Here is a 55677-nt window from a genome sequence, read left to right as displayed (position 1 = left end):
GCGTGTTTACGGTCGTGGACCGCTCAGTCCCCCGTCACTGCAATACAAGGACGCGTTCATCATGAAGCAGTCTGTTGCCAAGACCCTCGGTGTCGCCGCCCTCGGCACCGCCTTCGCGGCGATCGGCGCGGGTGCCGCCACGGCTGCCCCGGCCCTGCCGGACGCCGGCCCCGCCCTGAGCGGCGTCACCGGCGCGCTGCCGTCGGACGGCATCGGGGACGCCCTGCAGGGCCCGCTGGTCGGCGGACTCCAGGGCGCCGGCGACCAGCTCGGCGGCATCGGCGAGCAGCTCGGCGGCGCGGGCATGGCGGCCGCGATGGGCAGCGCCGAGCGCGTCTCCGGCGCGGCCCAGGAGCGGGACGCCAGCGCCCAGGCCAACGAGGGCGAGGCGCAGGCCGCGCCGCTCGGTGGCAAGGTCCCGGCGCTGCTCGGCGGCCTCGGCCTCGGCGAGATGAACATGGGCAACGGCAGCGGCCTCAACGGCCTGCCGATCGGCTGAACCGGCCGCGTCCGCCAGCACCACGCTTCCCCGACCGAGGGGGCGCGACCGGCAGCCCGGTCGCGCCCCCTCGGCGCGTCGTACGGCGGCTCGGCTCCGCCCAGACCGCGATCAGAACGCGGCGGCCTTGCGCGCGGCCTTCTCCTCGCTCGGCAGCAGGAGCCAGAGCGCGAGGTACAGCAGCACCTGCGGGCCCGGCAGCAGGCAGGAGACCAGGAAGACGGTCCGCATCGTGGTCGCGGAGACGCCGAAGCGCCGGGCCAGCGCGGCGCACACGCCGCCGATCATCCGGCCGTGGGTGGGGCGAACGAGGCTGCTCATGGCTGGTTCCTCCGTAGCTACGTCGGCACGGGGGCCTGGGAAGGGCCCGGCGTGCGTCTCGGTGTCGGAAACGACCCCCCGGCCGTCCCCTCTACCCCAAAGCTACGGACGCAAAAGGGTGCAAGGCATCGCTCTACGGGGCGATCGGGACCCTGGGAAACCTCGGGGACGGACCCTGAGCCGTCTCCTGGTCGACCCCGGTGGGGGCCCGGTCGCCGCGCCGGGCGGCCCGTCGGCGCAGAGCGGCACGGCCGGCCGGCACCGCCGCGAGATGGGCCAGGGTGAGCCCCGCCGTGTTGAGGATCAGCGAGTCGACGTCGACGACCTGCCCGGGCACGCCGGTCTGCAGCAGCTCGATGCCCAGGGAGATCAGCGCCCCGGCCGCCATGGTGCGGGCCAGGGAGAACAGCGGCGGCGACCAGAGCCGCCCGCCCGCGAGGGGGAAGAGGACGCCGAGCGGCGCCAGCAGGGCCAGGTCCTGCAGGATGCGGCGCGCGGCGGGCTCCCAGCCGAGCGCCAGGTCGGCGCGTATCCCCGCCATCGGCCGGATGTTCGCCGGGGTGATCCACGGGACGTCCAGTGGTCGCAGCGTCAGCCACCCGACGACGGCGAGGTGTGCGGCGAGGAGGAGGACACCTGCCGTGCGGAAACCGGTGGCGATGCTGCCGTTGCCCGAGCGTTGACGCTGCACGTGGGTCTAGACGCCGCCTTCCGGCCGCGCGGTTCCGGGTCCCGGGCGCCCGCGGGGTGGTGCGGGCGCGGGGGCGGACGTCACTGCTGGGCGACCCGGGTGTCCGACGGGACGGGTGTGGCGGTCGGGTGGGTCCGCACCGACTGCGGGCACTCGTAGCGGGTCAGCGGGCCCTCGGGGCCGCCGAGGGTGACCGAGCCCGAGCCCTGGGTGGCCGCGGACTCGGCGAAGGTGCAGACGATCTGCGCCAGCGCCCCGGCCGGCAGCCGCTCCGGGGGACCGTTCAGCCGGAACGCCTCTCCCGGGTCGCTCGGTATCGGCCCCTTCACCTCGGTGCCGAAGGGCACCACCGTCCGGTAACCGTTCTGCTGCTCGCCCGGCGAGGGCCGGCTGGTCAGCTCGTCGACCAGGCCCTGCGCGATCAGCGTGCGCCGCATCGAGCCGTCCGCGTCCTCGGGCAGCCGCACCGAGCGCTCCACCAGCGTCAGCTGGCCCGCGCACAGCAGGTACACGTGGACCTGCACCCGGGAGCCGTCCGTCGGCCCGGGGGAGGACCCCGAGGCGGCGCACGGCATCCGGGACGGGGCCGCGCCGAAGTCCGTGGGCACCTCCGTCGCCCGGATCCCGCACCCCGCCAGCGCGGACGTCAGCACCGCACCCAGCAGCAGCGCCGCCGTTCCCCTGCGCCTCACCGTCCGCTCCTCTGCCTCTGCCGCTGCTTGCCGCCCGCCTGCTGCTCCGCCGGGGCCTCCTCCGTCACCGAGGAGGCGTCCAGCGGCAGGCGCAGGGTGAACACCGCGCCGCCCTCGGACGAGTTGGCCGCGGAGATCTCACCGCCGTGGATGTGCGCGTTCTCCAGCGCGATGGAGAGCCCCAGACCGGAGCCCTCGGACCGCGGCCGGGAGGCGCTCGCCTTGTAGAACCGGTCGAAGACGTGCGGCAGCACCTCCTCGGGGATGCCCGGACCGTGGTCCCGGACCTGGATCACCAGCACCTTCCGCGCCGCCTCGGCGGCGGCCGCGTCGTCCTCGGCCGCCGCGTCGGCGTCCGGGACGCGCTCCGGGTGCTCGGCGGCGTCGTGCGGGGCGTGCGCGGCGTGGGGCGCGTGCGGGGCGTGGGGCGCGAGCGGCGCGTCGGGCGCGTCCTCCACCCGCACCGAGACCCGCACCGGCGACCCGCCGTGCTTGAGCGCGTTGCCGATCAGGTTGGCGAGTATCACGTCCAGCCGGCGCGGGTCGAGCCGCGCCGTCACCCCGCGTTCCGCGTCGAGCTCCACGGCGTCCAGCCAGGCCCGGGCGTCCACGCAGGCGGTGATCTGGTCGGCGATGTCCACGTCGTCGAGGACGAGCCGGGCGGTGCCCGCGTCGAAGCGGGTCACCTCCATCAGGTTCTCCACCAGGTCGCCCAGCCGCCGCGTCTCGCTGACCACCAGCCGCACGGCCGGCTCGATCATCGGGTCGATGCCGCCGGTCTCCGCGTCCAGCTCCTCCTCCAGCACCTCGGTCACCGCGGTGATCGCGGTCAGCGGGGTGCGCAGCTCGTGCGACATGTCGGCCACGAACCGGCGGGACGCCTCGTCGCGGGCGCTCATCTCCGCCACCCGCTGCTCCAGCGCGGCGGCGGTGCGGTTGAACGTCCGTGACAGCTCGGCCAGTTCGTCGGTTCCGGAGACCTGCAGGCGGGTGTCCAGCTTGCCCTCGCCGAGCCGGCGGGCGGCGATGCCCAGCCGGTGCACCGGCCGCAGCACGGTGGTGGCGGCCGCCTGCGCCAGCAGCGCCGACCCGACCAGCGCCAGCGCCGTGGCGATGCCCAGCGACCAGGCCAGCGAGTTGAGGTCCTTGGCCTCCGGCTCCAGCGACTTCAGCATGTAACCGGTCGGACCGTCCGCCACCCGCGCGCCGGCCACCAGGTAGGGGGTGCCGTCCCCGCCGACCGTCCGCTGCCAGTACAGGTGGTACGGGGAGGAGTTGGCGGAGGTCAGCTTCTGCTTGCGGTTCACCGCCTCACGCAGCGGGCGCGGCACGTCCTCCAGGGTGAAGGAGTCGAGCATGCCCGAACTCTCCACCACCGGACGCCCGTCGGGCGCCACGGATATCAGCAGCACGCTGAAGTGCTGGCTCCCGTTGGACATCTGCTCGGCCGCCCGGCGCAGTTCCTCCTGCGTCGGCCTGCTCGGCAGCGCGCCCGCGCGGTTCTGCATCTCCTGCTCGAAGTCCCGCAGCACCGCGTCCTGGGCGCGGGTCAGCACGGCCTCGCGGTTCAGCCAGTAGGCGATGCCGGACGCCGTCACCGCGGCCGTCAGGGCCACCAGGCCGAAGACGAGGACCAGGCGGAGGCGGAGGCTGGTGAACCGCAGGAGGCGGAAGCGCGATCTCGGGGCCCGGCCGGACGAGCCGCCGCCCGCCTCGGAGGCGGCGCCCCGGTCGGGGGAGGCGGCCGGACGGGCCGGTTTCTGCGACGGCACCTCGGGGGACTGCGGTCCGGTCACTGCGGCTGGTCCAGGCGGTAGCCCACGCCCCGCACCGTGCGGATCAGCGTCGGGGAGGACGGCACGTCCTCCACCTTGGCGCGCAGCCGCTGCACGCAGGCGTCCACCAGGCGCGAGTCGCCCAGGTAGTCGTGCTCCCACACCAGCCGCAGCAGCTGCTGCCGCGACAGCGCCTGACCGGGGCGGCGGCTGAGCTCCAGCAGCAGCCGCAGCTCGGTCGGCGTGAGCTGGAGTTCCTCGCCGTTCTTGGTGACCGTCATCGCGGACCGGTCGATGACCAGGGAGCCGAACGACGCCGAGTCGCTGGACTCCCGCTCCCCGCGGCGCAGCACCGCGCGGATCCGGGCGTCCAGCACCCGGCCCTGCACGGGCTTGACCACGTAGTCGTCCGCGCCGGACTCCAGCCCGACCACCACGTCGATGTCGTCGCTGCGCGCGGTCAGCAGGATGATCGGCAGCTGGTCGGTCCGGCGGATGCGCCGGCAGACCTCGAAACCGTCGATTCCGGGCAGCATGACGTCCAACACGATCAGATCCGGTCGCTGTTCGCGCAGCAACTGCAGACCGTCCTCACCGCTCGCAGCGGTCGCCACGCGGTGCCCCTGGCGGGTCAGGGAGAGCTCCAGGGCCGTACGGATGGCGTCGTCGTCCTCGATCAGCAACAGGGAAGGCACGGGCTCATTCTGGCCCATGGCCTCCACAGAAGGAATTCCGCCTACCGGAGCGGCTGTTCAGCGGCCCTCACCGGGCCGCCGGCCCGCTCCGCGAGAGGCGCGCACAGTGCGGGGAGCCTGTGACAGGTCTGTGACAGTCGGCGGACACCGTCATGAAGTGTCCCCGGCAACATCGTTGTGCACGGACAGGAACATGACGGGAGGCGCGGGATGAGCACTCTGCTCAGCAATGGCACTGGCGCAGTGGCCACGCGTCTGCACGACGTGGTGATCCGGGGGGAGCGGTCCGGCGTCGTGGGGGCGCGGGGCCGCGTGCGGGGAACCGTCGGCCGGCACGGGCTCACGGCCCAGCCGTCGACGGCGGCCTCCGCGTCCGTGGCGCCGCCGGCGGCGGCTCCGGTGCAGCGGGTGTCGTCCGAGCCGGTCCGGGGGGACCGCGCCGGACGCCCCGCCGCCCAGGGCGGGCTGTCGGAGGCGGAGTTCACCGCCTACGTGCGGGAGCGGCGGGCGGCGCTGTACGCCACCGCCTACCACCTGACCGGTGACCGCTTCGAGGCGGAGGACCTGCTGCAGAGCGCGCTGTTCTCCACCTACCGGGCGTGGGACCGGATCAGCGACAAGGCGGCGGTGGGCGGCTACCTGCGGCGCACCATGACCAACCTGCACATCAGCGCCTGGCGCCGCCGCAAGCTCAACGAGTACCCGACCGAGGAACTGCCGGAGACCGCCGGCGACCTGGACTCCATGCGCGGCACCGAGCTGCGCACCGTCCTGTGGCAGGCGCTCGCCCGGCTTCCCGAACCGCAGCGGACCATGCTGGTCCTGCGGTACTACGAGGGCCGCACCGATCCGGAGATCGCGGACATCCTCAACATCAGTGTCGGCACGGTCAAGTCCAGCATCTGGCGGTCGCTGCGGCGGCTGCGGGAGGACCAGGTCCTCGGACTCGGCCGTGACGAGGAGGAAGCCTTCGGCGAGCTCGTCGCCTGAAGGCCGGAGGGCTCACGGGGGATCGGAGCCCTTGGGGGGACACGGGGGAACGGGTCCGGGCGATTCCGGGGGGAGTCGGCCGGACCGGGGGACCACGGGGGGACGGGGGAAACGGGGGACACGGGGGACGGGCGGGACCGGAAGCGGGGGCTTTCCGGTCCCGCCCTCTTGTGTGCGCGGGGGCGGCCGGAAGCGGGGCGCGGCCGGAGGCGGCGTCCGCTCAGGCCTTCCTGGCCGGCGTCTCGCCGGAACGGACGGCGGCGGCCACCACGGCCGCGACCCGGGCCTCGGCCTCCGGCCGGTCGCAGGCGTGCGCCCCGAGCGCCGTCTGCCGCGCCACGATCGTCCGCTCCGACCGCATCAGCCGCCAGCCCCGCCGCAGCAGGAACGGGACCGACTTGCGGCCCTCGCGCAGGTCCCGCAGGAAGCGGCGCCGGAACGTCGTCACCGACCCCCGGGTCAGGCACAGCGCGTCACCCAGCAGCCCCAGCTCACGGCAGCGGGAGACGATCTCCGCCGCGAAGATCCCCTCCGCCACGAAGACCGGCGCGCCCGTGATGTCCAGCTCCGTCCGCCCGGTCCGGGCGCTCAGCGAGATGTCGTAGACCGGCACCTCGGTCCGCCCCGTGCGGCACAGCGACTCGATCGCGGCCACGGCGGTGTCCGCGTCCCAGGACAGCGGGTGGTCCCAGTCGATGTCCTCACTGCCCGCCACCAGCGGCAGCGTGGGGTCGTCGTGCTCCTTGTAGAAGTCGTCGAGCCGCAGCACCGGGAGCCCGGTGCCGGCGGCGAGCAACGACTTCCCGGACCCCGAGGGGCCGCAGAGCAGAACAACACGCGTCGGGAAGGAGAACTGGGTGGTCACGAGAGACCAGTCTGCGGCATCGAACGGCCCTCGAACGAGTCGGTGGACGGAGTTCGCACGCACATCACACCCCGTCCTCGTCCCGTCACGGCGCATCCGGCCGGGTCAGTCCCGGCGCTCGAAGCGGCTCGGGAAGGGGAAGTACTGCTCCAGGAAGCCGTGCATGCGCTCGTGGATCGCCTGGTGCTGCTCCGCGGGCGAGTGGACGTCGTTGAGGCAGAAGACGTCGAAGCGGCGGGTCTCCAGCAGCTCGGCGAGCCGGTCGGGGGCGTTGTCGCGGGCCACGTCGACGTAGCGCAGCTTGTACGTGCCCGGGACGGCACGGCCGGTCATGTACGCGTGGTGGTGGTGCATGCTCGCGCCCATGCCGATGTCGGTGACGTCGCGGAACCGCGAGCGGCTGGTGCGCTCCACGTCCTCGGCGAACAGTTCCTCGATCTCGCGCATCACGGTGCGTATCTGCGGGTGCGGCGTGTGCATGAACTTGTTGACGGCCATACGGCCGTGCCGCTCGAGCAACAGGCGGCGCACGTTCTTGCCCGCCGAGTTGGGCGCGGGCTCGTCCTTCAGCGGCGAGCCGAGGCCGTACTGGGCGGGGGAGAACGGCAGCTTCGCGATGCCGTTGCCGTGGAAGAAGTGCTCGGGGGTGAGGGGGCGGCCCGCGAAGACGTCGTCGTTGAAGTAGAGGTAGCGCTCGGAGAGGCCCTCGACGTGGTGGAGCTGGGTGCCTATCGCGTGGGAGTTGAACACCGGCAGGGCGCTCGGGTCGGTGAAGATCTCCTTGTGGTCGACGACCCGGATGCCGGCCACGGACGTGTCGAGCCAGGACGGGGTCTGCCCGTCGGTGACCACGAAGATGTTGCGCACGAACGGCGCGTACATCTCCAGCGAGCGCAGCGAGTACTTCAGCTCGTCGTGGTTGGTGTACCGGGAGGCGCCGCTCTCCCGGGAGTGGGTGCGCAGCGGAACCGGCGAGCCGACGCGGTACGCCTCACGCTGTGCGGCCAGCCGCGGGTCCGAACCGTCCACCCAGGTGTAGACGACGTCGATGTCGAAGTCGACCGCCTCCAGGGCGGGCAGGGAGAAGTCCCGGAATGTCGGGTGGGAGCGCCCCTGTATGCGGCGGGTCGCGGGGACGCGGGCCTCGGCGGGGACCGAGTCCGAGACGGCGTTGGAGCGGGGCGCGACCAGTGCCCCCGGCAGGGCGCTCTGGGGGAACTGGGTGCGCAGGGACGAGAGCCGGTCGGTCGCCTTGCGGGCGGCCTCGGGGTCCTCGTCCGCCGCGGCGAGGGCGGCCAGCAGGTCGTCGCCCTCCTGCCAGAACTCCACGTCGCAGCCCTGCTCGAAACCGGACAGGAGCTGTCCGGCCGGGCCGAGCTGCAGCTCGGTGAAGCGGACGACCCGGGAGCGCTTGAGGGTGACGGGCAGCCCTCCGTCCGCGTACAGCGCGGTCTCCTCGGGCCAGTCGTCCGCGGTCGAGCGGCTGATGTACAGCGGCGCCTGCCCGTAGAGCTCCCGCAGAGAGGTGAGGAAGGCCTTCCGGTCCGTGATCCGCATGCCCACCACGTGCCGCTGCGGAGAGGTTCCGGGGACCATCCAGTAGTCGAGGCCGGCGTGCTCCAGCGCGTCGGTGACCAGGTGCAGGTTGCGGGCGCGGGCGGCGTCGGAGGTGAAGGAGCCGACGACACGGCCGTAGTAGACGCGGTCCTGCGCGGTCAGCTCGGCGACGGCGGGGTCCGCCGCGAGCATCGCCGCCCGCCGCTCCGCGATCCGCTGCTCCTTGACCCGTTGGGCCTCGGCGGCGCGTCGGGCCTTCTCGGCGGCGGCTGCGAGCCGCTCCTTCTCCCTCCGCGCCCGACCACGACTGGGGACGAGGCGCTCAACGGCGCCCGATAGGGCGGAGGACATGCTATTGGCCGTTTCTGATCAGAGGATGACGCTAATAGGGAGATTGCTTGAAGATTACCTGTTGTTTCGATGCCGCGGAATGCTCATGTGATGTCAGGAACAGGAGAGGCGGGAGGGCGTCACGGTGGCCTGACGGAGCGAACCGCGTCGAACGGAGCTCGAACGGGCGGTGGCCGCTTGGGCGGGGCGGCACGGCTCCACTACGCTCGGTGGCTCTCCGGTCACCGAACGGTCAGACAGAACAGGCGGGCAGCACCATGGGGCGTCACTCGGCACCGAGGCGGACGAAGCACGTGAACGGCGGAAGGGCGGCCGTGGTCCTCGCCGGGGCCGGACTGGCACTCGGGGGCGGGGCGGCGGTGGCGTCGGCCGCGCCCGGGCCGGGGCAGGAACCGGTGGAGCCGAAGGTGGCGCTGAGCGTGATCGATCTCGAGACCGGGATGGAGACGCTGAAGAACACGGTCGGGTACGCGACCGGACCGGTGGGGAACCTGAAGCCGAACCCGCTGGCCGGCACCGGGGTGGATCCGACGGACAACGGCGTCGGCACACAGGTCGCGGACTTCCAGCCGGTGAACAGCAGGATGGTGACCGGCCCGCTGCTGCAGGCGGAGACGATCAACGCGCTGCCCGCGGTGGGGCAGGTCACCGGGCTGCTGGGCGGCCTCGCTCCCGCCCCGGCGGCCTGAGCGGCGGAGCCGGCCGGGGCGGGAGGGGCGCTGTCGGATGCGGGATGTGGGGGAGTCGACCCGCATCCGGTGCGCGGCGGTGCCCCTCCCCTCCTGCGGGGGCGCGCCGCGGTCCTGCGTCGGCCGGCAGGGGTGAGCCCGGGCCCGGAGGCCGACCCGGGTCGGTGGGACGAGCCGGGTCAGTAGGACGAGCCGGAGGCGCCCAGGGAACCGGTGGTGTGCCAGACCGTCTTGGTCTCCAGGAACGACGTCAGCCGCTCCAGGCCCGGTGTCGCCGCGAAGTCCTCTCCGGCGCGCGGGCGCAGCACCCGCTTGAGGTTGTCCGCCGCCGCGACCTCCAGGCCGGTCGCGAGCTCCGCGTCCGCGCCGGTGAGGTCGATCGCGTTGACGTCCATGTGGGAGGCGAGCGTCGGGGCGATCTCCGCCGTGCGGCCGGAGAGGACGTTGACCACGCCGCCGGGGACGTCGGAGGTGGCCAGGACCTCGCCGAGGGACAGCGCGGGCAGCGGCGAGCGCTCGCTCGCCACCACCACCGCGGTATTGCCGGTGGCGATCACCGGGGCGAGGACGGAGACCAGGCCGAGGAGGGAGGACTCCTGCGGGGCCAGGACCGCGACCACGCCGGTCGGCTCGGGCGTGGAGAGGTTGAAGAACGGGCCCGCGACCGGGTTGGCGCCGCCCACCACCTGGGCGATCTTGTCGGTCCAGCCCGCGTACCAGACCCAGCGGTCGACGGTGAGGTCGACCAGGGCGGCCGCCTTGGCCTTGGAGAGGCCCTCCGCCTCGGCGACCTCGCGGGTGAACTGGGAGCGGCGGCCCTCCAGCATCTCCGCGACGCGGTAGAGGACCTGCCCGCGGTTGTACGCGGTCGCGCCCGCCCAGCCGCCGAACGCCTTGCGCGCGGCGACCACCGCGTCGCGGGCGTCCTTGCGGGACGACAGCGGGGCGTTGGCCAGCCAGTTACCGTCCTTGGAGCCCGTCACCTCGTACACCCGGCCGCTCTCGGAACGCGGGAACCTGCCTCCCACGTACAGCTTGTAGGTCTTGAAAACGCTCAGGCGCTCAGACATCGGACGCTCAGACATCGAGGTAGGCCTCCAGCCCGTGGCGACCGCCCTCGCGGCCGTGACCCGACTCCTTGTAGCCGCCGAACGGCGAGGTGGGGTCGAACTTGTTGAACGTGTTGGACCAGACGACGCCCGCGCGCAGCTTGTTCGCCACGGCGAGGATGCGGGAGCCCTTGTCGGTCCAGATGCCCGCGGAGAGGCCGTAGGCGGTGTTGTTGGCCTTGGCGACCGCCTCGTCCGGGGTGCGGAAGGTGAGCACCGAGAGGACCGGGCCGAAGATCTCGTCCCGGGCGACCGTGTGGGCCTGGGTCACGCCGCTGAAGACGGTCGGCGCGAACCAGTAGCCCTGGGCGGGGATGTCGCACGGGGCGGTCCAGCGCTCGGCGCCCTCCGCCTCGCCCTGGTCGGCCAGCGTGGTGATCCGGGCCAGCTGCTCCGCGGAGTTGATCGCGCCGATGTCGGTGTTCTTGTCCAGCGGGTCGCCGAGGCGGAGCGTGGAGATGCGGCGCTTGAGGGCGTCCAGCACCTCGTCGTGCACCGACTCCTGGACGAGCAGGCGGCTGCCGGCGCAGCAGACCTGGCCCTGGTTGAAGAAGATGCCGCTGACGATGCCCTCGACGGCCTGGTCGATCGGCGCGTCGTCGAAGACGATGTTGGCGCCCTTGCCGCCGAGCTCCAGCGTGAGCTTCTTGCGGGTGCCGGCCACCGTGCGGGCGATCGCCTTGCCGACCGCGGTGGAGCCGGTGAACGCCACCTTGTCCACGTCCGGGTGGGCGACCAGCGCGGCGCCGGCGTCGCCGTAGCCGGGGAGGATGTTGACGACGCCCCTGGGGAGCCCGGCCTGGCGGCAGATGTCCGCGAAGAACAGGGCGGACAGCGGGGTGGTCTCGGCCGGCTTCAGGACGACCGTGTTGCCGGTGGCGAGCGCCGGGGCGATCTTCCACGCCAGCATCAGCAGCGGGAAGTTCCACGGGATGACCTGCGCGGCCACGCCCAGCGGGCGCGGGTTCACGCCGAACCCGGCGTGCTCCAGCTTGTCGGCCCAGCCCGCGTAGTAGAAGAAGTGCGCGGCGACCAGCGGCAGGTCGGCGTCGCGGGTCTCCTTGATCGGCTTGCCGTTGTCCAGGGTCTCCAGGACGGCCAGCTCGCGGGAGCGTTCCTGCACGATCCGGGCGATGCGGAACAGGTACTTGGCGCGCTCGCTGCCGGGCAGCGCGGACCAGCCCTCGAAGGCGCGGCGGGCCGCGGCGACCGCGCGGTCCACGTCGGCCTCGCCGGCCCGGGCGACCTCGGAGAGGACCTCCTCCGTCGAGGGGGAGACCGTCTTGAAGACGCGCCCGTCGGCCGCCTCGGTGAACTCGCCGTCGACGAACAGCCCGTAGGACGGGGCGATGTCCACCACCGAGCGGGACTCGGGCGCCGGTGCGTACTCGAAAGTCATGGGGATCAGTCCACCGTCACGTAGTCGGGGCCGGAGTAGCGGCCGGTGGCCAGCTTCTGCCGCTGCATCAGCAGGTCGTTGAGGAGGGAGGAGGCGCCGAACCGGAACCAGTGGTTGTCCAGCCAGTCCGGGCCCGCCGTCTCGTTGACGACGACCAGGAACTTGACCGCGTCCTTGGCGGTGCGGATGCCGCCGGCCGGCTTCACGCCGATCTGCACGCCGGTGCGGTCGCGGAACTCGCGGACCGCCTGCAGCATCAGCAGGGTGTTCGCCGGGGTGGCGTTGACCGCGACCTTGCCGGTGGAGGTCTTGATGAAGTCGGCCCCCGCCAGCATGGCGAGCCAGCTCGCGCGGCGGATGTTGTCGTACGTGGAGAGCTCGCCGGTCTCGAAGATCACCTTCAGGCGCGCGGCGCCGCCGCAGGCCTCCTTCACGGCGGTGATCTCCTCGTACACCTTGAGGTAGTGACCGGCCAGGAAGGCGCCGCGGTCGATGACCATGTCGACCTCGTCGGCGCCGGCGGCCACGGCGGCCCGGACGTCGGCCAGCTTGACCTCCAGGGGCGCGCGGCCCGCCGGGAAGGCGGTGGCGACCGAGGCGACCTTCACGGTGGAACCGGCGACGGCCGCCTTGGCGACCTCGACCAGGTCCGGGTAGACGCAGACCGCGGCGGTGGCGGGGGCCGTGCGGTCGGTGGGGTCGGGCAGGACGGCCTTGGCGCCGAGCGCCCGCACCTTGCCGGGGGTGTCGGCGCCCTCCAGCGTGGTCAGGTCCACCATGGAGATCGCCAGGTCGAGGGCGTACGCCTTGGCGGTCGTCTTGATCGACCGGGTGCCGAGGGCGGCGGCCCTGGCCTCCAGGCCGACCGCGTCCACACCGGGCAGCCCGTGCAGGAAGCGCCGCAGCGAGGCGTCGGACGCGGCGACGTCGGTCAGTGCGTGGGTGGGGGAGGGTGTTGTCGACATGGTCACCAGGCGAGCATATCTACGCGTGTAGCGGCTGCCCAGTCCCGTAGGTCTCCATCCGGTTCCGGATCGGTCGCGGGGCGGAGGAGACCGCTCGAACTCGTGCACAATCGGAGGCATGAACACGAGCGTCCCAAGTCCCGACACGGTCTACCGGTCTCCCACCGCCCTGGTGGGCGGCTCGCTGACCCTGGTCATCGTCGGGGGGCTCGCCGTCGACGCGCTGCTGAACGGCTCCGGGCGGACCGTGCTGACCGCGGTGGGGGTGCTGCTGCTCGTGGTCCCGCTGGTGGTGGCCTTCAGCTTCCGCCCCGCCGTGTACGCCAACGACGAGCGGCTGCGGGTCCGCAACCCGTTCCGGGTGATCACCCTGCCGTGGGGGCAGGTCGCGGGGCTGCGCTCCGGGCTCTCCCACGAGGTGGTCGACGAGGACGGGCGCCGGTACGAGCTGTGGGCGCTGCCGGTGTCGCTGCGGGACCGGCGGAAGTCACTGAGGGCGACCGCCGCGTCGGAGCGGGACGTGGACGCGCGCGGGCCGATGCCGAAGTGGACCGGGACGTCGGCGTCGGGCGGGAACGCGGGGGGCGCCGTGGTGTCCACCCGGCGGGGCACCGACAAGATCGTGGAGGAGCTGCGGGAGCGGCGGGACCGGCAGGCGGAGGTGTCCACGGCACAGGGTGAGGTCACCGTGCGGCGGGCCTACGAGATCTACGTGCCCGCCGCCGCCGGAGCGGTCCTCCTGCTGATCCTGCAGTTCCTGGGCTGACCGGCCCGCCCGGCGTTCCCGGGCCCCCGGCCGGCCGCTGGGCTTCCGGCCCCCCGGTCGGCCGCCGGCGACGGCGGGGACGCCGTCGCCAGCGGCCGGTCCGGGCAGGGCCCGCCCGGCGCGTCAGAGGCCGGCGGCCTCGGCGAGGGCGGCGCGCAGGGCGTCCAGGGTGCGCCGGGCCTCGGCACGGGCCGAGGGGAGGGCGGTGGCGTCGGGGACGGGGACCACGACCTCCAGGTAGCACTTCAGCTTGGGCTCCGTGCCGCTGGGACGGACGATGATCCGCGCGCCGTCGAGCGTGTACCGCAGCCCGTCCGTCGGCGGCAGCGTCTCCGTGCCCTCGGTGAGGTCCTCGGCCCGGGTGACCGCCAGCCCCGCCAGCCGGGTGGGCGGGGTCTCCCGGAGCCGCCGCATGGCGTCCGAGATGACGGAGAGGTCCGCGACCCGCACCGAGAGCTGGTCGGTCGCGTGCAGGCCGTGCTCCACCGCGAGGTCGTCCAGCAGGTCGAGCAGCGTGCGCCCCTGCTCCTTGAGCACGGACGCGAGCTCGGTGATCGCCAACGCGGCGGTGACGCCGTCCTTGTCGCGGACGCCCTCCGGGTCGACGCAGTAGCCGAGGGCCTCCTCGTAGCCGTAGCGCAGCCCCTCCACGCGGGAGATCCACTTGAAGCCGGTGAGGGTCTCCTCGTAGCCGAGGCCCGCCTTCGCGGCGATCCGCCCGAGCAGGGAGGACGAGACGATCGACTCGGCGAAGGTGCCCCGCGCGCCCCGGGCCACCAGGTGCGCGGCGAGCAGAGCGCCCACCTCGTCGCCGCGCAGCATCCGCCAGTCGCCGGAGCCGTCCGGCACCGCGACCGCGCACCGGTCCGCGTCCGGGTCGTTGGCGATCACCAGGTCGGGCTCGGCCTTCCGGGCGGCCGCGAAGGCGAGGTCCATCGCCCCCGGCTCCTCCGGGTTGGGGAAGGCGACCGTGGGGAACGCCGGGTCCGGCTCCGCCTGCTCGGCGACCAGCACCGGCTCGGGGAACCCGGCCCGCGCGAAGGCGGCCAGCACCACGTCCTTGCCGACGCCGTGCATCGCCGTGTACACGGTCCGGGCGGTGCGCGGCGAACCCGGGGAGAGCACCGCGTCGGTGCGGGCCAGGTAGGCCTCCAGCACCGAGTCGTCCAGCACCTCCCAGCCGGACTCCGGCCGGGGGACGTCGGCCAGCGAGGCCACCGCGGCGATCTCGGCGGCGATCTCCGCGTCGGCCGGCGGCACGATCTGCGAACCGTCGCCCAGGTAGACCTTGTAGCCGTTGTCCCGCGGCGGGTTGTGGCTGGCGGTCACCTCGACGCCCGCCACCGCGCCCAGGTGGCGGATCGCGAACGCCAGCACCGGCGTCGGCAGCGGCCGGGGCAGCACCGCGGCGCGCAGCCCGGCACCGGTCATCACGGCGGCGGTGTCCCGCGCGAAGTCGGCGGACTTGTACCGGGCGTCGTAGCCGATCACGACCAGGCCGTCGCCCTGCCCGCGGGCGCGCAGGTAGGCGGCCAGCCCCGCGGCGGCGCGGATGACCACCGAGCGGTTCATCCGCATCGGCCCCGCGCCCAGCTCGCCGCGCAGGCCGGCGGTGCCGAACTGCAGCGTGCCGGCGAAGCGCTCGGCGAGGGCGGCCTCGTCGCCCGCCTCCAGCAGGGCGCTCAGCTCGGCCCGGGTGTCCGGGTCGGGGTCCTCGGCGAGCCAGGTCCGGGCCCGGGTGATCAGGGTGTCCTGCACGGTCGGTTCATCCTCCGGTTCGGTGTTCGGTTCACGGTGCTCCGGGCCGCCCGCCCGGGACCGTGACACCGCCGTCCACGACGGCGGCCCTCCCGGAACGGGAACCCCGCCGCGGCGGGACCACACCGCCGTCGCGGTCCCGCCCGGCCGGACGCTCCGGACGCTCCGGACGCCCGCGGCCCGCGGCGTCCGGGGTGCGGCCCCCGGCGAGGCCGTCGCGCGTCAGAGGCGCGGCAGCAGCCGGGCGAGGAGTTCGCCCATCCGGGTGGCGCTGTCGCGGCCGGCCTGGAGGACCTCCTCGTGGTTGAGCGGCTCGCCCGTCATGCCGGCGGCCAGGTTGGTGACCAGGGAGACGCCCAGCACCTCGGCGCCCGCCTCGCGCGCCGCGATCGCCTCCAGGGTCGTCGACATGCCCACCAGGTCGGCGCCGATCGTGCGGGCCATCCGGATCTCGGCGGGCGTCTCGTAGTGCGGGCCGGGGAACTGCGCGTAGACGCCTTCCTCCAGGCTCGGGTCGACCTCCCGGCACAGCTCGCGCAGGCGCGCGGAGTACAGGTCGGTGAGGTCCACGAAGTTGGCGCCCACGATGGGGGAGGTGGCCGTCAGGTTGATGTGGTCCGAGATCAGCACCGGCTGGCCGGGGCGCATGCCCTCGCGCAGGCCGCCGCAGCCGTTGGTGAGCACCACCGTGCGGCAGCCGGCCGCGACCGCGGTGCGCACCCCGTGGACCACGGAGGCCACGCCGCGGCCCTCGTAGTAGTGGGTGCGGCCGAGGAAGACCAGGACCCGGCGCTCGCCGAGCAGGTAGGAGCGGACGCGCCCGCCGTGGCCCTCGACCGCGGGGGGCGGGAAGCCGGGGAGCTCGGTGACCTCCAGGTCGGCCTCCGGCTCGCCCAGGGCGTTGACGGCCGGGGCCCAGCCGGAGCCCAGTACCAGTGCGACGTCGTGGGTCTCGGCGCCCGTGAGCTGCCGGAGGCGGTCGGCGGCTGCCACGGCGGCGGCGTACGGGTCGTCCCGAAGAAGAGAAGCGTTCACCCGCCCGACCCTATCCCTTCCGTCCCTACGCGCGTAGATGCGGGAGGAAACGCAGCGGGATCGTTGTCGTGTCGTTTCCGTCGCCCCGGAGGGGTACGCGCGGGGGTGGCGGCGGCCGGTGAGGCGGTCGGTGGACCCCGGGCGGTGCGAGCTTGAAGGGTGCGGGACAATGGGGCACGTGACTCGGATCGTGATCATTGGTGGCGGGCCCGGCGGATACGAGGCGGCGCTGGTCGCCGCGCAGCTCGGCGCGGAGGTGACCGTCGTCGACGCGGACGGTCTGGGCGGCGCGTCGGTGCTGACCGACTGCGTGCCGTCGAAGACGCTCATCGCGACGGCCGAGGTGATGACCACCTTCGACTCGTCGTACGAGGAACTGGGGATCATCGTCGCGGACGACACCCCCCACGTCGACACGCCCGCGCGCGTGGTCGGCGTCGACCTGGGCAAGGTCAACCGCCGTGTGAAGCGGCTGGCGCTGGCCCAGTCGCACGACATCACCGCCTCCGTCACCCGGGCCGGCGCCCGGGTGCTGCGGGGCCGGGGCCGGCTGGAGGGCCTGCAGGCCTCCGACGGCTCGCGCAAGGTGGTCGTGCGGGCGGCGGACGGCAGCGAGGAGACGCTGACCGCCGACGCCGTGCTGATCGCCACCGGCGGCCACCCGCGCGAGCTGCCCGCCGCCCGCCCGGACGGGCAGCGCATCCTGAACTGGACCCAGGTGTACGACCTGGACGAGCTCCCCGAGGAGCTCATCGTGGTCGGTTCCGGCGTCACCGGCGCCGAGTTCGCCGGCGCCTACCAGGCGCTGGGCTCCCGCGTCACGCTGGTCTCCAGCCGCGACCGCGTGCTGCCGGGCGAGGACCCGGACGCCGCCGCCGTGCTGGAGGACGTGTTCCGCCGCCGCGGCATGAACGTGATGGCCCGCTCCCGCGCCGAGTCCGCCAAGCGGGTGGACGACCGGGTGGAGGTCACCCTCTCGGACGGCCGGGTGATCAGCGGCACGCACTGCCTGATGGCGGTCGGCGCGATCCCCAACACCCACGAGATGGGCCTGGAGGAGGCCGGCGTCCGGCTGAAGGACTCGGGCCACATCTGGACCGACAAGGTCTCGCGCACCACCGCGCCCGGCGTCTACGCGGCCGGCGACGTCACCGGCGTCTTCGCGCTCGCCTCGGTGGCGGCCATGCAGGGCCGCATCGCCATGTACCACTTCCTCGGCGACGCGGTGGCCCCGCTCAACCTCAAGGCCGTCTCCTCCAACGTCTTCACCGACCCGGAGATCGCCACCGTCGGCTACACCCAGGCCGACGTCGACGCCGGCAAGATCGACGCCCGGGTGGTGAAGCTGCCGCTGCTGCGCAACCCGCGCGCCAAGATGCAGGGCATCCGGGACGGCTTCGTCAAGATCTTCGCGCGGCCGGGCACCGGCATCGTGGTCGGCGGTGTCGTGGTGGCCCCGCGCGCCTCGGAGCTCATCCACCCGATCTCCATCGCGGTGGACAACAGCCTGACGGTGGAGCAGATCGCAAACGCGTTCACCGTGTATCCCTCGCTGTCCGGCTCGATCGCCGAGGTGGCGCGTCAGCTGCACACCCGCAAGGCCTGACCTGTCGGAGCCCGCGACGCGGCGCCGGTCCCAACTCGGGGCCGGCGCTTGTCGTTTGTCCGGGTGACGGGTCCCGCGATCACGGTCGGTCGCGGCCCATGCGTGTGGCATAGTCGCGCGGACGGTGCCTTATATCATCCCCGGCCCCTGATCACGTACATCTTCTGCAATTCGCCGCAAACTGCTGAAAGCAGTCGGTCGTTGGGGTTACTGTCAGTTTCGTGTTCGCTGCAGAACGTCGTCAATTGATCCTCGAAATGGTGCGCGCCAACGGAGCGGTGTCGCTCCGTGAGCTCGCCCGTGTCGTCCAGACCTCCGAAGTGACCGTGCGGCGGGACGTGCGCGCGCTGGAGGCAGAAGGACTCCTCGACCGCCGGCACGGCGGTGCGGTGCTGCCGGGCGGGTTCACGCGGGAGTCGGGCTTCCCGCAGAAGTCCCATCTCGCGACCGCCGAGAAGACCGCCATCGCCGACCTCGCCGCGGGCTTCGTCGAGGAGGGCGAGGCCATCGTGGTCGGGGCGGGCACCACCACCCAGGAGCTGGCCCGGCGGCTGGCGCGGGTGCCCGGGCTGACCGTGGTCACCAACTCGCTGCTGGTCGCGCAGGCGCTCGCCCATGCCAACCGCGTGGAGGTCGTCATGACCGGCGGCACCCTGCGCGGCTCCAACTACGCGCTGGTGGGCAGCGGTGCGGAGCAGTCCCTGCAGGGGCTGCGCGTCTCCAAGGCCTTCCTGTCGGGCAGTGGGCTGACCGCGGAGCGCGGTCTGTCCACCTCCAACATGCTCTCCGCGTCCGTCGACCGTGCGCTGGTGCAGGCCGCCTCCGAGGTGGTGGTCCTGGCGGACCACTCCAAGCTGGGCACCGACACGATGTTCCAGACGGTCCCCACGGAGCTGATCACACGGCTGGTCACCGACGAGCCGCCGGGCCACGAGGACCGCGCCGCGACGGAGCTGCAGGCGCTGGCCGACCAGGGCGTGCAGATCGCCGTGGCCGGTGCGCCGGGGGCCGAGCGGGCGGAGCGGCCGGAGCCGCAGGGGGGCGGGCGGCAGCGCAGGGACGTGCCCGTCCCGGGCCCGCGCCGCGGTCATGCCCCCGGCGGCCCCCAGCTCCGCGCCGCCGCGGTCCTCGGCGACGCGGCGCAGGCGGAACGCGCCCGCGTGGCGGACCTGCGCCGCCGGTAGGTCTCGCCACCGGCCCCGCGTGAGCGGTGCCCGTGCGGGCGGGGGTGTGCCCGAGCGGCTGGGGTGCGCCCGAGCGGCCGATTCCGCGCGGGTGGGAAGCGTGGGCGGCCTGAGCCGCCGCCGTCGACGCCGCCGTGCGCGGTGTACCGCCGTCGTGTGCGGCGCGCGTTCCCCGCTCGGCGGGCCGTCGTGTGTGTGGGGGCCGGGGGGTGGGACGGAGAAGGGCGCGTGGGGCCGGGGGCCTCACGCGCCCTTCGGGGCCGTGCGGGTCAGTCCTTGATCTCGCAGATGGCGGCGCCGGAGCTGATGGAGGCGCCGATCTCGGCGGACAGGCCCTTGACCGTGCCGGACCGGTGCGCGTTGAGGGGCTGCTCCATCTTCATGGCCTCGAGGACGACGATCAGGTCGCCCTCCTTGACCTCCTGGCCCTCCTCGACCGCGACCTTGACGATCGTGCCCTGCATGGGCGAGGCGAGGGTGTCCCCGGAGGCGGCCGGGCCGGACTTCTTGGCGGCGCGGCGCTTCGGCTTGGCGCCGGCGGCGAGGCCGGTGCGGGCCAGGGACATGCCGAGCGAGGCGGGCAGCGAGACCTCCAGCCGCTTGCCGCCGACCTCGACCACGACGGTCTCGCGGTCGCCCTCGTCCTCGGAGTCGGCGTCGGCCGTGCCGGCGAACGGCGGGATCTCGTTGACGAACTCGGTCTCGATCCACCGGGTGTGGACGGTGAACGGGTCGGCCGAACCGGTGAGTTCGGGGGCGAACGCCGGGTCCTTGACCACCGCGCGGTGGAAGGGGATGGCGGTGGCCATGCCCTCGACCTTGAACTCCTCCAGGGCGCGCGAGGCCCGCTCCAGGGCCTCCTTGCGGGTGCGGCCGGTGACGATCAGCTTGGCCAGGAGCGAGTCCCAGGCCGGGCCGATCACGCTGCCGGACTCGACGCCCGCGTCCAGGCGGACGCCCGGGCCGGACGGCGGGGCGAAGGCGGTGACGGTGCCCGGCGCGGGCAGGAAGTTACGGCCCGGGTCCTCGCCGTTGATGCGGAACTCGAAGGAGTGACCCCGCAGCACCGGGTCGCCGTAACCGAGCTCCTCGCCGTCGGCGATGCGGAACATCTCGCGCACCAGGTCGACGCCCGCGACCTCCTCGGTCACCGGGTGCTCCACCTGCAGGCGGGTGTTGACCTCCAGGAAGGAGATCGTGCCGTCGACGCCCACCAGGAACTCGACCGTGCCCGCGCCGACGTAGCCGGCCTCCTTGAGGATGGCCTTGGACGCGGAGTACAGCTCGGCGACCTGGGCCTCGGAGAGGAACGGGGCCGGGGCCTCCTCCACCAGCTTCTGGTGCCGGCGCTGGAGGGAGCAGTCACGGGTGGAGACCACGACCACGTTGCCGTGCTTGTCGGCCAGGCACTGGGTCTCGACGTGACGCGGCTTGTCCAGGTAGCGCTCGACGAAGCACTCGCCCCGGCCGAACGCCGCGACGGCCTCGCGGACCGCGGAGTCGTAGAGCTCGGGGACCTCTTCGAGGGTGCGGGCGACCTTCAGGCCGCGGCCGCCGCCGCCGAACGCCGCCTTGATGGCGATGGGCAGGCCGTGTTCCTTCGCGAACGCGACGACCTCGTCGGCGCCGGACACCGGGTCCGGCGTGCCGGCCACCAGCGGCGCGCCCGCGCGCTGGGCGATGTGACGGGCCGCCACCTTGTCGCCCAGGTCGCGGATGGCCTGCGGCGGCGGGCCGATCCAGTTCAGGCCCGCGTCGATGACCGCCTGCGCGAACTCCGCGTTCTCGGACAGGAAGCCGTAGCCGGGATGGATCGCGTCCGCGCCCGAATCCGCGGCGGCCTTCAGCACCTTGGCGATGTCCAGGTAGCTGGTCGCCGGGGTGTCACCGCCGAGGGCGAACGCCTCGTCCGCGGCACGCACGTGCAGAGCGTCCCGGTCGGGGTCTGCATACACGGCCACGCTCGCGATACCGGCATCCCGGCATGCCCGGGCGACGCGGACTGCGATTTCGCCACGGTTGGCGATGAGCACCTTGCGCACGATTGAGGCTCCCTCCTTGAAACAAGCCGAGTTTAGGGACTGCCGACACGTCACTACGACCCGTCCCCAGTGGTGAGCTTGCCCACACGGAGGGTGAAACGAGGGCCTTGCGGCGGGTGCCGAGCGGTGAAATCCCTTGTAGCGCCGGGCGGCGCGGGACTCCTCCCGGAAACCCTAGCCGGGTGATGTGGCTCAGGTCTCTGTAAAGCCACGCCGCCGCGGGCCGTGTTTCTTTGTGGAGTCCCTACCAACACCTCGGTGAATCTTTGCGGTCGTCAGAACTCTTGTCGCTGCGTATACCCGTGAGTAACGTTCCTGCCACCCTGGGAGATACCCCGGGTAATAGCCCGGGTGGGGGAGCGGACGCCTCGTGGGAGGCCGGTCCGCGGCCCGTCGGGCACGACGGAAATCAGTGGAAGTGGGTGGGGCCGGTGGTGCGCAGGACGGTGGCTTTCGTCCTGGCGCCGGCGATGTTCGCCGAGGCGGCCGGGGTGGCGTGGCTCAACTGGTTCCTGGCCATGGTGGTCGAGGGGCAGCGGATGTCGCTGGACGGGCTGGACCCGGACATGGTCGCGCGGGCCTCCAGGATCGGGGCGGTGCTGTTCGCCCTGGTCTTCGTGGCGTGCGGCGTGCTGGTGCTGGTCTCCGCGATCCGGGGGCGCGCCCTCGGGCGGTTCGGCACGGGGCTGCTGGTCACCATGGCCGTCGTCCACGGGGTGCTGGGCGCGGCGGCGTTGGCACTGGTGGGGGTGAAGGCGTTCGCCGTCCTGGCGGCGGTGCTGGTGCTGATCCTCCTCTTCCTCTCCTCGCCGGGCCGCCCCCGGCCCACCGGGGAGCAGCCCCCGCCGGCCCCGCCGGCCCCGGCGGAGAAGCAGGCGCCGGCCGCGGCCTGACCGGGCGCCCCGGGGGTGATGCGCCCCCGGGGGTGCGGTCGCGTCAGGGGCGGGTCACTCGCCCGGCCATTCGGGGCGGCGCTTGTCGTTGAAGGCGGCGACGCCCTCGGCGCGGTCGGCGGAGAACGCGACCGTGCGCCAGGCGTTGTCCTCGAGGTCGAGGCCGGTGGGGAGGTCCTTGCCCCAGCCGAGCCGCATCGCCCGCTTGGCGGCGCGCAGCCCCACGGGGGAGTTGGCGGCGATGCGCGCGGCCAGGGCCAAGGACTCCTCGCGGTCGGTCCCCTCGTCGACCAGGAGGTCGACCAGGCCCAGCTCCCGGGCCTCGGCGGCCTCCACCCGCCGCGCGGTGAAGATCAGCTCGGCGGCCCGGGCCGCCCCGACCCGCCGCGGCAGCAACTGCGTGCCGCCGCCGCCGGGGATGACGCCCACGGACACCTCGGGCAGTCCCACCACCGCCGTGCGGTCCGCGACGATCAGGTCGCAGGACAGCGCGATCTCGAAGCCGCCGCCCAGCGCGAACCCGTGCACGGAGGCGATGGTCGGCATCGGCAGCTCCAGCACGCCGGTGTACGCCGCCCGGTTCACCGGCCGCTGACGGCGCAGCTGGTCGTCGGTGAAGCCGTTACGCTCCTTGAGGTCCGCGCCCACGCAGAACGCCCGCTCGTGGCTGGAGGTCAGCACGACCACCCGCGCGTCGCGGTCGGCGGCGAGCGCCTCGCAGGCGGCGGTGAGCGAGCGGGCCATCTCCGTGGAGACCGCGTTCATCGCGCGCGGCCGGTCCAGCACGAGCTCGGCGACGTGCCCGTGCCGTACCACCCGCACGAACTCCCCGTGGCGTTCGCCGTCCTCGCGTTCCGTCAGGACCTCGTGCTCGTTGCGGCTCATGGTGGACAGCCTCCCGGGATCGACGACTTCATCGGTGTCGCCGGGGATCATCTCAGGGGCTCAGGGCTGACCGCCGCGCCGGGTGAGCAGCCACGGCTCGACCACGCCGAGACCGCGGACCGGCCGCTGCCACATGGGCTGCAGCGCGAACCGGTAGGTCTGCTCCTCGTCCTCCTTGACCTGTTCCTCGGCCGCCGGGGCGTCCCGGGTGCGCCGCAGTTCCTGGGCGAGCTCGCTGTCGACCAGGACCGCGTCCCGCGGAGCTATGGAGGTGAGGCGGGAGGCCAGGTTCACCGTCGTGCCGAAGACGTCACCCATCCGGGTGGTGACCGTGCCGAAGGCCATGCCGACGCGCAGCTCCGGCATGGTCTCGTCGTTGGCGAGGGTCTCGATCAGGCGCAGCGCGATCTCGGAGGCCACGCCCGGGTCGTCGGCGACGTAGAGGACCTCGTCGCCGAGGGTCTTCACCAGCCGGCCGCCGTGCGCGGCGACCAGGTCGGCGGCGGTGGTTTCGAACGCCTCGACCAGCTCGCCCAGCTCCTCCTCCTCGAGGCGGCGGGTCAGCCGGGTGAAGCCGACCAGGTCGGCGAAGGCGACGCAGAGGCGGCGGTCGACCATCTCCTCGTCGTCCGCCGTCTGGATGACCCGGCCGGTGGCGGCGGCGAGCTGGCGGCGCCAGACGTAGACCAGGAACTCCTGCAGCTCGGGCAGGAGCAGCTCGATGAGGGGGTAGGTCACCTCGGTGCGGGTCATGCCCGGCTCGGGGGGCTCGGTGAGGCCCTCCAGGAAGGAATCGATCTGCCAGTCCGCCAGACGGGCGGTGGTCTGGCCGGTGGAACGGGCCACCTGCACCGCCATCGCCTCGCTGAGCAGGCCCGCCTCGACCAGACCGGCCAGGCGGCGCAGGGCCAGCACGTCCGCCTCGGTGAGGGCCTTGGCCTGGCCGATGTCGGCGAAGCCCATGGCCCGCCAGAAGCGGGACGCCAGCTCCATGGAGACGCCGGCGCTGCGGGCGGCCTGGAAGGGGCTGTAGCGGCGCTCCGCGCCGAGGATCAGGGCCTCCAGGCGCAGGGCCAGCGGGTCCTCGTCGGAGGTGCCGGTGGTGTTCTGGGCGGCGGTGCGGTCGGCGGCGGACAGCTCCTCGTACCGTTCCGCGCGGTCCGCGCGTTCCGGGTCCTCGGCCCCGGCTGCCGGGGCCGCCCCGGAGGCCGCGGAGCCCTTGGAAGCGGAGGTCCGGGGGGCGTCGGGGTCCCCGGAGGTCCGGGAGTCCCCGGCGATCGGGGAGTTCTCGGTGCCCCCGGTGTCCCCGGCGGCCTGGGAGGCCCGTGGGGCGTCGTCCCCAGCGGCCCGGAAGTGCACGGAGTTCCCGGAGGTCCGGGAGCCCTCAGCGGTCCGCGAGTCGCCGGAGTCCCCGGCGGCCCGGGGGCCCGCGGAGTCCTCGGAGTCCTGGGAGGACTGGGGGGCTCCGGTGGTTCGTGGGGTGCTGGAGGTCCGGGAGTTTTCGGAGTCACCTGCGGCCCGCAGGTCCCCGGGGTTCCCGTTTCCGGCGGTCCGGGAGCCCTCTGCGGCCCCGCGGTCCCCGTCGTCACCGGCGGCCCGGCGGTCCGTGCCGTTCCCGGAGTCGCCGGCGGCCCCGCGGTTCCCGTCGTCCCCGGCGGCCCGGCGGTCGTCGGAGTCGCCGGCGGTCCGGCGGCTCGCGGAAGCGCTGGAGGCCCCGGAGGCCCCGGGGGCCCGGGGGGCGGTGGGGGCTTCGGAGGCCTTGGAGGCGGGGGGCGCCTCGGGGGACTCGTCCGCGGAGGCGTCGGCGGGGCCGGGCTCGGGCCGGGGGTCGCCGTCCGGTCCGGGATGTCCGCCCGTGCCGGAGCCCGCGTCGTCGACGGTCACGCCTGTTGCCCTTCCGATCTGCCGAGGTCAGGTTTCGACCGGCCTCAACTCTACGGCAGGTGTGCCGCAGCTCACTCCCGGATCGCGTCCCGGGAGTGGTGCGCCCCCGGCACGCCGCTCCGGGGCCGCGCCGCCGTACCACCCGTCGCCCTCTCGCACGACGCTGCGCGCCGCCCGGTTCACCCCTGCCCGGGCCCGCTCACGCCGGGCGGAGGTGGACGATGTCCCCGGCGCCCACCGGGTGCCGGGAGCCGTCACCGGCCGTGATCACGAGGCGGCCGTCGCCGTCCAGGGCCGTGGCCTCGCCCACCACGTCGTCCCCGCCGGGGAGCATGGCCCGGACCTGGCGGCCCAGGGTCGCGCAGCCGGCCGCGTAGGTCTCCAGCAGCCCGCTCAGCTCGGGGTCGCCGCCGACCACCCGCCACCGCGTGTACCACTGCTCCAGGGAACGCAGCACGCCCCGCAGCAGCGGGTCCCGGTCGGTGACGGCCGCGCCGGCCAGGGCCAGCGAACCGGCCGTCGGCACCGGCAGCTCGTCCGCCCGCAGCGTGACGTTGAGGCCGACGCCGATCACCACGCCCTCGGTGCCGGCCCGCTCGGCGAGGATGCCGCCGGCCTTGCGTTCCTCGCCGCCGACCGTGACCAGCAGGTCGTTGGGCCACTTCAGCGCCGTGTCCAGGCCGGCGGTGCGCGCCAGGCCGGTGGCCACCGCGACCCCGGTGAGCAGCGGCAGCCAGCCCCAGCGGGGCACCGGCACGTCGTTGGGCGCCAGCAGCACGGAGAAGAACAGCCCCGAGCGGGCCGGCGCCGACCAGACGCGGTCCAGCCGGCCGCGCGCCGCGGACTGCTCCTCCGCCACCAGCACCGCGCCCTCCTCGGCCCGGCCCGCCCGCGCCGCCGCCACCAGGTCGGAGTTGGTGGAGCCGGTGACCGGCACGACGTCCAGGGAGGTCCACAGCGACTCCTCCCGCACCAGCGCCCGCCGCAGCGCGACGGCGTTCAGCGGAGGGCGGTCCAGGTCCGACCAGCGGCCCGCCCCGCCGAGCGGGGAGGTGGGGTGTTCTGAGCGATCACGCGGCGTCATGCAACCCAGCGTAGGTGTGGGATACGCCGCACTGCCGGACAGGCGGTCCGCCATTACGCTACGGCTGAGTAACCATCCTCCCGCCGACATCCCCTTACGCCGACGACGACGTACACACCACCACCAGCAGGGAGCCGCAACCCCGATGGCCGAGCCGGAAGAGCTGCAGCAGGGCGACATTCACACCACCGCGGGCAAGCTGGCGGATCTCCAGGACCGCATCCACCAGGCGACGCACGCCGGTTCGGGCCCCGCGGTGGAGAAGCAGCACGCCAAGGGCAAGCTCACCGCCCGTGAGCGGATCGAACTCCTCCTCGACGAGGGGTCGTTCGTGGAGCTGGACGAGTTCGCCCGGCACCGTTCCACCAACTTCGGCCTGGAGAGGAACCGGCCCTACGGCGACGGCGTGGTCACCGGCTACGGCACCGTGGACGGCCGTCCGGTCGCGGTGTTCTCCCAGGACTTCACCGTCTTCGGCGGCGCCCTCGGCGAGGTCTACGGCCAGAAGATCGCCAAGGTGATGGACTTCGCGCTGAAGACCGGCTGCCCGGTCATCGGCATCAACGACTCCGGCGGCGCCCGCATCCAGGAGGGCGTGGCCTCGCTCGGCGCCTACGGCGAGATCTTCCGCCGCAACACGCACGCCTCCGGGGTGATCCCGCAGATCAGCCTGGTCGTCGGCCCGTGCGCGGGCGGCGCGGTGTACTCGCCGGCCATCACCGACTTCACCGTGATGGTGGACAAGACCTCGCACATGTTCATCACCGGCCCGGACGTCATCAAGACGGTCACCGGCGAGGACGTGGGCTTCGAGGAGCTGGGCGGCGCGCACACCCACAACTCGCTGTCCGGCGTGGCCCACCACATGGCGGGCGACGAGAAGGACGCCGTCGAGTACATCAAGCAGCTGCTGTCGTACCTGCCCTCGAACAACCTGAGCGAGCCGCCGTTCTTCCCGGAGGAGGCCGACCTCACGGTCACCGAGGAGGACCTGGAGCTGGACCGGCTGATCCCGGACAGTGCCAACCAGCCGTACGACATGCACACCGTGCTCGAACACGTCCTGGACGACGGCGAGTTCTTCGAGACCCAGCCGCTGTTCGCGCCCAACATCCTCACCGGCTTCGGCCGCGTCGAGGGCCGGCCGGTGGGCGTGGTCGCCAACCAGCCGATGCAGTTCGCGGGCTGCCTGGACATCAAGGCGAGCGAGAAGGCGGCGCGGTTCGTCCGGACGTGTGACGCCTTCAACGTGCCGGTGCTGACCTTCGTGGACGTGCCCGGCTTCCTGCCGGGCGTCGGCCAGGAGCACGACGGCATCATCCGCCGCGGCGCCAAGCTGATCTACGCCTACGCGGAGGCCACGGTCCCGCTGATCACCGTGATCACCCGGAAGGCGTTCGGCGGCGCGTACGACGTCATGGGCTCCAAGCACCTGGGCGCCGACCTCAACCTGGCCTGGCCGACCGCGCAGATCGCGGTGATGGGCGCGCAGGGCGCGGTCAACATCCTGCACCGGCGCACCCTCGCCGAGGCGGAGGCCAACGGCGAGGATCTCGAGGCGGTGCGGGCGCGGCTGATCCAGGAGTACGAGGACACGCTGCTCAACCCGTACATCGCCGCCGAGAACGGTTACGTCGACGCGGTGGTCGCGCCGTCCATGACGCGCTCGCAGATCGTCCGCGGGCTGCGTCATCTGCGCACCAAGCGGGAATCACTTCCCCCGAAGAAGCACGGCAACATCCCGCTCTAGGGTCCCAGCGCTCAGGAAGGTCGCGTGGCTATGACGATCAAGGTCGTGCGGGGGAATCCGACACCGGAGGAGCTGGCGGCGGCGCTGGCGGTGGTGCGGGCGCGGGCGGCGGCCGTCGCCGCCGGACCCGCGGAGGACGCGGGCACGGCCCGTGACGCCTGGGCCGACCCGGCGGCACTCGCCGGGCGGCGGGCCCCGCAGCCGGGGCCGGCGGCCTGGAGCCGCACGTACTGGCCGGTGTGACCCGACCGGGCGGGCCGGTGCTGCCCGGCGGGCCGGTGTGAGGCGGGCGACACCGGGAGCCGCCTGAGTACGGGTACTCAGGCGGCGGCGCGGTCGGGGACGCATGCTCGGTGGTGTGCTCTGGTCCGACCCCGATCCCGAGGCCGGGCCGCCCGAGGACCTGCGGCGCACGCAGGTGATGCTCCGGCGGCTCGGCGTGCTGATGGCCCTCGCCATGATCGTCGCCATGGCGGTGCTCGGCGTCGATACGCTTCCGCCATGACCGATCAGCGCAACGACCGGGCCGGACGACCGCAGCGGCGGCTCGTCCTGGCCTCCCAGTCCCCCGCCCGTCTCGGACTGCTCCGGCAGGCCGGGTTCGCCCCCGAGGTGATCGTCAGCGGGGTGGACGAGGACGCGGTGACCGCCCCCACCCCCGCGGAGCTGGCCCTCGCGCTGGCCGAGGCCAAGGCCTCGGTCGTCGCCGCCCGCCCCGAGGCGTCCGGAGCCCTGGTGATCGGCTGCGACTCGGTGCTCGACCTGGACGGCGAGCCGCTCGGCAAGCCCGCCGACGCCGCCGAGGCGACGGCCCGCTGGCAGGCCATGCGGGGCCGCGCCGGCGTCCTCCAGACCGGACACTGCGTGTACGACACCACCACCGGCCGGTACTCCTCCGCCACCGCCTCCACCGTGGTCCGCTTCGGCGACCCCACCGACGAGGAGATCGCCGCCTACGTCGCCACCGGGGAGCCCCTGCACGTCGCGGGCGCCTTCACCCTCGACGGGCGCTCCGCCCCGTTCATCGAGGGCATCGACGGCGACCACGGCAACGTGATCGGCCTCAGCCTTCCCCTCCTGCGCCGCCTGCTCGGCAAGCTGGACGTCAGCGTGACGGAACTCTGGGCCTGACCTCCGCCGCGCTTGCCGCGCCTGCCGCGGCAGGCGGATCGGTCACGGTGAGTGATCGCTTCAGATCGTTCGACGTCACGTTTCGGACGAAACATCCCTAGCCTGAACGCATGGCAGAGGAGAACCGCCTGCGCGCGGTCGTCACGCTGGCCCAGGGCATGGCCGCCGCCAGGACGCCCCGGGAGTCCTGGCGGGCCGCCGCCCTGGGCGCGAGCCACGCGCTGGGCGGGAGCTTCGCCGCGCTGTCGGTGTGGGAGCGCGAGATGGGCCGGCTCCGCGTCCTGGTCAACGCCGGCGACCGCGCCCCGGACGAGGAGGAGTTCCCCGAGGCGGAGTCCTACCCGGTCCACCAGTTCCCGGAGATCACCGAGTTCCTCCACGAGCGCTGGGCCAACGGCGGCGAGCCGGACGCCTGGGTGGAGACGGCGGACGGCCCGCGCGGCGGGCCCACCCGGGACCGCGCCGGCTACTGCCACCAGCGGGTCGCGGCGCTGCGCCGCCGCGGCCGCGGCTGCTGCGTGATCGCCCCGATCGTGCTGCATGGCCGCGCCTGGGGCGAGCTGTACGTCGCCCGCCCGCTGGGCGCTCCGGTCTTCGACCGCCGCGACGCCGACTTCGCCACCGTGCTGGCCGCCGTGGTCGCGGCCGGGCTCTCCCAGATGAAGCGGCTGGAGGAGGCCGAGCGCCTGGCCTTCACCGACGCCCTCACCGGCCTCGCCAACCGCCGCGCCGTCGACGCGCGGCTGGACGAGGCCGTCGAACGGCACCGGACCGAGGGCGCGGTCGTCAGCCTGGTGGTCTGCGACCTCAACGGGCTCAAGCAGGTCAACGACACCCACGGGCACGCCGCCGGCGACCGCCTCCTGGAACGCTTCGGCTCGGTGCTCTCCCTCTGCGGCGCGATGCTGCCCGGCACGCTGGCGGCCCGGCTCGGTGGGGACGAGTTCTGCCTGATCGCGGTGGGGCCCTCGACCGAGGAGGTGGTCCGCGCGGCCGACGAGCTCTGCCGACGGGCCCGGGAACTGGAGCTGGGCGAGGGGGTGGCCTGCGGGATCGCCACCACCGAGGAGCCGGTCGGCCCGGTGACCTCGGCCCGGCGGCTGTTCCGGCTGGCCGACGCGGCCCAGTACCGGGCCAAGGCGGGCCGCGCCTCCGGGCCGGTGGTGGCGGGCGTCGAAGGGCCCCAGGACCCCGTCCTCCGGCTCGCCGACGCCCCGCCGCCGGAGGGCGGCGGGGAACGGCGGGCACTGCGCGGGCGGGAACTGCCGCCACCGCCCGGCACGTCCGGTTCCGACGGGAGGGCGAACCGCCGATGACAGCGTCCGATTCAGGTCATAGGCTCCTGAATGTGGATATGCATGCCGGGGCGTCCGGGGCGTCCGGGTCGCACGGGTCGCACGGGTCGCCCACCGGGGCGGCGGAGACCGTGGTGGTGGGTCCCGGCGGTCTCACGCCGGAACAGGTGCTCGCCGTGGCGCGGGACGGCGCGCGGGTCGAGCTCTCCGGCGAGGCGGTGCGCGCGCTCGCCGCCGCCCGCGAGGTCGTCGACGCCCTCGCCGCCAAGCCGGACCCGGTGTACGGCGTCAGCACCGGCTTCGGGGCGCTGGCCACCCGCCACATCGGCCCGGAGCCGCGCACCCGGCTGCAGCGGAACATCGTGCGCTCGCACGCCGCCGGGATGGGCCCGCGGGTGGAGCGCGAGGTGGTGCGCGCGCTGATGTTCCTGCGGCTGAAGACGGTCTGCTCCGGCCGCACCGGCGTCCGCCCCGAGGTCGCGCGGGCCATGGCGGACCCGCTGAACGCCGGCATCACGCCCGTGGTGCGCGAGTTCGGCTCGCTCGGCTGCTCCGGCGACCTCGCGCCGCTGTCGCACTGCGCGCCGGCCCTGATGGGCGAGGGCGAGGCCGAGGGCCCCGACGGCGTCCTCCGCCCGGTCGACGAACTGCTGGCGGAGCACGGGCTGCGCCCGGTGGAGCTCAGGGAGAAGGAGGGCCTGGCGCTCCTCAACGGCACCGACGGCATGCTCGGCATGCTGCTGATGGCCCTGGCCGACCTGCGCCTGCGTACGCCTCCGCGGACGTCACCGCGGCGATGACGCTGGAGGCGCTGCTGGGCAGCGAGCGGGTGCTGGCGCCCGAACTCCAGGCCGTCCGCCCGCACCCGGGGCAGGCGGACTCCGCGGCCAACATGCTGGCCGTGCTGCGCGGCTCCGAGATGACCGGCCGGCACCAGGGCGACGAGCCGCGGGTGCAGGACGCCTACTCGGTGCGGTGCGCGCCGCAGGTGGTGGGCGCCGGCCGGGACACCCTCGCCCACGCCGAGCTGGTCGCGGGGCGGGGGCTGGCGGCCGCCGTCGACAACCCGGTGGTGCCGGCGGACGGCCGGGTGGAGTCCAACGGCAACTTCCACGGCGCGCCGGTCGCCTACGTCCTCGACTTCCTCGCCGTCGCCGCGGCCGACCTGGCCTCCATCGCCGAGCGCCGCACCGACCGGCTGCTGGACCGGACCCGCTCGCACGGCCTGCCCGCGTTCCTCGCCGACGACCCCGGGGTGGACTCGGGGCTGATGATCGCCCAGTACACCCAGGCGGCGCTGGTCGGCGAGATGAAGCGGCTGGCGGTCCCGGCCTCGGTGGACTCCATCCCCTCCTCGGCGATGCAGGAGGACCACGTCTCCATGGGCCGGTCCGCGGCACGCAAGCTGCGGCACGTCGTGGACGACCTCGCGCGGGTCGTCGCCGTCGAACTGGTCGCCGCCTCCCGCGCCCTCGAGCTGCGCCGCACGGCGACCGGCCTGGCCCCCGCCCCGGCCACCTGGGCCGTCGTCCAGGCCGCCCGCGCCGCCGGCGTCGAGGGCCCGGGACCCGACCGCCACCTCGCCCCCGACCTCGAGGCGGCGGACGCGTTCGTCCGCTCCGGCGGCGCGCTCCGCGCGGCGGAGGCGGTCACCGGGCCGCTGCGGTAGAACGGCGCACCGCCCGGTCGCGGAAAGGCGGCCGGGCGGTGCGCGGGGAATCCGCGTCCCGTGCCGCCGGGGCGGCGGCACGGGACGGCGGCGTCAGCCGAGCTTCTTCGACTGGGCCGTGACGACCGGGGCGGAGACCTGGTACGGCTTGCCGTCGGCCATGTTGCCGAGGTTGACGGTCAGGTACGTCACCACGTTGTTGCCGTGGCGGACCACCTGGCCGTGCACGGTGGACGGCTTGGCACCCTCCTCGAACGGCTCGCCGGTCAGGCCGAAGGCGACGGTCTCGTCGGAGCCGTCGGCGGCGACGCCCTTGTCGGTCGCGACCTTGCTGTAGGAGGCGGCCTCCTCGCCGGGCACGGTGAACGTGAAGCCGCCGGAGCACTTCCCGACGGCGTCCGCCACGCTCTTCACGGCCTGCTGGGCGCCGTCGCCCTCGTAGGTGGCCAGCGTCACCATCGTGACGTCCATCCGCAGGGCGTCCTCGAAGGAGGGCATCTCGCCGTCCTTCGCGGCACCCGGAGCCTTCTCCTGGGTGACCTGGCGGGACACGTCCGCCTTCGACCCGCCCACCGGGGAGCCGCTGAGCGCCTGGACGATCGGCTTGCAGCCGTCACCGCCCTCGACCTTCACGTCGTCCCAGGAGCCGGAGAAGATGTCGCCCTTGCCGGGCTCGGCGACCTTGTAGCCCTCGACCTCGCCGGACGCGACGATCAGCTTGGTGAGCTCCTCCTCGGAGAGCGCCTCGGCCGCGGGGGCCTCGGCGGCCGAGGAGGAGGCGCCGGACGGCTTGGCGGCCGTGTCCGACTTCTCGTCGGAGCCGCTGCTGCACCCCGTGACCAGGGCCACGGACAGCGCGCCGGCGAGCGTGAGGGCGCTGAGGCGCACCCGCGAAGAAATGATCATGTGCCGGACTATGCGCTCTCCGTCATGCCCGGGTCAACGACATTACGGTCACGGTTCCCGCCGCGGGCCCGGCGTCCGCGGTGTCCGCCGTCCGCCTACAGCCCCAGCCGCTCCCGTCGCACCGAGTACGCGACGAAGCCCGCGCCGATGCCGAGGAAGGCGGTGCCGCCCAGGACGTACGGCGTGGTGTCGAAGGCGCCGGTGTCGGCGAGCTCGACGTCGCCGGTGCGGGCCGGGACCGTCACCGGAGCGGGGTCGGGGTCGTCGGAGGTCCCGGAGGCGGAGCCCGAGGTGTCGGAGGCGGAGCCCGAGATGCCGGAGGCCGCGCCGGACATCGCCCGCATGCCCGACGCCTCGAAGGCGCCGGAGGCACGCGGGACGTCGTGCGCGGGGGCGCCCTCGGCGGTGAGGACGTCGGCCGACCGGGACTCGGGCCGCTCCGGGGTCACGGACGCGTTGGCGGACGGGACGAAGGAGAGGGCTCCCAGCAGGGCGCCCGCGGCGGCGGCGGTCAGCAGAGAGCGGCGCGTGGTGGACACGGATATCGATCCCCTTGTGGCGCTGGCGAATTGACCGTGTGAGCCGATGCTAGTGAAAGGCGCGGGTCGCGGGAAACCCGGCGGCCCTCCCCGCCTTACGCTCCCTGTCATGAATTCACCCCAGAACAACCGTTATGTCCGTCTCGATGTCCGGCTGGTCGTGGAGGTCGCCGACCCCGAGCCGCTGCGCCGGACCGCCCGGGCCTGCGTCGCCGGGGACCGCTCCCTGCCGGACGGCGAACGGGAGCGCGTGGAGGCCGTGGTGACGCATGACACGGCGGAGGCCCTGGCCTATCTCGTGGACCCCTTCGACCTGGTCAGCGCGCTGCCGGGGATCGAACTGACCCAGACCTCCTGGAGTGCGGAGCACGTCGGCGGTGGGACGGATTCGCTCGAAGCGGACCCGTACGGCGATGATGCGGGGGAGGGGGACGACGACTTCGCCGAGGACGAGGACGAGGACGAACCGGTACGCACCGGCATCGCCTGACCTCTGGCGGGGAAGGCGATCCCTGCGGAACGATGGGCTCCGGTCCGCCGCGGCCCCGCTCGGCCTCGCCCGGGCAGGGGATCCCGCGGCGGTCCATGGCGTGGCGCGTTGCACAATTCGTCACGACCTGGAACCGGAACACCCGGTCTCGGCGTTGAGAGTGCTGACGGGGAGTCTCCCCACCGGGTCGGGAAGCAGGGCCTCCCCCAAGGGGTCGGGTGACCAGTGATGATGGAGAAGCGTGTGAAGACGGTCGGTGAGCGGCGGCGGCGCAGGGGGCTTGCGGTCGCGTCCGCACTTCTGGGCGGCGTGATGGTCCTGTCGGGGTGCAGCGGCGGTGACGAGGAACCCACCCGCCCCGACGCCCAGGAGAAGGTCGACGAGGCGGCCGCCGAGAAGACCTCGGTCGCCGAGATCTCCATCACACCGAAGAACGGCACGGACAACGCGTCCATCAACAACGCCGGTCACGTCTCGGTGAAGAAGGGCAAGCTGACCGAGGTCGAGGTGCAGACCAAGGACGGCCAGAAGGTCGAGGGCGAGATGTCCGCCGACCGGACCAGCTGGAAGCCGTCCGTCCAGCTCGAGCGGGCCACCAGCTACCAGGTCTCGGTCACCGCCGAGGACTCCGAGGGCCGCGCCTCCCACGAGAACGCGACCTTCACCACGGTCTCGCCCAGCAACAGCTTCATAGGTAACTTCACCCCGGAGGACGGTTCCACCGTCGGCGTCGGGATGCCCGTGTCGATCAAGTTCGACAAGGAGATCGCCGACAAGAAGGCGGTCCAGGAGGGCATCGACGTCTCGGTGAGCAGCGGCCAGGAGGTCGTCTGCCACTGGTTCAGCACCGTGCGCATGGACTGCCGCCCCCAGGAGTACTGGAAGGAGGGGTCCACGGTCACCATGAAGCTCGCGCTCGACGGTGTCGAGGGCGCCCCCGGTGTCTACGGCGTCCAGCAGAAGAGCGTCAGCTTCACCATCGGCCGCAACCAGGTCTCCGTCGTCGACGCCAAGACCAAGCAGATGACGGTCACGCGCAACGGCAAGACCGTCCGCACCATCCCCATCTCCGCCGGCGCCCCCGAGACCAAGACCTACGAGGGCCAGATGGTGATCTCCGAGAAGTTCAAGGAGACCCGGATGAACGGCGCGACCGTCGGCTTCACCGACGACGACGGCAAGGGCGAGTACGACATCAAGGACGTGCCGCACGCCATGCGTCTGACCACCTCCGGCACCTTCATCCACGGCAACTACTGGGGCAAGGGCGTCTTCGGCCAGGTCAACACCAGCCACGGCTGCGTGGGCCTGGAGGACGCCAAGGGCGCCAACGACCCGAACACGCCGGGCTCCTGGTTCTACGAGAACTCGATGATCGGCGACGTCGTGGTGGTCCAGAACACCGGCGACAAGACCGTCGCCCCGGACAACGGCTACAACGGCTGGAACATGGCGTGGGACCAGTGGGTGGCCGGCTCCGCCGCCTGACCCGCTGACGCCCCGCGGCGGCCCGACGAGGCGCCCGTGACCCGCACCCGCGGAGCACGGGCGCCTCTCCCGTTCCTCCCACACTCCCGTTCCTCCCGCACTCCCGTTTCTCTCACACAACGCACCGGGGTCTGCCAGCGCGCCGCCCTAGCGTGCGCGGCATGTTCCTCACCTACTTGCGCCGCGAGTTGCGCCGCCGCAGAAGGGCGGCGCTGGTCGTCGCCTCGGGCCTGGCGCTGGGCATCGCCCTGGTCGTCGTCGTCGACGCCGTCTCCACCGGCATGGGACGCGCTCAGGCGCGGGTCCTGGAGTCGCTCTACGGACTCGGCACCGACATGACCGTCACCAAGGCACCGGAGCCGCCCGCCGAGGGCGAGGAGGACGCCGGCCGGCCCCGCTTCCGGTTCGACGCCCGCGGCGGCGAGGACGGCGAGAACAGCGGGGACGGCGAGGGCGCCGGGGAGAGCGAGCGGCAGAGCAGCGACCGGGTGATGGTCCAGGGCTTCCAGACGCTCGACGCCGGCACCGTCACCGAGGTGGCCGCGGCGGACGGCGTGGCCACGGCCGTCGGTGGGCTGAGCCTCGACGTGGTGTCGGTGGACGGCGAGTTCACTCCCGGTCGGTTCCAGCAGGGCGGCGGTGGCGGCCGGCCGGGCACGGCGCCCGGCGGCCAGGTGGAGGGCGGCGGTGCCGACTTCTCCATCGACGGCTTCAGCGTCTTCGGCACCGACGTCACCCGGCCCGCGCTGGGCCCGCTGACCTCCTCCGAGATCACCGACGGCCGCGGCTTCGAGAAGGCCGACGCCTCGGCGAAGGTGGCCGTGGTGGACAGCGCCTACGCCAAGGAGCAGGAGCTGGAGACCGGTGACACGCTGACGGTGAGTGGCACCGAGTTCGAGATCGTGGGCCTCGCGACGGCGACCAGCGGCGACGCCTCCGCCGACGTCTACCTGCCGCTCAGCCCGGCGCAGACCCTCGCCGACGCCAAGGGCGAGATCACCACCGTCTACGTACGGGCCGACGACGCACAGCAGTTGGGCACGGTGAAGTCGGCGGTGCTGAAGGCCGTTCCGGACGCCACCGTGACCACCTCCGAGGACCTCGCGGACACCGTCTCCGGCTCCCTGTCCACCGCCTCCGGCGTGGCCGTCACGGTCGGCCGGTGGCTGTCCGTGGTCGTCCTGGCGGCGGCGTTCCTGGTGGCCGGGCTGCTCACCTCCTCCGCCGTCGCCCGCCGGGTCCGTGAGTTCGGCACCCTCAAGGCGCTCGGCTGGCGCTCGCGCCGGGTCACCGGGCAGGTGGTCGGCGAGGCCGTGGTGACCGGCCTGTTCGGCGGCGTCCTGGGCATCGCGCTCGGCGTGGCCGCGGCGTGGGCGATCACCGCGTTCGGGCCGTCCCTCTCGGCAGAGCTCGGCGGCACCGCGGGCGCCGGAGGGCCGGGCGCGGGCGGCGGTGGCATGGGCGGCGGCATGGGCGGTCCCGGCGGCGGCGCGGGCGGGATGCGCGAGACGGCGGCCCGGACCCTGGACGTCGCCCTCACCGCGCCGGTCAGCCTCTCCGCGATCGCCCTGGCCGTCGGCCTGGCCGTGGCGGGCGGTCTGGTGGCCGGAGCCTTCGGAGGGTGGCGCGCCTCCCGACTCCGCCCCGCCGACGCCCTCGCCCGCGTGGCCTGACCGGCCCGCCCTCCCCTCTCAGCAGGAGCAACCACACCATGTACGAACTCACCGGCGTCTCCCGCCGTCACACCCGGGGCAAGGACGTCGTCGACGCACTGGCCGGAGTCGACCTCACCATCGCCGACGGCGACCGCCTGGTCGTCCAGGGCCCCACCGGAGGCGGTAAGTCGACCCTCCTCCAGATGCTGGGCGGCCTCGACCGGCCCACCTCCGGCAGCGTCCTGCTCGACGGAGTGGACCTCGCCCGGCTGTCCGAGGCGCGCCTCACCCGGATCCGCAGCGAGAAGATCGGCTTCGTCTTCCAGAGCTTCAACCTCATCCCCACCCTCACCGCGCAGGAGAACGTCGAGACCGCCCTGGTCCCGCTGGGCGTGAAGCCGGCGGAGCGGCGGGAGCGGGCCGCGGAGGCGCTCGCCTCGGTGGGGCTGGCGGAGCGGCGGGCGCACGTGCCCGGCGAGCTGTCCGGCGGCCAGCAGCAGCGGGTCGCCATCGCCCGGGCACTGGTCAAGCAGCCGAAGGTGCTGCTGGCCGACGAGCCCACGGGCAACCTGGACGAGTCCACGCGGGACGAGATCATGGACGTGCTGGAGACCCGGTGGAAGGAGGACGGGCTGACCTTCGTGATGGTCACCCACGACTCGCACCTCGCCGCGCAGGCCCCGCGCCGGGTGACCCTCCGCAACGGCCGCCTGACCGTCACGGAACGACGCGCCGCGTAGGAACCCCCCGCCGGCCCGACCCGGCGGCTCCGCGCCGCCCCCGGGCGCGGAGCCGCCGCACCCCGCCCCGCCCGCCCCGCCCGCCCCGTCGCGCGCGGGGCGGCGGTGCGGGCGGGCGGGCGCGGCGAGTCCCGCCGGGGAGGTTTGGCGGGGCGGGACGGGCATAGACGGGGGTGGTCCGGTGTTGAACCGGAGTCGGGCCGGCGGCGCGCCATGCCTGCCTGTCCGGCCGCAACGCACGATTCCCGAGGAAACCGGAGCAACCCCCGGCATGACTTCTGTCGCCGCTTACGCCGCCCCCGCCGCCAAGGCTCCGCTGGAGCGCACCACCGTCGAGCGCCGGGAGGTCGGTGAGCACGACGTCCTGATCGACATCAAGTACGCCGGCATCTGCCACTCCGACATCCACACCGTCCGCGAGGAGTGGGGCCAGACCCACTTCCCCCTGACCCCCGGTCACGAGATCGCCGGCGTGGTCACCGAGGTCGGTGCCGGTGTCACCAGGTTCAAGGTCGGCGACCGCGTGGGCGTCGGCTGCATGGTCGACTCCTGCCGCGAGTGCGAGAACTGCCAGGCCGGAGTGGAGCAGCACTGCCTGAAGGGCAACGTCGGCACCTACGGCTCCGTGGGCCGTGACGGCGAGATCACCCAGGGCGGGTACTCCACCCACATCGTGGTGGACGAGAACTACACCGTCCGCATACCCGACGGCCTCTCCCTGGACGTCGCCGCCCCGCTGCTGTGCGCCGGCATCACCACGTACTCGCCGCTGAAGAACTGGGGCGCGGGCCCCGGCAAGAAGGTCGCCGTGGTCGGCCTGGGCGGCCTCGGCCACATGGCCGTCAAGATCGCCCACGCCATGGGGGCCGAGGTGACGGTCCTGTCGCAGTCGCTGCGCAAGAAGGAGGACGGCCTCAAGCTGGGCGCCGACCACTACTACGCGACCGCCGACCCGCGCACCTTCGAGGAGCTGCGCGGCTCCTTCGACCTGATCGTCTCCACGGTCTCCGCCAACGTCGACTTCAACGCCTACCTGGGCCTGCTGAAGACCGGCGGCACCCTGGTCAACGTCGGCGCCCCCGAGAACCCGATCTCGCTCCAGCTCTTCGCCCTCATCGGCGGCAACAAGAACCTGGCCGGCTCCATGATCGGCGGCATCGCCGAGACGCAGGAGATGCTGGACTTCTGCGCCGAGCACGGGCTGGGCGCGGAGATCGAGGTGATCTCCGCCGACCGGATCAACGAGGCGTACGAGCGCGTCATCGCCTCCGACGTGCGCTACCGGTTCGTGATCGACACCGCGACCATCTGACGGACGGCCGCACCCGCCCATGACGGGACGAAGGGCCCCGGCGTGTCCGCACGCCGGGGCCCTTCGCGCGCCGCTCAGCCCTGCGCGTCCTGCCAGGCGACCAGTTCCGCCGGGCGGTTGGTGATGATGGCGTCGACGCCGAGCGAGTCCAGCGTCTTCCACTGCGCGGTGGTGTCCACCGTCCACGCCATCGTGGCCACGCCCGACCGGTGCAGGTCGCCGACCACCGACGGCCGGGCGGTGAGCGCCGTGGCCTTCGGGTTGTACGCGGTCAGGCCCAGTTCGCGGGCGACCGCCACCGGGTCGGCGTCCAGGGTGGACGTCAGGTAGCCGCGGGGGAGTTCGGGGGCCAGCTCGCGCGCCCAGATGAGGTGCTGCTTGCTGAAGCTCTGCACGAAGACCCGGTCGGGAGTGAGGATTCCGGCCTCCCGGAGGACGCCGAGCATCCGCGCGACCTGGTCCTTGGTGGCCGCCCGCTTGATCTCCAGCAGCAGCCGGCCGCCGCGCGCCTTGATGTCGGCGCCCTGCGCGCGCAGGGTCGGCACCCGCTCCCCGGCGTACCGCGCGGAGAACCAGGAGCCGGCGTCCAGCGCGTCGAGCTGCCGGGACGTCAGGGTGGTGAGGTCCCCGGTGCCGTCGGTGGTGCGGTCGACGGTGCTGTCGTGCATGACGTAGGGGACGCCGTCCTTGCTGATCTGACCGTCCGTCTCGATCCAGTCGGCGCCCGCGCGCCGCGCCAGCTCCTGCGCGGCCAGCGTGTTCTCCGGCGCGGAGGCGGACGCCCCGCGGTGGGCCACCGCCAGGGCGGGCTCGCCCGCGCCGCGCAGGAAGGGGTTGGCCGACGGCAGCGAGGTGACCTTCACGTTGTCGAAGGAGACCGTCGCGCCGTCCACCAGCAGCGCCTGACGGCCGTTCGCCGACCGTCGTAGCCGGTCGGTGGTCAGCACCTTCCGCCCGTCTAGGTACCAGGTCGCCTTCATGCCGCGGACGTCGACCCGCACCCGCACGTCCTTGCCGGTGCCGGCCGCGCTCACGGCCGCGGCGGTGTCGGTGACGTTCCAGGTGTCCGACGGGGTGCGCTGCGCGAACTCCACGCCGTTGGCGGCGGTGGAACCGGAGCGCAGGGTGGCGATCCACCAGGGCGTGGCCCCGCTCGACGGCAGGTCCAGGCCGAGGGCGAACCAGCGGGAGGTGTTGTCCACCTTCACGAACCGCGCGGTCGCCTCGAAGCGGTAGTCGGTGAGCGGGGTGCCGAAGGTGATCCGGGCGCGGCTGCCGCCGGTGCCGACCAGGCGGCCGTTCTGCACCTTCCAGGTGCCGCTGACCGCCTTCCACCCGGACGGGAGGGAGGTGCCGCCGAAGGTCTGACTGACCACCGTGGCACCGGGTGCGGGGATGGCGGCGGCTGGGGAACCCTGCCGCAGGGTCACGTCGGCGGCCACCGCCGACGGAGCGGACGCCCCGGCGGTGAGCACGAGGCTGATCACCAGTACGGTCGTGGGCCTGAGGCTTCGGCTACGCGTTTCCCTGGTCATGCTCACGACGTTAGGGAGCGGTAGGTAACGCGCCGGTACCTCAAAGTGACAGGCGGCTGGCGGTCGTATGGCGAGCGGACGCCGGGATTCAGCGGGAGGAACCATGCGGGCACCGACACCGGCGGAACTCGACGAGGCGGTCGTGGTGGCCGACGAGCAGCTCCCGGACGGCCTGCGGCAGGACCTCGCCCGGGCACTCGGGCGTCCCGTCCGGTACGGCCCCGACGGGTCCGCGGGGCGCCCCGTCGTACGGGTCGGAGCGCGCCGCCCGTCCCGCGCGGCCGGGGAGCGGCTGGTCTGGTTCCACAGCGTCAACGCCGGTGTCGACGCCCTGCTGCGGGACGGCGACTGGCCCGCCGAGGTGCTGCTGACCCGCACCGTCGGGCGGATGGGGGAGCGGATCGCCCAGTACGTGCTGGGGTGGATCCTCGCCGAGTGCCAGCGTGTGCCCGACTTCCTCGACGCGCACGGCCGCCGTGACTGGTCCCGGCGGGAGACGGAGCTGGCGGCCGGGCAGCTCGCCCTGGTCTACGGGGCGGGACGCATCGGCTCGTGCGTCGCGCGGTACCTGCGCGGGGCGGGCATCCGGGTGGTCGAGGCGGGCCGCGCCGCCGTGCCGGAGGCGGACGCGCTCCTCCCCGAGGCCCGCTGGGTGATCGACGTGCTGCCCCTCACCTCCGCCACCCGCGACTTCTTCGGGCCGCGCCGCCTGGCCGCCGTGCGCGGCGCGACCTTCGTCAACGTCGGCCGCGGTGCCACCGTCGACCGGGCGGCGCTGGCATCCGCGCTGACCGCCGGCCGCCTCCGCTCGGCCGTCCTGGACGTCCTCGCCGACGAACCGGCGGAGCCCGAGGACCCCGCCTGGTCCCTGCCGCGCACCGTCCTGACCTCCCACACCTCCGGGCCCACCACCGACGAGGACGTCGTCACGGACCTCCTGGCGTGCTGGCGGGCGATCGCGGCCGGTGAGCCCGTGCCGCTGAGGGTCCCGGTCGAGCGGGGGTACTGAGTTCCGGCCGTACGCGGCCCCCGCGCCCGATAGGGTGTCGCGCGCCTGCCATGTATTACGGGGGGAATCCGTATGAAAAGCCGACATGTCCGTGCCGTCGCCGTCCTCGCCGTCGTGGTCCTCGCGCTCACCGGGGCCCGGGGATCGAGAGGCGGTGGGTGCGACGGCGGCAGCGGCGGAAGCAGCAGCCACGGCAGCGGATCGGACGACACCGACCACGACACCGACACCGACACCGACACCGACTACGACTACGACTACGACGCGAACGCGACCGGAGGCAGTGGCTCCGGCTCCTCGGCCACCAGCACGCCCACTGGGGAGAGGACCGACCACGACCAGGAGGTCTTCGTCACGGACTGCGTCGTCGACGAGATCGGCCTACGGGGCACGGTGATCGTCGACAACCGGTCGGGCGAGCACGCGACGTACACCGTCACGGTCGAGTTCGCGGAAGACGGCAGGGTTGTCGGAAAGGCCGTCGACCACGTCATCCCGATGAACACGGTGGGCCACCTGAAGTCGGCGGTGAGCGCCGACTACGAGGGCCCCGGCCGCGTCGAGGCGGAGCGGCTGGTCGACTGCGAGGTCACCGACCACTCGACGCGGGAGTAGAGCGGGCGCGCGGCGCCCCGCCCGCACCGCTCGGACGAGTGAGACGGACGGGCGGTGCGGGCGTCGCGTCAGCCGGCGTCGGGAGCCGGGACCACGCCGACCGGGCAGGACAGGCCGGTGCCGCCGATACCGCAGTAGCCGCCCGGGTTCTTGGCGTCGGACAGGTACTGCTGGTGGTAGAGCTCGGCCGGGTAGAAGGGGTGGGCGGCGGCGGGCGCGATCTCCGTGGTGACGGTGCCGTAGCCCGCCCCGGTGAGCACCTCCTGGTAGGCGGCGCGGGACGCCTCGGCCGCCGCGGCCTGCTCGGGGGTGTGGGTGAAGATCGCGGAGCGGTACTGGGTGCCGACGTCGTTGCCCTGGCGGTACCCCTGCGTGGGGTCGTGGGCCTCCCAGAAGGTCTTCAGCAGCTCCTCGTAGGAGAGGACGTCCGGGTCGTACACGACGCGGACGGTCTCGGTGTGGCCGGTGAGGCCGGAACAGACCTCTTCGTACGTGGGGTTCTCGGTGAAGCCGCCCTGGTAGCCGACCAGCGTCGTCCACACGCCGGCCGGGAGCTGCCAGAACTTCCGCTCCGCGCCCCAGAAGCAGCCGAGGGCGAAGTCGGCCGTCGCCATGCCCTCGGGGTGGTCCAGCAGCGGTGTGCCGAGGACGGTGTGGGCACCGGCGGCCTGCGGCGTGAGGACCGGCGCGGGGCGGCCGGGCAGGGCCTGGTCCGCGGTGACCATCACGGGCGTGGTACGGCCGAACAGCATGGCGTTCCTCCAGATCGTGATCGCGTGGCGGAAGGTTCCGCGGGCGTCGCTCGTACAACGCGCGGGGCGGCCGCCGGATTCCTCCGGCGGCCGCCCCGCACCGGTGCCGCGGTGTCAGGCCGCGGTCCCGCTCCTCGCCGCGACGACCGCCGCCGCGGAGATGTCCCGGAGGTGGCAGTAGTAGTGCGCCGGGTCGCCCTTGTAGGACCACGGGAGGGCGCCGATGTGGCCGTCCACCATCGTGAACTGCTCGATCGCGGCCTCGTGGCGGTCCTGGAGGGCCAGGAAGTAGGCGAGGACGTGCCGGACCGCGGGCAGCCGGGGGTGGGCCGGGTCCGCGGCCGCCGCGTCGGCGAGGGCGGCGTCGACCCGGGCGATCATCCGGGGGGTGCGGTCGACGTCGGCGCTGTCGGAGTCGTCGTGCTCGAAGTGGGCGACCAGCGGCAGGACGGTGAGCAGGCTGCCCAGCGGGGCCGAACGGGCCGCCCGCTCGGCGAAGTCCATGGCCAGCTCCTTCGACCCCCGCCACTTGGCGCACCAGTACTGGAGCGCCCAGTAGTGGGCGTCGTAGTGGTGCGGGGCGCGCAGGACGATCTGCTCCCACAGCTTGTTCATCTCGGAGTTCGGGTAGCCCAGGCCGAGGGCCACCGAGATCTCGCTGACGAACGGGGTGGGATCGGCCGGGTTGAGCTCGACGGCCCGGGCGATCTCCTCGCGGGCCCGGGCGAGGGTGCGGTGGAAGCCGGCGAACTGCTCCTGGCTGGTGTGCTGCGCCCGCTTGGCGCCGCGCACCTTCCCCGCGAGCCCGACGGTGCTCCAGGCGCGGACCACCGCGGCGTCGGGGTCGTCCGGGCGGGCGTTCTCCCAGGCGAGGAGCCAGGTGTCGTCGTCGACCGCGACGTCGCCGATCACGCCGACGAAGCCGGAGCGCAGGTCCCAGTCCTCGCCGATGCTCCGCAGCAGCGCCGCGGCCGGCTGCCACTCGCCCTGCCGCGCGGCGGCCTGGGCGGCCGCCCACTCGGCGGGCACCGGTCGGGCCATGGAGGTGTTCTGGGCGGAGGCGGGCAGCAGCCCCAGCACACGGACGGCCTCCTCCTTCTTCTCCGCCTCCTCCTCCGCCTCGGGGTCGGCCTTGACGAACGCCTTGACGAAGACGGCCACCCACCAGACGCCGAAGGCGACCAGCGGCAGGGCGAGGATCCCCAGGATCCAGAGCAGTACGGTCATCACACGCTTTCGATGTCGGTGCCGGTGCCCGTCTCGGCGGGCGTCGGGGGGAGCAGGGCGCGCAGCGGCGCGGTGTCGGGGCGGTCGGCGAGCGCGGCGGTGACCGCGGCGTCCAGGGACTCGCCCGCGGCCTCGGGGTCACCGCCGGGGAGGATCACGGTGGCCGCCTCGGACCAGGAGAACTCCCAGCCCAGCAGGCCGTGCTTGCTCAGCTCGGAGATCGCCCAGGTGCGCAGCAGCCCTTCGAGGGCCGGCCGCACGAACTCGCGGAAGGCGCGGCCCTGCGCGGTGGAGGCCTCCTCGGAGAGGGGCAGGCGGCGGGCGAGCTGCCAGAGGTGGCCGTCGTCGATCACCTGGAGCAGGGCGGGCAGGGTCGGGGCGGACCTGGTGTGCAGGGCGACGGCCCGGTGCAGCGGGGTGTCCAGCTCGCCGAGGCGGGCGGTCATGCCGGTGTCCAGCAGCTCGCTCCAGGACGCGGCACGGCGGAAGCCGAGGAGTTCCTCGGCGAGGACGGCCGGCTCCAGCGCGGCGGCCGCGGCCTGCGGGTCGGCGAGCAGGTCGAGGGCGGAGCCGCGGCCGTCGTCCGCCCGGCCGTCGTCGCCCAGCGCCTCGACGGCGCGGACCCGCTCGGCGATCGGCGGGTGGGAGTCGTAGGGGGAGAGCTCCTGCTCGGGGAGCTGGAGCCGCATCTCGGCGAGCTGGAGCTCGCGGGCGCTCAGCAGGTCGCCGAAACCGCCGAAGAAGGCGCCGTGCGGCGGCATGGTGCGGGCGTCGAGCCCCAGGGTGGCGTACGACTCGAGGTAGAAGTCGTAGGCGGAGGAGAGGACCGGGACCTCGCGGAGGGCCGAGGCGGTGGCGTCCCGCCCGGTTAGGCGGGCGGCGTTGCGGTCGGCGGCGAACTCCTGGGCGCGGGCGGTCGACCGGGAGGCGCGCAGGAAGAACCTGCCGTACCAGGTGTAGAGGCGGGCCATGGCCCGGTAGGTGACCCCGACGCCGGTGGTGTCGACCTCCTTGGCCTTCTTGCCCTTGGCGACCCGGCGGGCGGACTTCTTCTCCTGCGCGGCGCGCTCCTTGGCGACCTTCTTGTCGGCCTTCTCCTGGAAGTGGGCGATGGTGCGCTCGATCTGCAGGCGGCCGCGGACCACGACCGGCCCCAGGCGGGTGTCGCCGCCGCTGTAGTGGCCGTACTCGTGGGCGAGGACCGAGCGGAACTGGGCCTCGCTCAGACCGGTGAGCAGCGGCAGGCCGATGTGCAGGCTGCGGCGGCCGGGGAGCAGGCCGCCGAGGCGGGGGCGCTCCATCACGGAGGCGTTGACGTCGGCGGTGAGGACGATGGTGTCCGGGGCGCGGGTGCCGGCGGCGTCGGCCAGGTCACGGACCACGGCCCACAGGCGCGGCTCGGCCTCCTCGGTGAGGGGCACGCCCGGCGGCTCCTCGATCTTCGGCAGGCGCAGCATGAACATGCCGCGGATCACCGGGATCGCGAGCACCACCGACACCAGCCACACCTTGCCGGTGACGCCGCTCGGGGCATGCACGGCGGCCCAGTCGACGGCCACCAGCAGAGCGAGCAGCACCAGACTGAGCAGTTGGAATCCCGCGAGCAGGATCAGGGCCCGGACGGCCCGCAGCGTGGAACTCATGGAGCTTCCCTACACATCACGGAAAAGGGCATGACAAGGCGCGGCCGGGGCCGAGGTGGGGGGAAGCGGATTATGACGCACCGCCGCCCCGAACCGCAAAGGTGTTCGGGGCGGCGGAGGGTGCCGGGCGCGAGGGCCGTGCCCGGTGGAGAAGCGCTGGTTACGGGCGGTCAGGGCGGCGCGGGTGCCGGCCGCCGGTGGCGGCGGCCGGTGGCGGTGGCGGTGCCTGTGCCTGTGCCGGTGGCGGCCGCCGGCGCGGAGGTGAGCGGTCGGCGCCGACGACGGCGCATCCGGTGACGGCGGGTCAGCGCAGGAGGGAGGCCGGGGTGCCGCCGTTGGCCTCGAAGCCGGCCACCGCGAGCGCGCGGTAGACCGCGTACTCGGCGGCGGGGTCCTGGCTGAGGGTCCAGGGCAGCGCGCCGACGTGCCCGTCGACGTGGACCAGCTGCCCCATCGCCTCGGACCAGCGCGAGCCGTTGACCAGGAACCAGATCAGCAGGTGCCGCACGTGCGGCAGCACCGCGTCGTCGGGCCGGGCCTGGCTCGCGGCGTACAGCGCGCCGTGCATCGCCTTGGTGACGACCTCGCTCTCGTACAGGTTCGCCACCAGCGTCAGGTCCTGCAGGTGCTCGAAGACGGCGAACAGCGGGAGCGCGGAGAGCAGGGAACCCTGGGGCGCCCGGGCGGCGGCCGCCTCGGCGAAGGAGTAGGCGAGCTCACGGGAGCCGTACCACTTCTCGCACCAGTAGTGCAGCGCGGCGAGGTGGGCGCCCATGTGGTGCGGGGCCCGGTCCAGCAGCTTCAGCCAGAGCTGCTCGAACTCCTCCCGCGAGTAGCCGAGACCGCGGGCCACCGACAGCTCGGTGATGTACGGCACCGGGTCGCCCGGGGCGAGCAGCGCGGCCCGCGCGCACGCCTCCTTGGCCTCCTCCATGATGATGCGGAACTCGTCGCTGCCGGGCGTCGCGGTGCGCCAGGCCTGCTGCACCAGGAACTCCGCGTGCACCGCCGCGCCGGCCGCGTCCTTCGGCTGCTCGCTGCGCCACACCCGCAGCCACTGGCCGCCGGGGGTCTGCGACGGGTCGCCGGCCGGCTTGCGCAGCAGCTCCAGCGAGGCGGCGCCCGCGAATGCCTGCACGCGCTGCCAGCGCCGCTCCCCTTCCTTCTCGGTGCCGGCCAGCAGCTGCGCCGCCGCCCGGTAGTCCTGGGTGCGCTGCACCAGGTCCAGCACGTCGACCAGGTCCTGGTCGGGGCCCGGCAGCCTGATGTCCAGGTCCTCCTGGCGGAGGAAGCCGTAGGCCGCCGGGTCCGCCGCGTCGGGGTCGCCGGGACGGGCCAGCGCTATGCCGCCCCCGGCGTTCCTGCGGCGGTAGATCGACGCCACGACGAAGCCGAGGAAGGCGACGGCGAAGAGCACCCAGATAATCTCCATGCCACCAGCGAACCAGACGGGGTGGGGGAAGGGCCAACGTGGGGCCCCACCTGCGCTCCGGGCGCGGCGGTACCGGTGCCGGTGCCGGTCTCGGTGAGGCCGGCCGGTGCGACCGGTGCCGGTCGGCGGCGCTGGTGCTGGTCGGCGGCGCGCTGCCGGTCGGGGGTGCTGGTGCCGGTCGGCGGCGCTGGTGCCGGTCGGGGGTGCCGGGACGGTCGGCGGTGCCGGTCAGTCCGTCGTCGTGTACCCGGCCGCGCGCAGCGCCCGGCTCACCTCCGCGCAGTGCTCCGGTCCCTTGGTCTCCAGGTGGACCTCCACCTCCGCCTCGGCGGGGCCCAGCCTCGGGGCCGTCCTGCGGTGGCTGACGTCCAGGACGTTGGCGTCCATCTCCGAGAGCACGGACAGCAGCGTGGCCAGCGAACCCGGGCGGTCGGTGAGGCGGACGCGGACCGCGAAGTACCGGCCCTGGACCGCCATGCCGTGCCGCAGCACGCCCTGGAGCAGCACCGGGTCGACGTTGCCCCCGGAGAGCACCGCCACCACCGGGCCCCGGAACCCCTGCGGGTCGGCGAGGAGCGCGGCGACCGGGCTGGCCCCGGCCGGCTCCACCACCAGCTTGGCCCGCTCCAGGCAGAGCAGCAGCGCCGCCGACAGGTCGTCCTCGCCGACCGTCCGCACCTCGTCGACCAGCTCGCTGACGAGGGCGAACGGCACCTCGCCGGGGCGGCCCACCTTGATGCCGTCGGCCATCGTCACCGGCCGGGGCACCGCCACCGGACGGCCCGCGGCCAGCGAGGGCGGATAGGCGGCGGCCCCCTCCGCCTGGACCCCGACGATCCGGACGTCCGGCCGGAGCGCCTTCACCGCCACCGCCACCCCGGCGGCCAGCCCGCCGCCGCCGACGCCGACCACGATCGTCCGGACCTCGGGGCACTGCTCCAGGATCTCCAGCCCGACCGTGCCCTGGCCGGTGATCACGTCGGGGTGGTCGAAGGGGTGGATGAAGACCGCGCCGGTCTCCTCCGCGTACGCCGTCGCCGCGGCCATCGTCTCGTCGACCACCTCGCCGTGGAGTATGACCTCCGCCCCGTACTCGCGGGTGGCGCTGATCTTCGGCAGGGGCGCGCCCTTCGGCATGAAGACCGTCGCCCGCACACCGAGCAGCGAGGCGGCCAGGGCGACGCCCTGCGCGTGGTTGCCCGCGCTGGCGGCCACCACGCCGGCCGCCCGCTCCTCCGGGAGCAGACCGGCGATCCGGATGTAGGCGCCGCGCAGCTTGAACGAACCGGTGCGCTGCAGGTTCTCGCACTTCAGGTGCACCGGCGCGCCCACCAGCCGGGAGAGGTGTCTGCTGCCCTCGAGTCCGGTGACCCGCGCGATCCCGGAGAGCATCTTCTGGGCGCCGCGCACGTCGTCGAGCGTGACGGGATGCGCGGCCGCGGTGGTGCGGTGGTTCATGGCCTCAGTCTCGCAGGAGCGGAGGCGGCTCACCCGCCCTGTGGAAAACCGGGCGGGCCGCGTTCGCGGCCTGTCCACAGGGCCCCAGGAGGGCGAACGGGTTTTCCACAGGCTCGTTACGGACGGGTGCGAGTCCGCGTAGCCTGTCCACCACTACCGGCCCAGATCGAAGTGAGCTTCCGGCCATGCCCACTGCACCCGACAAGTCGACGGAGTCGATGGACGTGACGACCACCGACGACGGACTCCTCGAGTCGCTCCAGTACCAGATGGCACTGTTCGCGCGCCGCGCCGAGCAGACCCGGCTGGGCGCAGTCGGACGGCTGCGTTTCTCGATGGACCGCGCGGCGTACCTGCTCCTCAACCGGCTCGACCAGGAAGGCCCGATGGGCGTCAAGGCGCTGGCCGCCGGTATGGGCATCGACTCGTCCACGGTCACCCGCCAGGTGGCGCCGCTGGTCGAGTCCGGTCTGGTCCGGCGGACCTCGCACCCGGAGGACGGCCGCGCGGTGGTCCTCGACCTGTCGGCCCGCGGGCGCGGCAGGCTGGAGGAGGTCCGGTCGTCCCGCCGCCAGCTGATGGCCGAGCTGACCGAGGACTGGTCGCGGGAGGAACGCGACGCGTTCTGCTCGTTGCTGACGCGGATGAACCACGCGTTGTCGGAGCGGATGTCCGTGCAGGCGGGGGGCCGTCCGGCGGAGGACCCGGCGGACGACTGACCGGCACCGCACCCGGACGGCCCCCGCGCGACCCGCGCCCGAGCGACCCGCACGAGCTGCGCGACCTGTACGACGAGCAAGAGCCGCGAGACCTGTACGAGCTGCAGGGCCCGTCAGGACGTGGAAGGGGCGGGGCCGAGGGGGAGGGGGCGGACCGGTGGCGGCTCGCGATGCCGGTGCGGGGGAGCGGGAGTTCCGGGTGTTCGCCGGGGCGGCCGGTGGCCGGCTGCTGCTCACGGCCACGCTGCTCACCGGCGAGAGCCCGCGGAACCGGCCGGTGGCCCGGCGGCTGCTGACGGAGGCGCTGGCCCGGACGTACACCGTGTGGGCGCGGGTCTCCGGCGAGGGCGACGACCCCTACGACCGCGCGCGGGCCGAGCTGGTGCGGGGGTTCCTGCGGGCGCTGCGGCTGCGGCGCGTCCTGGGCGCCGCGAAGGACGCGGGCATTGGCGGTCCGCTGGGCGCGCTGCGGCCGCTCGCCCGGGCGGCGCTGGTGCTGCGGCTGCACGAGGGGATCGACACCGAGCGCACGGCGATGCTGCTGGGCTGCGGCACGGGCCGGGTGGAGGCCCTGACCGCGGGGGCGGCGCGACGGTTCGCGGCCGGGGCCGGGCCGCAGTGCGAGGCGGAGGCCCGGCGCGTGCTGGGCGCCCTCCCGGTCCCGGTGGTTCCGGCGGGGCTCGCGGACGCGGCGGTCGAGGCCGGCCTGCGGCTGCGGCGCGCGAGGGCGTGGCGGAGGGCGCTGGTCGCGGCGGCCTTCCTCACCGGGGCCGGCGCCGCGGTGGCCGCCGCGACGGGTCTCTGGGGATAACCGCCCCCACCGCACGGCCCACCCGGCCCCGGCCCACCTGGTTCCCCGGCCCACTTGGTTCCCCGGCCCACTTGGCCCCCGGCCTCCCGCCCCTGGCCTGGTACCGGCCTCTTGCCCCTTGGCCCCAGGGTCCCTTGGCCCTGGCCTGGTACCGGCCTCTTGCCCCTTGGCCCCAGGGTCCCTTGGTCCTGGCCTGGTACCGGCCTCCCGCCCCTTGGCCCAACCCCAACCCCGACCCCAACCTCAGCCCCTGGCCTGGCCCCGGCCCCTGGGCCGGGCGGCCCCACCGTGCGCGGGGGGCCGCCCGGCCGGGCGGAGCAGGGGCTAGCCGAGGGCCTGGCGGAGGTCCTCGACGAGGTCGTCGGCGTTCTCGATGCCGACGGAGAGGCGGACCAGGTCCGCGGGGACCTCCAGCGCGGAGCCCGCGGCGGAGGCGTGGGTCATCCGGCCCGGGTGCTCGATCAGCGACTCCACGCCGCCGAGGGACTCGCCGAGCGTGAAGACCTTCGCACGGTCGCAGACCGCCACCGCGGCCTCCTCGCCGCCGGCGACCTGGAAGGACACCATGCCGCCGAAGGCCCGCATCTGCTTGGCGGCGACCTCGTGGCCCGGGTGCTCCGGCAGACCCGGGTACAGCACCTTCGTCACCTTGGGGTGACGGCTGAGCATGTCGACCACCTTGGCGGCGTTCTCCGAGTGGCGGTCCATCCGCACGGCCAGCGTCTTGGTGCCGCGCAGCACCAGCCAGGAGTCGAACGGCCCGGCCACCGCGCCCATCGCGTTCTGGTGGAAGACCAGCTCCTCGCCGAGGGCCTGGTCACCGGTGATCAGGGCGCCGCCGACCACGTCGGAGTGGCCGCCCATGTACTTGGTGAGCGAGTGCACCACCACGTCCGCGCCGAGGGCCAGCGGCTGCTGGAGGTACGGCGTGGCGAAGGTGTTGTCGACCACCAGGCGGGCGCCGCCCTCGTGGGCGATCTGCGCGGCGGCGGCGATGTCGGTGATGCCGAGGAGCGGGTTGGAGGGGGTCTCGACCCACACCGCCTTGGTCTTCGGGGTCATCGCGGCGCGCAGGGCGTCCGGGTCGCCGCTGTCCGCGACGGACCACTCCACGCCCCAGCGCGAGACGACCTTGGCGAACAGGCGGAAGGTGCCGCCGTAGGCGTCGTTGGGGATGACCACGTGGTCGCCCGGCGCGAGCAGCGTGCGCAGCAGGCAGTCCTCGGCGGCCAGGCCGGAGGCGAACGCGAGACCTCGGCGGCCGCCCTCGAGGGCGGCGAGGTTCTCCTCCAGGGCGGTACGGGTGGGGTTGGCGCTGCGGCTGTACTCGTAGCCGCCGCGGAGCCCGCCGACGCCGTCCTGCTTGTACGTGGAGACCTGGTAGATGGGCGGGACGACGGCGCCGGTCAGGGGATCGGCGGTGTTGCCCGCGTGGATCGCCAGCGTCTCGAAGTGCTCGCTGAAGTGGGTGTCGCTCATGCGCACCGAGCGTAACGGGTCGGACGTGGACACCGCGCCGCCCCGCACGACGCGGCGGTCGCGACGGACACCGGCACGGGAGGCCGCCGGCGCGGGCGGCTCCCGACGGGCGGAACCGGCGCGGGAAACCTAGGCTCGGAGTCGGATCGTTGTCGATGCGGGCCGGAGGCGAAATGCCGGGGGCCATTCGGGCTGAAGGGCTGGTCAAGACCTTCGGGGACGTGCGGGCGCTGGACGGCGTCGACCTGGACGTCCCGGAGGGGACCGTGCTGGGGCTGCTCGGCCCCAACGGCGCGGGGAAGACCACGGCGGTGCGGTGCCTGACCACGCTGCTGCGGCCGGACGCGGGCCACGCCGTCGTGGCCGGGATCGACGTGCTGAAGGATCCCGACGCCGTGCGGCACAACATCGGGCTGTCCGGCCAGTTCGCCGCCGTGGACGAGTACCTCACCGGGCGGGAGAACCTGGTGATGGTGGGGCGGCTGTACCAGCGGGGCCGCCGCGAGGCGAAGACCCGCGCGGCCGAGCTGCTGGAGCAGTTCCACCTCACCGACGCCGCGGACCGCATCACCAAGAACTACTCCGGCGGCATGCGCCGCCGCCTGGACCTGGCCGCCGCGCTGGTGGTGCGGCCGCCGGTGATGTTCATGGACGAGCCGACCACCGGCCTGGACCCCCGCAACCGGCTTCAGCTCTGGGACGTGATCAAGGACCTGGTCTCCGGCGGCACGACCCTGCTGCTGACCACCCAGTACCTGGAGGAGGCCGACCACCTCGCCCACGACATCGCGGTGGTCGACCACGGCAGGGTCATCGCCCGCGGCACGTCGGACGAGCTGAAGGCCCGTACCGGCGGGGAGCGGGTGGAGGTGATCGTCCGGGCCCGGGAGCTGATGCCGGACGCCGCGGCCGTGCTCACCCGGTTCGGGGTGGGCGAGGTCTCCGTGGAGGAGCACACCCGCAAGCTGACCGTGCCGGTGAGCGGCGGCCCGCGGCTGCTGGCGTCGGTGATCCGGGAACTGGACGAGCGCGGGATCGAACTCGACGACGTGGGGCTGCGGCGTCCGACGCTGGACGACGTGTTCCTCTCGCTCACCGGCCACATGGCCGAGTCCGCCGCGGCCGAGGAGGAGGGCTCCGCATGAGTGTCGCCGCCGGGACCCGGGAGCGCCGTCCCGTGGAAGGCCGCGGGGGGAAGGTGCGGCAGTCGTTGCGCGACTCGCTGATCGTGGCGCAGCGCAACCTCATCCGCATGACCCGGATCCCCGAGATCGTGCTGTTCGGGCTGATCCAGCCGGTGATGTTCGTGGTGCTGTTCACCTACGTCTTCGGCGGGTCGCTGATGGTCGGCGGGTCGACCAGTGCCGCGGACTACCGGAACTTCCTGATGGCCGGCATCTTCGCCCAGACCGTCACCTTCGCCACCGCCGGCGCCGGCGCCGGCATCGCGGAGGACATGCACAAGGGACTGATCGACCGGTTCCGCGCCCTGCCGATGGCGCGCGGGGCGGTGCTCACCGGACGGACCCTGGCCGACCTGGTGCAGACGGCGCTGACCGTGCTGATCCTGGCGGCCGTCGCCCTGCTGCTGGGCTGGCGGGTGGGCACCAACGGCGACACCGACCCGTTCCGGGTGGCCGCCGGGTTCGGGCTGCTGCTGCTGTGCGGCTACGCGTTCACCTGGATCGGCGCGCTGATCGGCCTCTCGGTGCGCAGCCCCGAGGCCGCCACCAACGGCGGGCTGATCTGGCTGTTCCCGGTGACCTTCATCTCCAACGCGTTCGTCGACCCGGCCAACATGACGCCGTGGCTGCGGCACATCGCCGAGTGGAACCCGTTCAGCGCCATCGTGCAGGCGTGCCGGGTGCTGTTCGCCAACCCCGGGCAGTCCACCTCCACCGCCTGGCCGATGCAGCACCCGGTGTGGGCGTCGCTGATCTACTCGGTGGCGATCATCGTGATCTTCCGGACGCTGTCGGTGCGCAAGTACCGGAACGCCTCCGTGTGAGGCGCGGGCCGGGACGCACCGGAACCCCCGGGCCGACGCCCGGGGGTTCCGTCGTTCGTGCGGTTCCTGCGCGTCCGCGCCCCGCGGCCCGGCCCTGACAGGGGGCAGCCCCGGTAGGGCTCAGCCCTTGTAGGGCTCGGCCTTCAGGATGCGCACCGAGGCCTTCTTGCCGTTCGGCAGCTCGTACTCCGCGTCCTCACCGATCTTGTGGCCGGTCACGCCGCGGCCGAGCGGGGACTGCGGGGAGTACGTCTCGATCTCCTCGCTGGCGTACTCCCTGGAGGCGAGCAGGAAGGTCAGGGTGTCGTCCTCGTCGCCGTCGAAGGCGACCGTGACGAGCATGCCCGGAGCGACCTCGCCGTCGGCGGCCGGCGCCTCGCCGACCTTCGCCGTCTCCAGCAGCTGCTGGAGTTGCCGCACCCGGAGCTCCTGCTTGCCCTGCTCCTCCTTGGCGGCGTGGTAGCCACCGTTCTCCCGCAGATCGCCCTCTTCGCGCGCGGCCGCGATCTTGGCGGCGATTTCGGTGCGCGCAGGACCAGTAAGGTACTCAAGCTCGTCCTTGAGCTTGTTGTACGCCTCCTGGGTGAGCCAGGTGACGTTCTCGCTGGTCTGGGTCACAGGTGCTCCTCGTCCGTACTGGGAATACAAAGCAACGCCCTACCCAGAAGAATGGTCCCTCATGGGTGGGCGAAACCACGAGCCTAACAATCGGGCCGCGAAAGTGGGAGAAGAAATGCCCGCCGGGCGGGGGAGCCCCCCGCGGGGCTCAGTCGGTGTGGCAGCCCAGCAGTTCGGCGGTGGTGCCGCGGCTGGTGGTGCGCAGGGTGACCGTCTTGTGGACCCGGTCGGTCTCCTCGTCGAAGCGGAAGTCGGCGCGGCCGACCTCGGCGCCGTTCTCCGCCTGGGAGCGGACCGTGCAGTAGCCGGTGACACCGGTGTCCTTGAAGACCTCCAGCTCCACCCGGACCGAGTCCCCGGCGGTCCGGAAGGTGATCATCTGGCCGCTGATCTCCTTGCCGCCCACGTGGTGGAAACCGAACCAGGCGACGAGGCCGATCAGCAGGGCGCCCAGGACCGAGCCGACGATCTTCAGCGTGCGGTCGGTGCGGCGGTCGTCCGCCGTGTCCGCGGCACGGCCGTAGCGGCCGGCGGGCGGCTGGGGCGCCGGGTGCTGCGGGCTGGCCGTGCTCATGCTGGTCCTCTCGGGCGGGGCCGGGGAGCGGTGTCCGGACCCCGGAATCAATCGTCCCCCGATTCCGTCACTATAGAAGGCGCGGCTGTCGCCCCTCCGCACGGGGGACCGCCGCCCACGCGTGTGCGCCGCCCGGGCGCCGACCGATCTCTGAGGATTGAGCCTTGACCGAGCAGCTGCGACTGATGGCAGTCCACGCCCACCCCGACGACGAGTCGAGCAAGGGCGCCGCCACCATGGCCAAGTACGTGTCCGAGGGCGTCGACGTCCTCGTGGTGACCTGCACCGGCGGTGAGCGCGGTTCGATCCTGAACCCGAAGCTCCAGGGCGACGCGTACATCGAGGAGAACATCCACGAGGTCCGCCGCAAGGAGATGGACGCGGCGCGCGAGATCCTGGGCGTCCGGCAGGCCTGGCTCGGTTTCGTCGACTCGGGCCTCCCCGAGGGCGACCCGCTGCCGCCGCTGCCCGAGGGCTGCTTCGCGCTGGAGGACGTCGACAAGGCGGCCGGTGAGCTGGTGCGGCAGATCCGGTCCTTCCGCCCGCAGGTGATCACCACCTACGACGAGAACGGCGGTTACCCGCACCCCGACCACATCATGACCCACAAGATCACGATGGTGGCCTTCGAGGGCGCGACCGACCTGGAGAAGTACCCCGAGTCCGAGTACGGGCCGGCCTTCCAGCCGCTGAAGGTCTACTACAACCAGGGCTTCAACCGCCCGCGCACGGTCGCGCTGCACGAGGCGATGGAGGAGCGCGGCCTGGACTCCCCCTACGGTGACTGGCTCAAGCGGTGGGACGAGTTCGAGCGCGTCGAGCGCACCCTCACCACGTTCGTGCCCTGCGGCGAATTCTTCGAGACCCGGGACCGGGCGCTGATCGCGCACGCCACCCAGATCGACCCCGACGGCGGCTGGTTCCGGATCCCGCTGGAGCTCCAGCGGGAGGTCTGGCCCACCGAGGACTACGAGCTCGCGAAGTCGTTGGTGACCACCGACATCCCCGAGTCGGACCTCTTCGCGGGCATCCGGGACAATGGCTGACATGAGCGCTAGCGCAACCCTCCTGGTTCTGGCCGCGGAGG

At 73.5% G+C, this 55677-nt stretch carries 52 protein-coding genes and 1 pseudogene (1 of these 53 cut by a window edge); 26 read left to right on the top strand and 27 right to left on the bottom strand.

Annotation, left to right across the window (positions count from 1 at the left end):
• The first annotated feature begins 61 nt into the window (after nt 1-61).
• Entirely contained in the window at nt 62-499 is a 438-nt protein-coding gene (locus ACWD3O_RS03160; RefSeq protein WP_451414695.1) for an ATP-binding protein, read from the top strand.
• A 111-nt stretch (nt 500-610) separates the two neighbouring features.
• Here ACWD3O_RS03160 and ACWD3O_RS03155 read toward each other — a convergent pair whose 3' ends face one another.
• The 5 genes from ACWD3O_RS03155 to afsQ1 form a co-directional block, all read right to left on the bottom strand.
• Entirely contained in the window at nt 611-820 is a 210-nt protein-coding gene (locus ACWD3O_RS03155) for a PspC domain-containing protein (protein WP_451410821.1), read from the bottom strand.
• A gap of 133 nt (nt 821-953) precedes the next feature.
• Nucleotides 954-1511, bottom strand: coding sequence for a VanZ family protein (locus tag ACWD3O_RS03150; RefSeq protein ID WP_451414694.1), 558 nt, complete (start codon nt 1509-1511; stop codon nt 954-956).
• An 80-nt stretch (nt 1512-1591) separates the two neighbouring features.
• On the bottom strand, nt 1592-2203 hold the full coding sequence (locus ACWD3O_RS03145) for a hypothetical protein (protein ID WP_451410819.1): 612 nt from the start codon (nt 2201-2203) through the stop codon (nt 1592-1594).
• The gene (locus tag ACWD3O_RS03140) at nt 2200-4098 is read right to left on the bottom strand and encodes an ATP-binding protein (RefSeq protein ID WP_451414827.1); all 1899 of its coding nucleotides are present in this window, start codon (nt 4096-4098) and stop codon (nt 2200-2202) included. The genes ACWD3O_RS03145 and ACWD3O_RS03140 overlap by 4 nt, the downstream gene beginning before the upstream one ends.
• Nucleotides 3996-4673: a two-component system response regulator AfsQ1 gene (afsQ1, locus tag ACWD3O_RS03135; protein WP_151771635.1), complete on the bottom strand. Its 678-nt coding sequence runs from the start codon at nt 4671-4673 to the stop codon at nt 3996-3998. Before afsQ1 ends, ACWD3O_RS03140 begins: the two co-directional genes overlap by 103 nt.
• A gap of 210 nt (nt 4674-4883) precedes the next feature.
• Between afsQ1 and ACWD3O_RS03130 the strand changes: the two genes are divergently transcribed.
• Nucleotides 4884-5663, top strand: coding sequence for a SigE family RNA polymerase sigma factor (locus tag ACWD3O_RS03130; RefSeq protein WP_451410818.1), 780 nt, complete (start codon nt 4884-4886; stop codon nt 5661-5663).
• Nucleotides 5664-5883: 220 nt separating this feature from the next.
• On the opposite strand, the gene ACWD3O_RS03125 is transcribed toward ACWD3O_RS03130, so the two are convergent.
• Both ACWD3O_RS03125 and ACWD3O_RS03120 read right to left on the bottom strand, forming a co-directional pair.
• Nucleotides 5884-6624, bottom strand: coding sequence for a uridine kinase family protein (locus ACWD3O_RS03125; protein ID WP_451414693.1), 741 nt, complete (start codon nt 6622-6624; stop codon nt 5884-5886).
• 9 nt (nt 6625-6633) lie between these two features.
• Nucleotides 6634-8436, bottom strand: a complete 1803-nt coding sequence (locus tag ACWD3O_RS03120) for a stealth family protein (protein WP_451414692.1) — start codon at nt 8434-8436, stop codon at nt 6634-6636.
• Between the two features lie 293 nt (nt 8437-8729).
• On the opposite strand from ACWD3O_RS03120, the gene ACWD3O_RS03115 reads away from it, so the two are divergent.
• Nucleotides 8730-9125 carry a hypothetical protein gene (locus tag ACWD3O_RS03115; RefSeq protein ID WP_451414691.1) on the top strand — a complete coding sequence of 132 codons (396 nt, stop codon included), beginning with the start codon at nt 8730-8732 and terminating at the stop codon, nt 9123-9125.
• Nucleotides 9126-9304: 179 nt separating this feature from the next.
• Here ACWD3O_RS03115 and ACWD3O_RS03110 read toward each other — a convergent pair whose 3' ends face one another.
• Genes ACWD3O_RS03110 through deoC form a run of 3 tightly spaced genes read right to left on the bottom strand, consistent with a single transcriptional unit; the run spans nt 9305 to nt 12598 of the window.
• Nucleotides 9305-10195, bottom strand: coding sequence for an aldehyde dehydrogenase family protein (locus ACWD3O_RS03110; protein ID WP_451410814.1), 891 nt, complete (start codon nt 10193-10195; stop codon nt 9305-9307).
• Nucleotides 10196-10202: 7 nt separating this feature from the next.
• The gene (locus ACWD3O_RS03105; RefSeq protein ID WP_451410882.1) at nt 10203-11639 is read right to left on the bottom strand and encodes an aldehyde dehydrogenase family protein; all 1437 of its coding nucleotides are present in this window, start codon (nt 11637-11639) and stop codon (nt 10203-10205) included.
• The gene (deoC, locus tag ACWD3O_RS03100; protein ID WP_451410881.1) at nt 11639-12598 is read right to left on the bottom strand and encodes a deoxyribose-phosphate aldolase; all 960 of its coding nucleotides are present in this window, start codon (nt 12596-12598) and stop codon (nt 11639-11641) included. The genes ACWD3O_RS03105 and deoC overlap by 1 nt, the downstream gene beginning before the upstream one ends.
• Nucleotides 12599-12716: 118 nt before the next feature.
• Here deoC and ACWD3O_RS03095 point away from each other — a divergent pair, with 118 nt between their 5' ends.
• Nucleotides 12717-13364 carry a PH domain-containing protein gene (locus ACWD3O_RS03095; protein WP_451410813.1) on the top strand — a complete coding sequence of 216 codons (648 nt, stop codon included), beginning with the start codon at nt 12717-12719 and terminating at the stop codon, nt 13362-13364.
• 123 nt (nt 13365-13487) lie between these two features.
• Here the strand turns inward: ACWD3O_RS03095 and ACWD3O_RS03090 are convergent, their stop codons facing one another.
• Nucleotides 13488-15122 carry a phospho-sugar mutase gene (locus ACWD3O_RS03090; RefSeq protein WP_451414690.1) on the bottom strand — a complete coding sequence of 545 codons (1635 nt, stop codon included), beginning with the start codon at nt 15120-15122 and terminating at the stop codon, nt 13488-13490.
• Between the two features lie 222 nt (nt 15123-15344).
• Complete coding sequence (locus ACWD3O_RS03085; RefSeq protein WP_451410811.1) at nt 15345-16157, bottom strand: purine-nucleoside phosphorylase; 813 nt, start codon at nt 16155-16157, stop codon at nt 15345-15347.
• Between the two features lie 169 nt (nt 16158-16326).
• On the opposite strand from ACWD3O_RS03085, the gene ACWD3O_RS03080 reads away from it, so the two are divergent.
• On the top strand, nt 16327-17763 hold the full coding sequence (locus tag ACWD3O_RS03080) for an NAD(P)H-quinone dehydrogenase (RefSeq protein WP_451410810.1): 1437 nt from the start codon (nt 16327-16329) through the stop codon (nt 17761-17763).
• A 221-nt stretch (nt 17764-17984) separates the two neighbouring features.
• Nucleotides 17985-18947 carry a DeoR/GlpR family DNA-binding transcription regulator gene (locus ACWD3O_RS03075; protein WP_451414689.1) on the top strand — a complete coding sequence of 321 codons (963 nt, stop codon included), beginning with the start codon at nt 17985-17987 and terminating at the stop codon, nt 18945-18947.
• 269 nt (nt 18948-19216) lie between these two features.
• Here ACWD3O_RS03075 and ACWD3O_RS03070 read toward each other — a convergent pair whose 3' ends face one another.
• Entirely contained in the window at nt 19217-20989 is a 1773-nt protein-coding gene (locus ACWD3O_RS03070) for an acetyl/propionyl/methylcrotonyl-CoA carboxylase subunit alpha (RefSeq protein WP_451414688.1), read from the bottom strand.
• 446 nt (nt 20990-21435) lie between these two features.
• Between ACWD3O_RS03070 and ACWD3O_RS03065 the strand changes: the two genes are divergently transcribed.
• Nucleotides 21436-21882, top strand: coding sequence for a hypothetical protein (locus ACWD3O_RS03065; protein ID WP_451410808.1), 447 nt, complete (start codon nt 21436-21438; stop codon nt 21880-21882).
• Nucleotides 21883-21936: 54 nt separating this feature from the next.
• Here ACWD3O_RS03065 and ACWD3O_RS03060 read toward each other — a convergent pair whose 3' ends face one another.
• The 3 genes from ACWD3O_RS03060 to ACWD3O_RS03050 all read right to left on the bottom strand — a co-directional run bounded on the left by ACWD3O_RS03060 (nt 21937) and on the right by ACWD3O_RS03050 (nt 25735).
• Nucleotides 21937-22767 (bottom strand): enoyl-CoA hydratase/isomerase family protein, encoded by an 831-nt coding sequence (locus ACWD3O_RS03060; protein WP_451410807.1) that lies wholly within the window; start codon nt 22765-22767, stop codon nt 21937-21939.
• A gap of 60 nt (nt 22768-22827) precedes the next feature.
• A complete protein-coding gene (locus tag ACWD3O_RS03055; protein ID WP_451414826.1) occupies nt 22828-23904 on the bottom strand; it encodes an adenylate/guanylate cyclase domain-containing protein in 1077 nt (358 codons plus the stop codon).
• A 946-nt stretch (nt 23905-24850) separates the two neighbouring features.
• A complete protein-coding gene (locus ACWD3O_RS03050; RefSeq protein ID WP_451414687.1) occupies nt 24851-25735 on the bottom strand; it encodes a biotin--[acetyl-CoA-carboxylase] ligase in 885 nt (294 codons plus the stop codon).
• A gap of 145 nt (nt 25736-25880) precedes the next feature.
• Here ACWD3O_RS03050 and ACWD3O_RS03045 point away from each other — a divergent pair, with 145 nt between their 5' ends.
• The 6 genes and pseudogenes from ACWD3O_RS03045 (at nt 25881) to hutH (ending at nt 31580) form a co-directional block, all read left to right on the top strand.
• A complete protein-coding gene (locus ACWD3O_RS03045; RefSeq protein WP_451414686.1) occupies nt 25881-27485 on the top strand; it encodes an acyl-CoA carboxylase subunit beta in 1605 nt (534 codons plus the stop codon).
• Between the two features lie 30 nt (nt 27486-27515).
• Entirely contained in the window at nt 27516-27728 is a 213-nt protein-coding gene (locus tag ACWD3O_RS03040) for an acyl-CoA carboxylase epsilon subunit (RefSeq protein ID WP_451410878.1), read from the top strand.
• Between the two features lie 115 nt (nt 27729-27843).
• Nucleotides 27844-27990, top strand: a complete 147-nt coding sequence (gene mmpB / locus ACWD3O_RS03035) for a morphogenic membrane protein MmpB (RefSeq protein ID WP_356129074.1) — start codon at nt 27844-27846, stop codon at nt 27988-27990.
• Nucleotides 27987-28616, top strand: coding sequence for a Maf family protein (locus ACWD3O_RS03030; RefSeq protein ID WP_451410804.1), 630 nt, complete (start codon nt 27987-27989; stop codon nt 28614-28616). The genes mmpB and ACWD3O_RS03030 overlap by 4 nt, the downstream gene beginning before the upstream one ends.
• A 110-nt stretch (nt 28617-28726) precedes the next feature.
• Nucleotides 28727-29932, top strand: coding sequence for a diguanylate cyclase domain-containing protein (locus ACWD3O_RS03025; RefSeq protein WP_451414685.1), 1206 nt, complete (start codon nt 28727-28729; stop codon nt 29930-29932).
• A 110-nt stretch (nt 29933-30042) separates the two neighbouring features.
• Nucleotides 30043-31580 (top strand): annotated as a pseudogene (gene hutH, locus ACWD3O_RS03020) (histidine ammonia-lyase).
• 93 nt (nt 31581-31673) lie between these two features.
• On the opposite strand, the gene ACWD3O_RS03015 reads toward hutH, so the two are convergent.
• Nucleotides 31674-32486 carry a hypothetical protein gene (locus tag ACWD3O_RS03015; RefSeq protein ID WP_451410802.1) on the bottom strand — a complete coding sequence of 271 codons (813 nt, stop codon included), beginning with the start codon at nt 32484-32486 and terminating at the stop codon, nt 31674-31676.
• A gap of 95 nt (nt 32487-32581) precedes the next feature.
• Complete coding sequence (locus ACWD3O_RS03010; RefSeq protein ID WP_451414684.1) at nt 32582-33025, bottom strand: cell wall protein; 444 nt, start codon at nt 33023-33025, stop codon at nt 32582-32584.
• 109 nt (nt 33026-33134) lie between these two features.
• Between ACWD3O_RS03010 and ACWD3O_RS03005 the strand changes: the two genes are divergently transcribed.
• The 5 genes from ACWD3O_RS03005 (at nt 33135) to ACWD3O_RS02985 (ending at nt 38710) form a co-directional block, all read left to right on the top strand.
• Nucleotides 33135-33515 (top strand): hypothetical protein, encoded by a 381-nt coding sequence (locus ACWD3O_RS03005; RefSeq protein WP_451410800.1) that lies wholly within the window; start codon nt 33135-33137, stop codon nt 33513-33515.
• A gap of 231 nt (nt 33516-33746) precedes the next feature.
• On the top strand, nt 33747-35003 hold the full coding sequence (locus tag ACWD3O_RS03000) for a L,D-transpeptidase (protein ID WP_451410877.1): 1257 nt from the start codon (nt 33747-33749) through the stop codon (nt 35001-35003).
• Nucleotides 35004-35164: 161 nt separating this feature from the next.
• Complete coding sequence (locus ACWD3O_RS02995; RefSeq protein WP_451414683.1) at nt 35165-36676, top strand: ABC transporter permease; 1512 nt, start codon at nt 35165-35167, stop codon at nt 36674-36676.
• A 38-nt stretch (nt 36677-36714) separates the two neighbouring features.
• Nucleotides 36715-37398, top strand: coding sequence for an ABC transporter ATP-binding protein (locus ACWD3O_RS02990; protein WP_451410798.1), 684 nt, complete (start codon nt 36715-36717; stop codon nt 37396-37398).
• A 271-nt stretch (nt 37399-37669) separates the two neighbouring features.
• Nucleotides 37670-38710, top strand: coding sequence for an NAD(P)-dependent alcohol dehydrogenase (locus ACWD3O_RS02985; RefSeq protein WP_451410797.1), 1041 nt, complete (start codon nt 37670-37672; stop codon nt 38708-38710).
• A 74-nt stretch (nt 38711-38784) separates the two neighbouring features.
• Here the strand turns inward: ACWD3O_RS02985 and ACWD3O_RS02980 are convergent, their stop codons facing one another.
• Complete coding sequence (locus ACWD3O_RS02980) at nt 38785-40245, bottom strand: glycerophosphodiester phosphodiesterase family protein (protein WP_451410796.1); 1461 nt, start codon at nt 40243-40245, stop codon at nt 38785-38787.
• Between the two features lie 103 nt (nt 40246-40348).
• On the opposite strand from ACWD3O_RS02980, the gene ACWD3O_RS02975 reads away from it, so the two are divergent.
• Nucleotides 40349-41254: an NAD(P)-dependent oxidoreductase gene (locus tag ACWD3O_RS02975; protein ID WP_451414682.1), complete on the top strand. Its 906-nt coding sequence runs from the start codon at nt 40349-40351 to the stop codon at nt 41252-41254.
• Between the two features lie 72 nt (nt 41255-41326).
• Nucleotides 41327-41869, top strand: coding sequence for a hypothetical protein (locus ACWD3O_RS02970; protein WP_451414681.1), 543 nt, complete (start codon nt 41327-41329; stop codon nt 41867-41869).
• 68 nt (nt 41870-41937) lie between these two features.
• Here the strand turns inward: ACWD3O_RS02970 and msrA are convergent, their stop codons facing one another.
• The 5 genes from msrA to ilvA form a co-directional block, all read right to left on the bottom strand.
• Nucleotides 41938-42621 carry a peptide-methionine (S)-S-oxide reductase MsrA gene (gene msrA, locus ACWD3O_RS02965; RefSeq protein WP_451414680.1) on the bottom strand — a complete coding sequence of 228 codons (684 nt, stop codon included), beginning with the start codon at nt 42619-42621 and terminating at the stop codon, nt 41938-41940.
• A gap of 114 nt (nt 42622-42735) precedes the next feature.
• Nucleotides 42736-43848, bottom strand: a complete 1113-nt coding sequence (locus tag ACWD3O_RS02960) for a hypothetical protein (protein WP_451414679.1) — start codon at nt 43846-43848, stop codon at nt 42736-42738.
• Nucleotides 43848-45491: a M48 family metalloprotease gene (locus ACWD3O_RS02955; RefSeq protein WP_451414678.1), complete on the bottom strand. Its 1644-nt coding sequence runs from the start codon at nt 45489-45491 to the stop codon at nt 43848-43850. Before ACWD3O_RS02955 ends, ACWD3O_RS02960 begins: the two co-directional genes overlap by 1 nt.
• Nucleotides 45492-45795: 304 nt before the next feature.
• Nucleotides 45796-46923, bottom strand: coding sequence for a hypothetical protein (locus tag ACWD3O_RS02950; protein WP_451414677.1), 1128 nt, complete (start codon nt 46921-46923; stop codon nt 45796-45798).
• Nucleotides 46924-47151: 228 nt separating this feature from the next.
• Nucleotides 47152-48381, bottom strand: a complete 1230-nt coding sequence (gene ilvA, locus ACWD3O_RS02945) for a threonine ammonia-lyase (RefSeq protein WP_451410789.1) — start codon at nt 48379-48381, stop codon at nt 47152-47154.
• 185 nt (nt 48382-48566) lie between these two features.
• Between ilvA and ACWD3O_RS02940 the strand changes: the two genes are divergently transcribed.
• The gene (locus ACWD3O_RS02940) at nt 48567-49100 is read left to right on the top strand and encodes a MarR family winged helix-turn-helix transcriptional regulator (RefSeq protein ID WP_451410788.1); all 534 of its coding nucleotides are present in this window, start codon (nt 48567-48569) and stop codon (nt 49098-49100) included.
• A 157-nt stretch (nt 49101-49257) separates the two neighbouring features.
• Nucleotides 49258-49911 (top strand): hypothetical protein, encoded by a 654-nt coding sequence (locus ACWD3O_RS02935; RefSeq protein WP_451414676.1) that lies wholly within the window; start codon nt 49258-49260, stop codon nt 49909-49911.
• A 324-nt stretch (nt 49912-50235) separates the two neighbouring features.
• Here the strand turns inward: ACWD3O_RS02935 and ACWD3O_RS02930 are convergent, their stop codons facing one another.
• Nucleotides 50236-51390: a cystathionine gamma-synthase gene (locus ACWD3O_RS02930; RefSeq protein ID WP_356129132.1), complete on the bottom strand. Its 1155-nt coding sequence runs from the start codon at nt 51388-51390 to the stop codon at nt 50236-50238.
• Between the two features lie 173 nt (nt 51391-51563).
• Here ACWD3O_RS02930 and ACWD3O_RS02925 point away from each other — a divergent pair, with 173 nt between their 5' ends.
• Nucleotides 51564-52535, top strand: coding sequence for an ATP-binding cassette domain-containing protein (locus ACWD3O_RS02925; RefSeq protein WP_451410786.1), 972 nt, complete (start codon nt 51564-51566; stop codon nt 52533-52535).
• The gene (locus ACWD3O_RS02920; protein ID WP_451414675.1) at nt 52532-53398 is read left to right on the top strand and encodes an ABC transporter permease; all 867 of its coding nucleotides are present in this window, start codon (nt 52532-52534) and stop codon (nt 53396-53398) included. Before ACWD3O_RS02925 ends, ACWD3O_RS02920 begins: the two co-directional genes overlap by 4 nt.
• Nucleotides 53399-53518: 120 nt before the next feature.
• On the opposite strand, the gene greA is transcribed toward ACWD3O_RS02920, so the two are convergent.
• Together greA and ACWD3O_RS02910 are read right to left on the bottom strand one after the other, a co-directional pair.
• Nucleotides 53519-54016: a transcription elongation factor GreA gene (gene greA / locus ACWD3O_RS02915; protein ID WP_451410784.1), complete on the bottom strand. Its 498-nt coding sequence runs from the start codon at nt 54014-54016 to the stop codon at nt 53519-53521.
• A 148-nt stretch (nt 54017-54164) separates the two neighbouring features.
• Nucleotides 54165-54590 carry a DUF4307 domain-containing protein gene (locus tag ACWD3O_RS02910; RefSeq protein ID WP_451414674.1) on the bottom strand — a complete coding sequence of 142 codons (426 nt, stop codon included), beginning with the start codon at nt 54588-54590 and terminating at the stop codon, nt 54165-54167.
• A gap of 164 nt (nt 54591-54754) precedes the next feature.
• Here ACWD3O_RS02910 and mca point away from each other — a divergent pair, with 164 nt between their 5' ends.
• Nucleotides 54755-55636 carry a mycothiol conjugate amidase Mca gene (mca, locus tag ACWD3O_RS02905; RefSeq protein WP_451410782.1) on the top strand — a complete coding sequence of 294 codons (882 nt, stop codon included), beginning with the start codon at nt 54755-54757 and terminating at the stop codon, nt 55634-55636.
• Nucleotides 55629-55677: the start of a hypothetical protein gene (locus tag ACWD3O_RS02900; RefSeq protein ID WP_451410781.1), read on the top strand. 218 nt of this gene lie beyond the right edge of the window; only the first 49 of its 267 coding nucleotides appear in the window; it begins with the start codon at nt 55629-55631; the stop codon falls past the right edge of the window. The genes mca and ACWD3O_RS02900 overlap by 8 nt, the downstream gene beginning before the upstream one ends.

This window comes from Streptomyces sp. NPDC002640 (assembly GCF_053592575.1).
The sequence above is the reverse complement of the archived record's forward strand: the minus strand, read 5'-3'. Positions and strand labels throughout refer to the sequence as shown.

Excerpts from the sequence above, each read along its gene's own strand:
- ACWD3O_RS02970 (WP_451414681.1), top strand. The coding sequence starts at position 41,327 with ATGAAAAGCCGACATGTCCGTGCCGTCGCCGTCCTCGCCGTCGTGGTC.
- ACWD3O_RS03045 (WP_451414686.1), top strand. The coding sequence starts at position 25,881 with ATGGCCGAGCCGGAAGAGCTGCAGCAGGGCGACATTCACACCACCGCG.
- ACWD3O_RS02985 (WP_451410797.1), top strand. The coding sequence starts at position 37,670 with ATGACTTCTGTCGCCGCTTACGCCGCCCCCGCCGCCAAGGCTCCGCTG.
- ACWD3O_RS02990 (WP_451410798.1), top strand. The coding sequence starts at position 36,715 with ATGTACGAACTCACCGGCGTCTCCCGCCGTCACACCCGGGGCAAGGAC.
- ACWD3O_RS03160 (WP_451414695.1), top strand. The coding sequence starts at position 62 with ATGAAGCAGTCTGTTGCCAAGACCCTCGGTGTCGCCGCCCTCGGCACC.
- msrA (WP_451414680.1), bottom strand. The coding sequence starts at position 42,621 with ATGCTGTTCGGCCGTACCACGCCCGTGATGGTCACCGCGGACCAGGCC.
- ACWD3O_RS03015 (WP_451410802.1), bottom strand. The coding sequence starts at position 32,486 with ATGATCATTTCTTCGCGGGTGCGCCTCAGCGCCCTCACGCTCGCCGGC.
- ACWD3O_RS03120 (WP_451414692.1), bottom strand. The coding sequence starts at position 8,436 with ATGTCCTCCGCCCTATCGGGCGCCGTTGAGCGCCTCGTCCCCAGTCGT.
- ACWD3O_RS03130 (WP_451410818.1), top strand. The coding sequence starts at position 4,884 with ATGAGCACTCTGCTCAGCAATGGCACTGGCGCAGTGGCCACGCGTCTG.
- ACWD3O_RS02955 (WP_451414678.1), bottom strand. The coding sequence starts at position 45,491 with ATGAGTTCCACGCTGCGGGCCGTCCGGGCCCTGATCCTGCTCGCGGGA.
- ACWD3O_RS03000 (WP_451410877.1), top strand. The coding sequence starts at position 33,747 with ATGGAGAAGCGTGTGAAGACGGTCGGTGAGCGGCGGCGGCGCAGGGGG.
- ACWD3O_RS03060 (WP_451410807.1), bottom strand. The coding sequence starts at position 22,767 with ATGAGCCGCAACGAGCACGAGGTCCTGACGGAACGCGAGGACGGCGAA.
- ACWD3O_RS02975 (WP_451414682.1), top strand. The coding sequence starts at position 40,349 with ATGCGGGCACCGACACCGGCGGAACTCGACGAGGCGGTCGTGGTGGCC.
- ACWD3O_RS02995 (WP_451414683.1), top strand. The coding sequence starts at position 35,165 with ATGTTCCTCACCTACTTGCGCCGCGAGTTGCGCCGCCGCAGAAGGGCG.
- ACWD3O_RS03030 (WP_451410804.1), top strand. The coding sequence starts at position 27,987 with ATGACCGATCAGCGCAACGACCGGGCCGGACGACCGCAGCGGCGGCTC.
- ACWD3O_RS03050 (WP_451414687.1), bottom strand. The coding sequence starts at position 25,735 with ATGACGCCGCGTGATCGCTCAGAACACCCCACCTCCCCGCTCGGCGGG.
- ACWD3O_RS02980 (WP_451410796.1), bottom strand. The coding sequence starts at position 40,245 with ATGACCAGGGAAACGCGTAGCCGAAGCCTCAGGCCCACGACCGTACTG.
- ACWD3O_RS03095 (WP_451410813.1), top strand. The coding sequence starts at position 12,717 with ATGAACACGAGCGTCCCAAGTCCCGACACGGTCTACCGGTCTCCCACC.
- ACWD3O_RS02930 (WP_356129132.1), bottom strand. The coding sequence starts at position 51,390 with ATGAGCGACACCCACTTCAGCGAGCACTTCGAGACGCTGGCGATCCAC.
- ACWD3O_RS03110 (WP_451410814.1), bottom strand. The coding sequence starts at position 10,195 with ATGTCTGAGCGCCTGAGCGTTTTCAAGACCTACAAGCTGTACGTGGGA.
- deoC (WP_451410881.1), bottom strand. The coding sequence starts at position 12,598 with ATGTCGACAACACCCTCCCCCACCCACGCACTGACCGACGTCGCCGCG.
- ilvA (WP_451410789.1), bottom strand. The coding sequence starts at position 48,381 with ATGAACCACCGCACCACCGCGGCCGCGCATCCCGTCACGCTCGACGAC.
- ACWD3O_RS02910 (WP_451414674.1), bottom strand. The coding sequence starts at position 54,590 with ATGAGCACGGCCAGCCCGCAGCACCCGGCGCCCCAGCCGCCCGCCGGC.
- ACWD3O_RS03005 (WP_451410800.1), top strand. The coding sequence starts at position 33,135 with ATGAATTCACCCCAGAACAACCGTTATGTCCGTCTCGATGTCCGGCTG.
- ACWD3O_RS02920 (WP_451414675.1), top strand. The coding sequence starts at position 52,532 with ATGAGTGTCGCCGCCGGGACCCGGGAGCGCCGTCCCGTGGAAGGCCGC.
- ACWD3O_RS03040 (WP_451410878.1), top strand. The coding sequence starts at position 27,516 with ATGACGATCAAGGTCGTGCGGGGGAATCCGACACCGGAGGAGCTGGCG.
- ACWD3O_RS03155 (WP_451410821.1), bottom strand. The coding sequence starts at position 820 with ATGAGCAGCCTCGTTCGCCCCACCCACGGCCGGATGATCGGCGGCGTG.
- ACWD3O_RS03125 (WP_451414693.1), bottom strand. The coding sequence starts at position 6,624 with ATGCGCCGTGACGGGACGAGGACGGGGTGTGATGTGCGTGCGAACTCC.
- ACWD3O_RS02960 (WP_451414679.1), bottom strand. The coding sequence starts at position 43,848 with ATGACCGTACTGCTCTGGATCCTGGGGATCCTCGCCCTGCCGCTGGTC.
- ACWD3O_RS02940 (WP_451410788.1), top strand. The coding sequence starts at position 48,567 with ATGCCCACTGCACCCGACAAGTCGACGGAGTCGATGGACGTGACGACC.
- ACWD3O_RS02950 (WP_451414677.1), bottom strand. The coding sequence starts at position 46,923 with ATGGAGATTATCTGGGTGCTCTTCGCCGTCGCCTTCCTCGGCTTCGTC.
- ACWD3O_RS03025 (WP_451414685.1), top strand. The coding sequence starts at position 28,727 with ATGGCAGAGGAGAACCGCCTGCGCGCGGTCGTCACGCTGGCCCAGGGC.
- ACWD3O_RS02925 (WP_451410786.1), top strand. The coding sequence starts at position 51,564 with ATGCCGGGGGCCATTCGGGCTGAAGGGCTGGTCAAGACCTTCGGGGAC.
- ACWD3O_RS03080 (WP_451410810.1), top strand. The coding sequence starts at position 16,327 with ATGGGGCACGTGACTCGGATCGTGATCATTGGTGGCGGGCCCGGCGGA.